Source organism: Virgibacillus sp. Bac332 (assembly GCF_003667785.1).
GTDB lineage: Bacteria > Bacillota > Bacilli > Bacillales > Amphibacillaceae > Virgibacillus > Virgibacillus salarius.
Genome location: NZ_CP033047.1, coordinates 1 through 57,671, shown reverse-complemented (window position 1 = coordinate 57,671; position 57,671 = coordinate 1). Strand labels below are relative to the sequence as shown.

69 protein-coding genes and 2 pseudogenes are annotated in these 57,671 nt (G+C 31.7%); 44 read left to right on the top strand and 27 right to left on the bottom strand.

What is annotated here, in order from left to right:
- Positions 1–59: 59 nt before the first annotated feature.
- Together D9782_RS22560 and mobQ are read right to left on the bottom strand one after the other, a co-directional pair.
- Entirely contained in the window at positions 60–302 is a 243-nt protein-coding gene (locus tag D9782_RS22560; RefSeq protein ID WP_121606020.1) for a thrombospondin type 3 repeat-containing protein, read from the bottom strand.
- Positions 303–325: 23 nt separating this feature from the next.
- Positions 326–2,386: a MobQ family relaxase gene (gene mobQ / locus D9782_RS22555; protein WP_162986506.1), complete on the bottom strand. Its 2,061-nt coding sequence runs from the start codon at positions 2,384–2,386 to the stop codon at positions 326–328.
- Positions 2,387–2,650: 264 nt separating this feature from the next.
- Here mobQ and D9782_RS22550 point away from each other — a divergent pair, with 264 nt between their 5' ends.
- Together D9782_RS22550 and D9782_RS22545 are read left to right on the top strand one after the other, a co-directional pair.
- Positions 2,651–2,854: a hypothetical protein gene (locus D9782_RS22550; RefSeq protein WP_121606018.1), complete on the top strand. Its 204-nt coding sequence runs from the start codon at positions 2,651–2,653 to the stop codon at positions 2,852–2,854.
- The gene (locus D9782_RS22545) at positions 2,847–3,092 is read left to right on the top strand and encodes a hypothetical protein (RefSeq protein ID WP_121606017.1); all 246 of its coding nucleotides are present in this window, start codon (positions 2,847–2,849) and stop codon (positions 3,090–3,092) included. Before D9782_RS22550 ends, D9782_RS22545 begins: the two co-directional genes overlap by 8 nt.
- Positions 3,093–3,204: 112 nt before the next feature.
- Here D9782_RS22545 and D9782_RS22540 read toward each other — a convergent pair whose 3' ends face one another.
- The 4 genes from D9782_RS22540 to D9782_RS22530 are packed head-to-tail and all read right to left on the bottom strand — an operon-like array spanning position 3,205 to position 5,646.
- Positions 3,205–3,861: a Fic/DOC family protein gene (locus D9782_RS22540; RefSeq protein ID WP_121606016.1), complete on the bottom strand. Its 657-nt coding sequence runs from the start codon at positions 3,859–3,861 to the stop codon at positions 3,205–3,207.
- Positions 3,851–4,012 carry an antitoxin VbhA family protein gene (locus D9782_RS23275; protein WP_162986505.1) on the bottom strand — a complete coding sequence of 54 codons (162 nt, stop codon included), beginning with the start codon at positions 4,010–4,012 and terminating at the stop codon, positions 3,851–3,853. Before D9782_RS23275 ends, D9782_RS22540 begins: the two co-directional genes overlap by 11 nt.
- 41 nt (positions 4,013–4,053) lie before the next feature.
- Positions 4,054–4,425 carry a hypothetical protein gene (locus D9782_RS22535; RefSeq protein ID WP_121606015.1) on the bottom strand — a complete coding sequence of 124 codons (372 nt, stop codon included), beginning with the start codon at positions 4,423–4,425 and terminating at the stop codon, positions 4,054–4,056.
- A gap of 51 nt (positions 4,426–4,476) precedes the next feature.
- On the bottom strand, positions 4,477–5,646 hold the full coding sequence (locus tag D9782_RS22530) for a ParM/StbA family protein (protein WP_121606014.1): 1,170 nt from the start codon (positions 5,644–5,646) through the stop codon (positions 4,477–4,479).
- Between the two features lie 604 nt (positions 5,647–6,250).
- Here D9782_RS22530 and D9782_RS22525 point away from each other — a divergent pair.
- On the top strand, positions 6,251–7,435 hold the full coding sequence (locus tag D9782_RS22525; protein ID WP_121606013.1) for a hypothetical protein: 1,185 nt from the start codon (positions 6,251–6,253) through the stop codon (positions 7,433–7,435).
- 457 nt (positions 7,436–7,892) lie between these two features.
- On the opposite strand, the gene D9782_RS22520 is transcribed toward D9782_RS22525, so the two are convergent.
- Both D9782_RS22520 and D9782_RS22515 read right to left on the bottom strand, forming a co-directional pair.
- Positions 7,893–8,249 carry a helix-turn-helix domain-containing protein gene (locus D9782_RS22520; protein WP_121606012.1) on the bottom strand — a complete coding sequence of 119 codons (357 nt, stop codon included), beginning with the start codon at positions 8,247–8,249 and terminating at the stop codon, positions 7,893–7,895.
- A 316-nt stretch (positions 8,250–8,565) separates the two neighbouring features.
- Positions 8,566–8,781 (bottom strand): helix-turn-helix domain-containing protein, encoded by a 216-nt coding sequence (locus D9782_RS22515; RefSeq protein ID WP_121606011.1) that lies wholly within the window; start codon positions 8,779–8,781, stop codon positions 8,566–8,568.
- Between the two features lie 161 nt (positions 8,782–8,942).
- Between D9782_RS22515 and D9782_RS22510 the strand changes: the two are divergent.
- The 38 genes and pseudogenes from D9782_RS22510 to D9782_RS22340 form a co-directional block, all read left to right on the top strand.
- A pseudogene (locus tag D9782_RS22510) lies at positions 8,943–9,134 on the top strand (multiprotein-bridging factor 1 family protein); the annotation flags it as partial.
- 49 nt (positions 9,135–9,183) lie between these two features.
- Entirely contained in the window at positions 9,184–9,438 is a 255-nt protein-coding gene (locus tag D9782_RS22505; protein WP_162986504.1) for a hypothetical protein, read from the top strand.
- A 478-nt stretch (positions 9,439–9,916) separates the two neighbouring features.
- Entirely contained in the window at positions 9,917–10,945 is a 1,029-nt protein-coding gene (locus D9782_RS22500; RefSeq protein ID WP_121606008.1) for a hypothetical protein, read from the top strand.
- 95 nt (positions 10,946–11,040) lie between these two features.
- Positions 11,041–13,344, top strand: coding sequence for a thioester domain-containing protein (locus D9782_RS22495; RefSeq protein WP_121606007.1), 2,304 nt, complete (start codon positions 11,041–11,043; stop codon positions 13,342–13,344).
- A gap of 53 nt (positions 13,345–13,397) precedes the next feature.
- Complete coding sequence (locus tag D9782_RS22490) at positions 13,398–13,583, top strand: hypothetical protein (RefSeq protein ID WP_121606006.1); 186 nt, start codon at positions 13,398–13,400, stop codon at positions 13,581–13,583.
- Positions 13,584–13,585: 2 nt separating this feature from the next.
- Positions 13,586–13,975 carry a hypothetical protein gene (locus D9782_RS22485; protein ID WP_121606005.1) on the top strand — a complete coding sequence of 130 codons (390 nt, stop codon included), beginning with the start codon at positions 13,586–13,588 and terminating at the stop codon, positions 13,973–13,975.
- Positions 13,976–13,990: 15 nt separating this feature from the next.
- Positions 13,991–15,178 (top strand): CpaF/VirB11 family protein, encoded by a 1,188-nt coding sequence (locus D9782_RS22480; protein WP_121606004.1) that lies wholly within the window; start codon positions 13,991–13,993, stop codon positions 15,176–15,178.
- A gap of 5 nt (positions 15,179–15,183) precedes the next feature.
- The gene (locus tag D9782_RS22475) at positions 15,184–16,014 is read left to right on the top strand and encodes a hypothetical protein (RefSeq protein ID WP_121606003.1); all 831 of its coding nucleotides are present in this window, start codon (positions 15,184–15,186) and stop codon (positions 16,012–16,014) included.
- The gene (locus D9782_RS22470; RefSeq protein ID WP_121606002.1) at positions 15,999–16,742 is read left to right on the top strand and encodes a hypothetical protein; all 744 of its coding nucleotides are present in this window, start codon (positions 15,999–16,001) and stop codon (positions 16,740–16,742) included. The genes D9782_RS22475 and D9782_RS22470 overlap by 16 nt, the downstream gene beginning before the upstream one ends.
- A 26-nt stretch (positions 16,743–16,768) precedes the next feature.
- On the top strand, positions 16,769–17,134 hold the full coding sequence (locus D9782_RS22465) for a hypothetical protein (RefSeq protein ID WP_121606001.1): 366 nt from the start codon (positions 16,769–16,771) through the stop codon (positions 17,132–17,134).
- Positions 17,135–17,138: 4 nt separating this feature from the next.
- Positions 17,139–17,273 (top strand): hypothetical protein, encoded by a 135-nt coding sequence (locus tag D9782_RS23855; RefSeq protein WP_256365772.1) that lies wholly within the window; start codon positions 17,139–17,141, stop codon positions 17,271–17,273.
- A 26-nt stretch (positions 17,274–17,299) separates the two neighbouring features.
- Positions 17,300–17,452, top strand: coding sequence for a hypothetical protein (locus D9782_RS23270; protein WP_162986503.1), 153 nt, complete (start codon positions 17,300–17,302; stop codon positions 17,450–17,452).
- 27 nt (positions 17,453–17,479) lie between these two features.
- Entirely contained in the window at positions 17,480–18,475 is a 996-nt protein-coding gene (locus tag D9782_RS22460; RefSeq protein ID WP_121606000.1) for a hypothetical protein, read from the top strand.
- 59 nt (positions 18,476–18,534) lie between these two features.
- Complete coding sequence (locus D9782_RS22455) at positions 18,535–18,885, top strand: CagC family type IV secretion system protein (protein WP_121605999.1); 351 nt, start codon at positions 18,535–18,537, stop codon at positions 18,883–18,885.
- A gap of 52 nt (positions 18,886–18,937) precedes the next feature.
- On the top strand, positions 18,938–19,327 hold the full coding sequence (locus tag D9782_RS22450; RefSeq protein ID WP_121605998.1) for a hypothetical protein: 390 nt from the start codon (positions 18,938–18,940) through the stop codon (positions 19,325–19,327).
- A 17-nt stretch (positions 19,328–19,344) separates the two neighbouring features.
- On the top strand, positions 19,345–19,938 hold the full coding sequence (locus D9782_RS22445; RefSeq protein ID WP_121605997.1) for a hypothetical protein: 594 nt from the start codon (positions 19,345–19,347) through the stop codon (positions 19,936–19,938).
- A 13-nt stretch (positions 19,939–19,951) separates the two neighbouring features.
- Positions 19,952–21,931 carry a VirB4 family type IV secretion system protein gene (locus D9782_RS22440; RefSeq protein WP_121605996.1) on the top strand — a complete coding sequence of 660 codons (1,980 nt, stop codon included), beginning with the start codon at positions 19,952–19,954 and terminating at the stop codon, positions 21,929–21,931.
- Positions 21,932–23,350 (top strand): hypothetical protein, encoded by a 1,419-nt coding sequence (locus D9782_RS22435; RefSeq protein WP_121605995.1) that lies wholly within the window; start codon positions 21,932–21,934, stop codon positions 23,348–23,350.
- Positions 23,347–24,417, top strand: coding sequence for a bifunctional lytic transglycosylase/C40 family peptidase (locus D9782_RS22430; RefSeq protein ID WP_121605994.1), 1,071 nt, complete (start codon positions 23,347–23,349; stop codon positions 24,415–24,417). The genes D9782_RS22435 and D9782_RS22430 overlap by 4 nt, the downstream gene beginning before the upstream one ends.
- Before the next feature lie 162 nt (positions 24,418–24,579).
- Positions 24,580–25,164, top strand: coding sequence for a hypothetical protein (locus tag D9782_RS22425; RefSeq protein ID WP_121605993.1), 585 nt, complete (start codon positions 24,580–24,582; stop codon positions 25,162–25,164).
- A gap of 13 nt (positions 25,165–25,177) precedes the next feature.
- Positions 25,178–25,588 (top strand): hypothetical protein, encoded by a 411-nt coding sequence (locus D9782_RS22420; RefSeq protein WP_121605992.1) that lies wholly within the window; start codon positions 25,178–25,180, stop codon positions 25,586–25,588.
- Between the two features lie 7 nt (positions 25,589–25,595).
- Positions 25,596–27,191, top strand: coding sequence for a VirD4-like conjugal transfer protein, CD1115 family (locus D9782_RS22415; RefSeq protein WP_121605991.1), 1,596 nt, complete (start codon positions 25,596–25,598; stop codon positions 27,189–27,191).
- 10 nt (positions 27,192–27,201) lie between these two features.
- Positions 27,202–28,065, top strand: a complete 864-nt coding sequence (locus D9782_RS22410; RefSeq protein ID WP_121605990.1) for a conjugal transfer protein TrbL family protein — start codon at positions 27,202–27,204, stop codon at positions 28,063–28,065.
- A gap of 12 nt (positions 28,066–28,077) precedes the next feature.
- Entirely contained in the window at positions 28,078–29,496 is a 1,419-nt protein-coding gene (locus D9782_RS22405; RefSeq protein WP_121605989.1) for a hypothetical protein, read from the top strand.
- An 80-nt stretch (positions 29,497–29,576) separates the two neighbouring features.
- A complete protein-coding gene (locus D9782_RS22400; RefSeq protein WP_121605988.1) occupies positions 29,577–30,608 on the top strand; it encodes a DUF3991 and TOPRIM domain-containing protein in 1,032 nt (343 codons plus the stop codon).
- A gap of 254 nt (positions 30,609–30,862) precedes the next feature.
- Complete coding sequence (locus D9782_RS22395; protein WP_121605987.1) at positions 30,863–31,507, top strand: hypothetical protein; 645 nt, start codon at positions 30,863–30,865, stop codon at positions 31,505–31,507.
- Positions 31,508–31,520: 13 nt separating this feature from the next.
- Entirely contained in the window at positions 31,521–31,709 is a 189-nt protein-coding gene (locus D9782_RS22390) for a hypothetical protein (RefSeq protein WP_121605986.1), read from the top strand.
- A 130-nt stretch (positions 31,710–31,839) separates the two neighbouring features.
- Positions 31,840–33,909 carry a DNA topoisomerase gene (locus D9782_RS22385; RefSeq protein WP_121605985.1) on the top strand — a complete coding sequence of 690 codons (2,070 nt, stop codon included), beginning with the start codon at positions 31,840–31,842 and terminating at the stop codon, positions 33,907–33,909.
- A 153-nt stretch (positions 33,910–34,062) separates the two neighbouring features.
- Entirely contained in the window at positions 34,063–34,704 is a 642-nt protein-coding gene (locus D9782_RS22380; protein ID WP_121605984.1) for a WxL domain-containing protein, read from the top strand.
- Between the two features lie 68 nt (positions 34,705–34,772).
- On the top strand, positions 34,773–36,347 hold the full coding sequence (locus D9782_RS22375) for a WxL domain-containing protein (protein ID WP_121605983.1): 1,575 nt from the start codon (positions 34,773–34,775) through the stop codon (positions 36,345–36,347).
- A 71-nt stretch (positions 36,348–36,418) separates the two neighbouring features.
- Positions 36,419–37,621, top strand: coding sequence for a WxL protein peptidoglycan domain-containing protein (locus D9782_RS22370; protein WP_121605982.1), 1,203 nt, complete (start codon positions 36,419–36,421; stop codon positions 37,619–37,621).
- Positions 37,622–37,718: 97 nt separating this feature from the next.
- A complete protein-coding gene (locus D9782_RS22365) occupies positions 37,719–38,042 on the top strand; it encodes a helix-turn-helix domain-containing protein (protein WP_121605981.1) in 324 nt (107 codons plus the stop codon).
- 33 nt (positions 38,043–38,075) lie between these two features.
- Positions 38,076–38,384 carry a hypothetical protein gene (locus D9782_RS22360; protein WP_121605980.1) on the top strand — a complete coding sequence of 103 codons (309 nt, stop codon included), beginning with the start codon at positions 38,076–38,078 and terminating at the stop codon, positions 38,382–38,384.
- Complete coding sequence (locus tag D9782_RS23265) at positions 38,381–38,542, top strand: hypothetical protein (RefSeq protein WP_162986502.1); 162 nt, start codon at positions 38,381–38,383, stop codon at positions 38,540–38,542. The genes D9782_RS22360 and D9782_RS23265 overlap by 4 nt, the downstream gene beginning before the upstream one ends.
- A gap of 28 nt (positions 38,543–38,570) precedes the next feature.
- Positions 38,571–38,966: a hypothetical protein gene (locus D9782_RS22355; RefSeq protein WP_121605979.1), complete on the top strand. Its 396-nt coding sequence runs from the start codon at positions 38,571–38,573 to the stop codon at positions 38,964–38,966.
- A 70-nt stretch (positions 38,967–39,036) separates the two neighbouring features.
- Positions 39,037–39,219, top strand: coding sequence for a DinB/UmuC family translesion DNA polymerase (locus D9782_RS22350; RefSeq protein ID WP_121605978.1), 183 nt, complete (start codon positions 39,037–39,039; stop codon positions 39,217–39,219).
- A 1,011-nt stretch (positions 39,220–40,230) separates the two neighbouring features.
- Positions 40,231–40,584 carry a TnpV protein gene (locus D9782_RS24020; protein ID WP_121605977.1) on the top strand — a complete coding sequence of 118 codons (354 nt, stop codon included), beginning with the start codon at positions 40,231–40,233 and terminating at the stop codon, positions 40,582–40,584.
- A 302-nt stretch (positions 40,585–40,886) separates the two neighbouring features.
- On the top strand, positions 40,887–45,980 hold the full coding sequence (locus D9782_RS22340) for an SNF2-related protein (protein WP_371414021.1): 5,094 nt from the start codon (positions 40,887–40,889) through the stop codon (positions 45,978–45,980).
- Between the two features lie 69 nt (positions 45,981–46,049).
- Here the strand turns inward: D9782_RS22340 and D9782_RS22335 are convergent, their stop codons facing one another.
- The 17 genes from D9782_RS22335 to D9782_RS22250 all read right to left on the bottom strand — a co-directional run bounded on the left by D9782_RS22335 (position 46,050) and on the right by D9782_RS22250 (position 54,658).
- On the bottom strand, positions 46,050–46,361 hold the full coding sequence (locus D9782_RS22335; RefSeq protein WP_162986501.1) for a hypothetical protein: 312 nt from the start codon (positions 46,359–46,361) through the stop codon (positions 46,050–46,052).
- Positions 46,362–46,843: 482 nt separating this feature from the next.
- Complete coding sequence (locus tag D9782_RS22325) at positions 46,844–47,392, bottom strand: thermonuclease family protein (protein WP_121605973.1); 549 nt, start codon at positions 47,390–47,392, stop codon at positions 46,844–46,846.
- On the bottom strand, positions 47,389–47,559 hold the full coding sequence (locus D9782_RS22320) for a hypothetical protein (RefSeq protein WP_162986500.1): 171 nt from the start codon (positions 47,557–47,559) through the stop codon (positions 47,389–47,391). Before D9782_RS22320 ends, D9782_RS22325 begins: the two co-directional genes overlap by 4 nt.
- A 20-nt stretch (positions 47,560–47,579) precedes the next feature.
- Positions 47,580–47,888 (bottom strand): hypothetical protein, encoded by a 309-nt coding sequence (locus D9782_RS22315; protein ID WP_162986499.1) that lies wholly within the window; start codon positions 47,886–47,888, stop codon positions 47,580–47,582.
- Positions 47,889–47,988: 100 nt separating this feature from the next.
- Positions 47,989–48,222, bottom strand: coding sequence for a hypothetical protein (locus D9782_RS22310; protein ID WP_121605970.1), 234 nt, complete (start codon positions 48,220–48,222; stop codon positions 47,989–47,991).
- A gap of 70 nt (positions 48,223–48,292) precedes the next feature.
- On the bottom strand, positions 48,293–48,550 hold the full coding sequence (locus D9782_RS22305) for a hypothetical protein (RefSeq protein WP_121605969.1): 258 nt from the start codon (positions 48,548–48,550) through the stop codon (positions 48,293–48,295).
- A gap of 18 nt (positions 48,551–48,568) precedes the next feature.
- Positions 48,569–48,808, bottom strand: coding sequence for a hypothetical protein (locus D9782_RS22300; RefSeq protein WP_121605968.1), 240 nt, complete (start codon positions 48,806–48,808; stop codon positions 48,569–48,571).
- A 140-nt stretch (positions 48,809–48,948) separates the two neighbouring features.
- The gene (locus D9782_RS22295; RefSeq protein WP_121605967.1) at positions 48,949–49,776 is read right to left on the bottom strand and encodes an ArdC family protein; all 828 of its coding nucleotides are present in this window, start codon (positions 49,774–49,776) and stop codon (positions 48,949–48,951) included.
- The gene (locus D9782_RS22290) at positions 49,769–49,933 is read right to left on the bottom strand and encodes an aspartyl-phosphate phosphatase Spo0E family protein (RefSeq protein ID WP_121605966.1); all 165 of its coding nucleotides are present in this window, start codon (positions 49,931–49,933) and stop codon (positions 49,769–49,771) included. The genes D9782_RS22295 and D9782_RS22290 overlap by 8 nt, the downstream gene beginning before the upstream one ends.
- 564 nt (positions 49,934–50,497) lie before the next feature.
- Positions 50,498–51,238, bottom strand: coding sequence for a hypothetical protein (locus D9782_RS22285; protein WP_121605965.1), 741 nt, complete (start codon positions 51,236–51,238; stop codon positions 50,498–50,500).
- 132 nt (positions 51,239–51,370) lie between these two features.
- Positions 51,371–51,631 carry a hypothetical protein gene (locus D9782_RS22280; RefSeq protein WP_121605964.1) on the bottom strand — a complete coding sequence of 87 codons (261 nt, stop codon included), beginning with the start codon at positions 51,629–51,631 and terminating at the stop codon, positions 51,371–51,373.
- 148 nt (positions 51,632–51,779) lie between these two features.
- Complete coding sequence (locus D9782_RS22275) at positions 51,780–52,388, bottom strand: recombinase family protein (protein ID WP_121605963.1); 609 nt, start codon at positions 52,386–52,388, stop codon at positions 51,780–51,782.
- 120 nt (positions 52,389–52,508) lie between these two features.
- Positions 52,509–52,712 carry a hypothetical protein gene (locus tag D9782_RS22270; RefSeq protein WP_121605962.1) on the bottom strand — a complete coding sequence of 68 codons (204 nt, stop codon included), beginning with the start codon at positions 52,710–52,712 and terminating at the stop codon, positions 52,509–52,511.
- The gene (locus D9782_RS22265; protein WP_121605961.1) at positions 52,709–53,173 is read right to left on the bottom strand and encodes a hypothetical protein; all 465 of its coding nucleotides are present in this window, start codon (positions 53,171–53,173) and stop codon (positions 52,709–52,711) included. The genes D9782_RS22270 and D9782_RS22265 overlap by 4 nt, the downstream gene beginning before the upstream one ends.
- Entirely contained in the window at positions 53,157–53,555 is a 399-nt protein-coding gene (locus tag D9782_RS22260; RefSeq protein WP_121605960.1) for a hypothetical protein, read from the bottom strand. Before D9782_RS22260 ends, D9782_RS22265 begins: the two co-directional genes overlap by 17 nt.
- Positions 53,548–53,988 carry a hypothetical protein gene (locus tag D9782_RS22255; protein ID WP_121605959.1) on the bottom strand — a complete coding sequence of 147 codons (441 nt, stop codon included), beginning with the start codon at positions 53,986–53,988 and terminating at the stop codon, positions 53,548–53,550. Before D9782_RS22255 ends, D9782_RS22260 begins: the two co-directional genes overlap by 8 nt.
- A 178-nt stretch (positions 53,989–54,166) precedes the next feature.
- On the bottom strand, positions 54,167–54,658 hold the full coding sequence (locus tag D9782_RS22250; RefSeq protein WP_121605958.1) for a hypothetical protein: 492 nt from the start codon (positions 54,656–54,658) through the stop codon (positions 54,167–54,169).
- Positions 54,659–54,951: 293 nt separating this feature from the next.
- Here D9782_RS22250 and D9782_RS22245 point away from each other — a divergent pair, with 293 nt between their 5' ends.
- The 3 genes and pseudogenes from D9782_RS22245 to D9782_RS23710 all read left to right on the top strand — a co-directional run.
- Positions 54,952–55,557, top strand: coding sequence for a recombinase family protein (locus D9782_RS22245; RefSeq protein WP_121605957.1), 606 nt, complete (start codon positions 54,952–54,954; stop codon positions 55,555–55,557).
- Positions 55,558–55,830: 273 nt separating this feature from the next.
- On the top strand, positions 55,831–56,448 hold the full coding sequence (locus D9782_RS22240; RefSeq protein ID WP_121605956.1) for a hypothetical protein: 618 nt from the start codon (positions 55,831–55,833) through the stop codon (positions 56,446–56,448).
- Between the two features lie 21 nt (positions 56,449–56,469).
- A pseudogene (locus D9782_RS23710) lies at positions 56,470–56,593 on the top strand (replication protein); the annotation flags it as partial.
- Between the two features lie 33 nt (positions 56,594–56,626).
- On the opposite strand, the gene D9782_RS22230 reads toward D9782_RS23710, so the two are convergent.
- Together D9782_RS22230 and D9782_RS23705 are read right to left on the bottom strand one after the other, a co-directional pair.
- On the bottom strand, positions 56,627–56,950 hold the full coding sequence (locus tag D9782_RS22230; RefSeq protein WP_121605955.1) for a hypothetical protein: 324 nt from the start codon (positions 56,948–56,950) through the stop codon (positions 56,627–56,629).
- A 333-nt stretch (positions 56,951–57,283) separates the two neighbouring features.
- Entirely contained in the window at positions 57,284–57,367 is an 84-nt protein-coding gene (locus D9782_RS23705) for a putative holin-like toxin (protein ID WP_256365773.1), read from the bottom strand.
- Positions 57,368–57,671 lie beyond the last annotated feature (304 nt).

The window sequence follows — 57,671 nt, the reverse complement described above, 5'->3', positions numbered from 1 at the left end:
GTTAACAATATCTTCGCTCAATAAAATCTTTTCCTAACGTAATCCTTTATTAGATTTCTTTATAAAGATAAATCTAATCCCTTTTGTTTTTTTCTTAGTTTTTTAGGATGTACATCCAAATTATCTGGGATTCCATCTTCATCTGTGTCAGGATTTATCGGATTAGTCCCTAACTTCTTTTCCTGAAGATCGGTTAATCCGTCTTTATCTGTGTCACGCATTGATAGGTCCTTTTCCACCTTTTCACGCATACTACGACCTTTCTTGCGTTTTGATAGTAGCTCAAAATCTTTTTTATACATTTAAACACTCCGTTCTTATATTTTTATAATGGTGGTCCTGATCGGTGAATATTCTTTCTCTTTCCTCTACTTTTTGATTTAGACTGAAGATCTTTTTCAAATTGATTTTTAGAAGCAAAGTTCCGATTTTCGAATATTTCTCTTAACAAAATATTTGTAACTCCCGAAGATACAATTGATAGATAGTTAGTTTCAAATTCAGTATTTATATTTTCATTTACACTCTGTAAAATACTATTTCCTCTATCCTCTTTTTCTACCAACTCTCTTGGATTTATTTTAATCAACATGGCTTTTGCTTCATTAGATAATTCATCCATGTTCCTTAGACATTCATCTTTAAAGAACATCAGATAACGCGGATTATCGACTTGGAAAGTTGGATACAACCGATTAATTGTTTCCTTACTTTCTTTTTGATTATCCGTTAATAAATAAATTATTCTGGTCTGATCTTTGGTGCTATATCGTTGTATATTAGGTATAGATTCTAGTGTGATTTCTTGCTCATAATATTCTGTCCCAATTATTAAAATTTCTTTTTCTTCTAGTGATAGTCTCTCAGCATCAATGGTAGGGTACAATTTTTCAATTTCTAAGTCATAAAACTCATTCATTAAATCTTTAGCTTTAAATATGTCAGTAATCTGCCCAACAACGGTTTTCAGTTGTTTCATTTCATTTGGGTACTTCAATGCCGACTGTTTTACTTTATTCTCATTTGATGCTGCAGTTACACCTGTTTTCTTTTCAATGCTGTCCCTTATGTTATTTAATTGCTTAAGTTTATTATCAATTGTTAGTACAAATGCATATCTATTACGCAGTAGATGGTTAACTTGTTTCTGTAAGTTTTCAGAGTAAACCTCATCTGCTATTTGATCTAATTCTTCCTCTGATAACAAACGATTATTGTTAATTGTTTTTTCTACTATCGAAATTTTTTCTTCTAACTCTAAGCTATTAACATCCCATGTAGAGTAATGTGACTTTATAAAACGTTCGCTTTCGTCATTTAAAATACTATTAGCTTCTATTAATAACTCTTCTTCTTTATTTATTCGGTCGAGTTGTTTTAATTTTTGTGCACTATCTTTTTTAAATTGAATCGATTTTCTCCATTTTTCTAACTGTCGTGTTCGTTCGTTTATAGATTGAATATTAACAAACATCTTTAATTCTCTAGCAATATTACTTAGTTCTTTTTTCTCCATTGGAGAAAATTTTCTAGCAAATTTATTTTGATAAGAAAATTGGTTTTTCTTTTCTTTATATTTTTTTAAATCCTCTACAGTTTGGTTATATTTTCTTACTTGCTTGTTATGAGAAACACGATCAGATATTTGTCCATTTTTCTCCATTTTTCTAGCAGTATAACCTTCGTGAATTGTAGGCATTTGTTCAATTCCTTGATCTATATTTGATAAATGAGAAATTTTTTGATTGATATCATTTATTTCAAGGTATTTATTAGTTTTTTCTGCCCATAATTCTCTCCAGAAATTAAAAACTACTTTTTTGTTCCAATCAGTAAGATCTACTTTATCAAAATCTTTTTTTCCATTTTTCTTTAGTATATGATTACCCTTTTCATCGAACTTGTATACTCTTTTTGATTTCATCCCCCAAGACCCATCTTCATTAAACGGTCTAATCGTTAGCATGACATGAAAGTGGGGGTTATTAATGTCATCTCTATGTATTGCAATATCAGAAACCATTCCACGATCAACAAATGCTTCTTGGCAAAATTCTAATGTTAGCTTTTCTTGTTGTTCATGACTTAGCTCAACTGGTAATGCAATATTAAATTCTCGTGCGAATTGTGCATTATAATTTTTTTCAATCTTATTTACTTCATTCCATAGTCTCTGACGATCATACACCCAATCTGGAGCATGATCTGGTCCAAGTATATGCGTGATTGGTTGAGTTTCTCTTTTATAAAAAAATGATTGATTGTCAACTTCATCAACTAGTTTATCGCCGGAACGATAAGCAGCACATGCTAAAGGGCTTTTTGGTTTACCTGTTTGTTTTGATATTCTGCTCATCACTTGTCCACTAAAATGATAAATAGCCATTATTGACTTCTCCAATCTATTAAACATGAGCAAAGCGAATTTTCCAACCACGCCTGACGCAAACAAAGTTAGAACATAGTTCTGACTTTTTTGAGCACGTCACTCTGAAAGAGTGTATAAGTGCGCCATTAGCTTTGCTATGGATCTATCGTACCATTATTACTGGGATTGATCAATCATATTTATATTGACAATAAAAATGACATTGTATGTCACATTGTATTCTGTTAGAATATAAAAAACAGTGAAATTGGAGGAATATAAATGCAGCAAAATGTCGAATCTAAAATATCAGCAATTGATGCACAAATCCAAAAACTTCAAGAAAAAAAGAAAAGGGAGATTAATAAGCTACAAAAGAATGTAGGAAAAAAATTTCTTTCTACTTTTAACTTAGAAGATAAACCTATATCGGAAATTAATGCATTTATTGACAATCTGAAATATGATAAGGAAAATCATGAGTAATGAAATTAATAAGATAAATGAAATGATTAGTAAACTTGAACGAGAAAAAAAAATTTATGAACATTCTCTAAGTAAAGTTAATAGGAAAAAAAGAACAAGAAGATTAATTCAAATAGGAGCTTTATCAGAAAAATATTTTGATCTTTATCAATCGGATATAACAGAAGTGGAGGAAATTTTTTCTCAGTTTTCTAACTTTGTAAAATCTAATAAGCTCGATAAACATAAAAAAAAATAGGAATTCTCAATATGAGATTTCCTATTTTTCGTTTAATTAATATATCTACTCTTTTGGGGTACTGGTATAAATGACATTATCTAGAAACCGTTCTATTACCTTTTGATATACGCTAAAGTTCTAATTCATTTGCTTTTAATTTTAAAGACTTGTATTCTTTAATTAAATTTTGGTCTGGTTGTTTATTAACAATTGCAATATCAAATATTTCTTTAAAGGCATATGAATCTGTAACAGACTTAATAGAAGCTTTCATCATTGATGTTGCATCTATATTAGACCAATTCAATTCATACCCATTCATTAAGGCCAATACCCTAAAGAATTCTCTTTGAGTTCTCCCATTACCCTCACGGAACGGATGCAGTATGTTGATCTCAGAAAAATAGAATGAGGATTGTTTACTAAACTTTTCTTTATCTAATCCCTGGAGGGATTTTCCTCCTTTTAGTTCTTTAAGAACACTATTTCCGTAAGACTCAATATACATCGGATGGGCAAATTTTGTAGCACCTTTTTCTATCTGTTCTTTTCTTAATTCTCCAGCAAATGGGTAAACATCTTGAAAGATGTAATTATGGATCTTTTGTAAATGTGTTAAACCAAATAAACCTGTTATTGGATCGTTATATAGTTGAGCTAACCTTCTTGTAGTATATGTGATTTCTAGGTTATCTAACTTTTGTTGCTCTTTTAAGTTAAAGTTATTTTTCAATACTTCAGTACCAGGATACCAATATAACGATTGACTTCTATATTTATCCCTCATCGGCTAACTTTTTAGCCCCTTCTTTAAATTCTTCTTCAGTTATCTTTTTATTTATTCTATCGAGTATTAATTGTTGTTGTTTTTCTGATACTTTAAGTCCTTCCATAGCTTGAGAAGCCTTAGCATATTCCATAGCTTTATTTACATCCATAGATCATTCTCCTTTGCTAATTAATACAGATATTATAACATTTAAAATGAACTTAGATCTGCACTTATCGTCTCTTCTCTATCCTCTTTATTAGATTCCTCTTTTTTCTCGTTCTTTCTTTCAGTACTTTGATAATTATTATTAATTTTAGATCTTAAATCATCTTGATCAATTCTTTCATTGTTGAAGTATAATATTTCTGTATGCAGTTTTTTAGCAATATTGTGGTCTGTTACATCTTCATATCCGAATCGGTCAATACAATGTTCTATAAGAGATAAGAAACTATTTTGAGGATTTCTTTGTGCAGCTATCCATTTTGTGAACTTCCTCTTTTGTTCATCAGCTCTCGAATCAATGTTAATAAGGTATCTTGATTTTACTTTGACCGTATTTTCATGTTCTTTTACCATTTTAAGTCACTCTCCTAAAATAATATAAAGAGGTCATCATGACCTCTTATATTAATTTTTATTGAAGATCAGATTTGCTAAATGAAAAGTTCCTCTTGAGTTCATTGTTGTGGCATATTTTTTAGGGATCCAAACAATTTTAAACCGATTATTTTCAGCAAAGATTTTCAATTCTTCCTCTAGATCTGGTCTAAAGGTGATACTTCCTCCGCCGTGAACAAAAATGTAATCTACATCCGAAGAAGCTAATTCCTGATAAGATAGTTGAATTTCTTCTAAGATTGTTTGTGCTTGTCCAAAGGTAGCCTCTTTCATTAAATCTCTTGCCAATTGTCCTTTTTCATTTTTTCTTTTTAACCACTCTTGTAATTGTTGACGTGTAAATTTATCACTAATATTAATTTGATCTTTGAGTAGACTTATTGCAAGGTCTGAGGCATGACCAACGCCTAATCTCTTACCTTTACTTAACCCTTGAACTGGGTTTACACCTTCTATTACAACAAATTCAGAAGTTCCATCTCCTATATCCACATGTAATGTTCTTGCATTTTTAAAATCTTTTGTTTCTCTAGGAATAGATTTATCTTTATCTTTATAACCATTTATAAAATCCTTTAGTATGTCATTTTCACTATCTAAAAATGCTAACATGGCCGTTCTACCTTCTTCAGTAACCTTGCAATGCTCTATCTTAATAGTAACCAACACATGTTCTTCACCTATATAAAGTGTAACTAAATGTTTCCCATTAAAACGATCTTCCAAGTTTTTAGCACTTTGTTTACTGTACTCAGATGATGGTATAGCCGTCGCTAACTTTAAATTAACATCAATACTTTTTTCTAGAGATTCACCTTTATTATAGGAGTCTTTTAATGCTTTAGCTGCAACAAGACTCAATGATGTGATTAAAGGCAAATCATGAGTAGATTTCCCACCTAAACTAATCATCATATTCGTTTTAATTCCATCATGCTGCATTGCTTTTTTTCCTACATAATAATCTCCATTTCTTTTAATTGCTGGAGAAGAAATATGTACAGTGAGATTATCGTATAGATTTTCTATTATTTGATCTGTACCCATATCTGTAGATTCTGGAGTTCGTGGTAAATGAGAAATTACAGAAGGTTGACGTACAAACTCAATTTCCCCATTTTCTCTGTATGCAATTTCTGTTTTCGCATTACCAATATCAATACCGAATACTTTTTCCATTAGTATCACCTCATATAATTTATCTTATACTTATTATATAATTTTTATATAAAAAAAGTAAACCATAATATATAAATTTTATATAAAAATCAATTTTAAACATAATTTATAATAATAAAATATAATAATTATATAATATTAACACTGACACATTTCTAATTTGCATATAATTATATAATTTTTTTATAGTTGTTATATAAAAATATTTATTTAATATATTAAAAAGTCATCTAATTATTTTCATATGAATATCTTGATGTTGGGAAGGATAATTGTGGAATAAAGTTGCGCTTATTAAAAAATACTGATATACTAATGTCAACAAAAATTGAACGACAAAAAAAAGACAACCAGCCATCTAATGAGTGCGACCAACACTCTTAGACGGTTCCCCCTATACACGGTAGGGAAAACACTGACAGGTAGTCTTCTTTCGTCTTTTTGATTTGATTCTATTGTACAAGAAATAGGTCAAAAAGTCAAAGGGAATTGCTGTTAAAAAGTCTATTTTATGCAATCTTTTTTTCGCATACAAAAGGCGATGTTTTCCTTTTATTCATAGGGATCATCGTCTTTTTTCGTTGTCGAAAAAAGGAGAGTAATCATGAGTATAGTTGTACAACCTCAAAAACCCCAAAAATTTACAATTGAAGGTGTCAAATTCTTTAAAAAACACTTAGACAAAATTAAATTACATTCTATGGTAACAGACGATCCTCTTACTACATCTGAAATATCTGTGTTTATGATTCTCCACTTATATACAGATGAGATGGGACAAATTCGCTCATTCACTAATGATTCTGATGTTAGCGAAAGAAAACAACTCTGCATCTCTAACATTGCAGCTGAACATGAATTAACCTATGAAACTGTGAAAAAAGCGTTCGATAGTTTACTATATAAAAATTATATTACTGAAGTATACACAGATAGTGCAATGCATTATGAGATAGTAGACTATGCCAAGTACAATCAAGAAATGATAGCGAAAAATAATAATGCATTTGAAAGATCTTCCTACTTCCGTATTCCTTTAATTTTATTCCAAGAAAAAATATTCGGTAAGCTTATTACACAAAGATATCATAAAGGACCAATCTTATTACTGGATTTATGTCAATACTTTACTGTTCAAATTGGGACAACCAGAAGATCCGTCGATGATGTTAAAAATATTCAAGGTATTCGAACAATGACATATTTAAAAAAGTCTTTGAATACAACAGCAAAAAGAGTCCGAAACTTCTTAACCATTGTACATAACGTATTTCAATTTAAACCATTAGAAGAAAAGATTAAACATCCAAATACAGAACGCAATAAAAGAAAGCGAACGTTTGTGCAAATATGTATAGATAAGTTTTCTTTTTCCTTAAATGGTGCTTGTTTTAAAGAAAATGATAATCAGAAACAGCGAAAAACATACGCAAGGTGCAAAAAAGAAATGTCGGCTAGGATAAAAAATTCAAATATTCCTGTTAAATGGCGTGATATGTTAGATATTAACAAGTCTATTAGCAGAATGGTGAATTTATCCCAACATTACCAAGTAGTTTCTTTAGATACTAAAATGCTAAATCAAATAATGTTCAAAGTAGCAGACACCCTAGAAACATTACATAATAACAATGAATTAAAAAACATCAATCGCTTAGGAGCATTTGTAAATAAATGTTTTACAAACGCATTAAATGATTTCAACGATTCTTTATCAGAATCTGAAAACATGGACATAATGATTGATTACTACAACAAGTATGGAGACTATCCCACATTTATAAAATAACGTAATTTCTCCTTCAAAACACTAATACTAAGCCTTTTCAAACATAAGATGTTGGAAAGGCTATTTGTCATGCAATCAGTTTTATTTAGTAAGATTTATTCAACCAACTTTACTAAAATTTTCTCTAAACACTTGGAAAAATAGATATTTATCATAACTACTATTTTTATGCACTGTATTTTTAGTTATCTAATTTTCAATAACTGTATTTATAAATATCTGATTAGTAGACATTTGTATTTACGTATATGTGGACTGTTAATAAAGTATTTTTAGACATGTGGATTAGTGAATACTGTATTTTATAAAAATCAAATAAGTGGAGGAACCCTGTAATAACAAGGGAACCACCACCTATATACAATATCCTTATATTCATTTGTTTTTTATTTATTATTGTTTTTTTTATTATTTTTGTTTTATTACTCTATATTGATTTTTACTAAGAAATATTTGACTATCCCAATTTACCAATCAATAATTTCAAATATTTGATAATCTTTTCTTCTTGAACCTCATTTAAATCTATAGACTCAAATAAATCCATCCAATGATCAATTTTGTCACTTCCCTTAGGATCGCCATCTAAGGAATCACTTTTTCCTCGTAGATAATCCATTGAAACATTAAAATAATCAGCAATTTTGATAAAATTCTCATATGAGGGACTTGCTTTAGCACTAGTATACTTGGTTATCAATGCAGGAGATGCATCAATAGCTCTTGCTAGATCAGCACTTGTAATACCTTTGTACTTAATAAGTAAACTAAGCCTTTCACTAAAAATTCTTCTGTGTTCTAATTCATTGTTCATTTTCTCACCACCTTTTTCTTAATTTTATAGGAGTGGGAAAAGTTTTTGTAATAGATAATAGTACTTTATAACTACTCAAAACAAAAATTATAGTCTAAATGTATTGAATTAAATTCAATCATATGGTAATTTTGTACCGTATCAATGTAATTATGTAATCAAGAAGGAGGATAAAATAAATGAAAAAAAAAGCCTTGAAACATAGACAGGAACTTATTTACCTAATTAATCTTCTAGAAACTAGATTGAAGTATCAAAAGAAATTAAGCTAAGTATGTATTAAAATATAGCCTTTTTATTTACCTACATTCAATTTTTATTTAAGCCTTTCATTACTACGACCAGTTAGGTAATCAAGTGATACATTAAAATAATTGGCTATATAAATAGCTGTAGTCAGGGACATGTCACTTTCGTCTTTTTCATATCTCTGTACTTGTCTAAGTGATAAAGAGAGGATATCGGCCAATTCTGTTTGTGAAAGACCTTGTTCTTTTCTTAATTCTTTTAATCGAGTTCCTAATGTTTTCATTATTACCATTCCTTATAAAAAATATGTACAAGTAAAAAATTAAATCTTGACATGACATGAGAAGTCATATAAACTTGCAATTAAAGTATATGACAACAAATGTCATATAATAGAAAGTGAGGTGTTGACTTGTTGCTAAAATACTTTAGAAAAAAAAACATTTAACACAAAGAGAACTTGCAGAGAAACTTAATATTTCATTGCGACATTACCAAAGAATAGAAGCTGGTGAAAGCTTTCCAAAAAAAAGTAAACTTACTATTCTAGAAGATATTTTCAAAACACCTCATAGAGTTCTGTTTGCAATTTCTATAGAGGATGTACCTGATTTTTTAAGGCGTTTTTTACCTTAATTGTAGCACACAAAAAGCATTAAAAGTAAATTTCATTGAGGTGATTTAATTGCGCAAGGTGAGTTTACCTAAAATGTTTCGTTTTCAATTTCTAGATTTCAATAATAGAGTAACTATTCGAACCTTCAATAAAGATATATATATACTTAAATCAGGTTTAATCGTTCAAAACATTGAAACGAAAAGACTAAGAAGGATTGAAGAAATTTATTATGAGATTAGAACAGTAAGAAGCATTAAAGGTAAAATTGTAGCAAAAAGAAAGAACAAGGACAGCGATTTATTTATAGTTGAAGCTAGTTAGACGTTTTACTACCATACATTATGATGTGTGCAATTGATAATGCACACCCGGACCTTGAAAACTACATAGAGCGTGGTTCTCGAAGAAAGATCACTATTCGAGTTAACTATACGGTTATAACTAGTTAGTGGACGTGTAGCTTAAAATCCACTTGTGATCCTAAGAACGACTTCAATTACTTGTAATAAGTAATCGTAAGGTTGTTGATATAAGCCAAAAATCAACAAAATGAAGAAAAGATTGTTTATTAATTATCGGTGAGACGATGAAAAATTGATAAACCCTTTTCCTCGACACTGAAGAAATGTAATAAGACAGTAATCATTAAAAATTATTGTGCTTAATAAAGAGGGGGCGATTAAAGCCCCCAATAAATCAATTGTTCACATGATAATGTATGCAAAACAATCCTTTTATAAGTTAATACTTTATAATTGCGATATTAAGAACGATATTAGAATAAAGGAGGTAACTTTACATGAAAAAGAAGCTCTTAATCGGGATGATAGCATTCTTTATAATAGCTGGAACCGCAACTGTAGCTTATGCATATAATCAAAAAGTTATTGCTAAAGAGCAAGAAACCATTGAAAAAGCAGAAAATGCAATTGATGCCCTATATCTAGACGATACTAGGATAAAATTAGCTAGCAATTTAGATGGAAAACTAAAAAATGCAAAGAAGGCAATTGAACTTGTACAAGATAATGATGTTAAACAGGAACTACTATCAGAAGTTGAAACAGTAGAGCATTTTAGAAGTGTACAAGTTAAGGTAGATTCAATTATTAAAGAAGGGGTAGTATTAAGTGATATAGATTCATCCAAACTAGAAAAAGTGAAACAACTCCTTGTTACAATTAAAGGAAAAAATGATTCCATATACACTTCATTAGAAAGTAAAGTATCTACAGCTGAGGCACAACTAAACACTATTAATAAAGCTACAAAAAAAGTGGAAACTGCCGAAGTAGCATTGAGTAATAAAACATATCAAAATGCGTCTAGCCTAGTCAAAAAAATTAAAAATAAAAGTATGAAAGATGAACTAAAAACTCGCCTTGATGTAGTGAATAAAAAAATTGTAGCAATTAAAGAAGAAGAGAAAAGATCCAAAGAGGCAGAAATGGCAGAGAAAAATAGAAAAAGTGAATTAGCTAAATCACAAGAAGCTAAGGATCAACAATCCAGCAATAATACAACTGCATCAAAAAATGCATCAAAAAACAACTCTAATCAGTCCCAAGAAAAAAAGAATTCCTCAAGTACAAACAATAAATCATCATCTAAGTCAAGTCAGAAAACATCAAAAAGTAAGGACACAACTAAAAAAAGTACCAAGTCATCTAACAAGGGTAGTTCTACTGGGAATTCTTCCAGTCAAGAAGGATTAGAAAATCGTGATTGGGATAAGATAGGAGACTATGCGGAAAACAAAGAGTGGGAACATAAAGATTCAGGCTATATATCAGGTGAGGGTGGAAACACTTGGGATAGTTATGAATGAGCTAAATAGTATAATATTTTGTGGAAGAGAGTTATTCATATAATGAATAGCTCTTTTTTTCTTTATTATAATAATTGGGAGTGAATAGGAGATAAATGAAGAGGTATATTAAAAAAATAATCTCAATTTCGATAATAGTATTAATACTTTTGCAAGGAATGGAAGGTGTCAATGTTTCGGCTGCTGGTACAAAAGTTGAATACCTAGGTCAAGCCCAATATGGACCATACATAGTTGGGAAATTTAGAGTAAATGGGGGAATTGCGTTTTGTCTTGAACATTATAAGCAGTCTCCAGGTACAGGAGCATCTTATAGTGCTGGATCTGTATATAGTAACAAGAAAGTAAAGGCTATATTATATTATGGGGCAGGAGGTCCAGAAGATGAAGTGGGTATGTCAGATACAGGAATTGTAGCTACTTCATTAGCATTGGATTCAGTTATTAATGGGAACCATGCTGAAGGAAGGAACAGAGTTCCTGGATATGAGAAATTAATGAATCATGCAGAACAAGAAGACGCACCAAGCGATATTATGAATTTCAGTAAAACAAATGTAAAATCAAGCGTTTCAGGTAATGTGCAGAAGTCAGAATCAATTTTATTTAATGCAGATCCAAAAAACTCTATAACATTAAAAGTACCAAACAAAGTTTCAATTCATGTAGGTAACAAAAAATATAATAGTGGATCTGTCAAAATAAAAGGAGGGCAATCTTTTTATTTTACAGCTGATCTATCATATGGAGAAGATGTTATCTATAAAAACTTAAAACCTAACTTTGGGAAGTATCAATCATTGGCCTTTATTCCTGGAAATTCAAATATGCAAAAATTAGGTATGATGGTCGCTGTTGATCCAGAACCCATGACTAATTTAAAAGTGAATTTTGAGGTACGTCAAAAGAAAATTGTTGTTGAGCATCGGGACAATTATAATAACAATTTATTGGAAAAGGATTCCTATACAAGAAACATAGGTTCCAAATATAGTTTCGGCCCAGAATCAAGTATTAAAAAAGGTACAAATACTTTTGTACCAGTTAGCAAATCTAAGAAGTCAGGAATTCTTGGCAATGAAAACATAACCTTGAAATTCTTCTATGACCTTCAACGCACTATTAAGATAAATCATATAGATGCTAGGGACGGAAGGTTAATTAAAACAGAAAAGGAAATAAAGGTAAGAGGAGAAGCATATAGCTACGCTCCTCGCGATGATTTAAAGAAAGGTAACTACACATATAGACCAGTATCAACTAAGAAGAAGTCAGGTGCAGTTGGTGGTTCTAACATAACGTTAAATTTTTATTATGATGTTCCACTGATAAAAGCTGGTTTAGAAAAGATACAAATTTATACGGCTCCATCAAGTGAGGGAATACCAGTAATAATTGATATAAAAAAAGATAATATTTATCCTTATTCTATTGATGATATGACTAAAGAAAAGATCAACGTTAATCTTTACCAAAATGATAAAGAGATTATAAGTAAAACATATACAGCAAAGAATCTCCCTACTTCACTAAAACTAACAGTACCTTCTAACCATCTTAAAGTTAATGCTCACCATCCTTATACAATAAAGTTTGAAGGGTATAATAAAAATGCTTTTGATATACCCAAAGACGAACTTTCAATTACTACAGATGGGTATACATCAGCCGAGCGTACTTTAAAAGTAAATGCTGATGAAGATACTGAATTAGGTTATAAAGGTGTAGTGAAGACAGAGAGAGAAGTAAAGAAAGATATGAAGGTCTTTTACGAAAATATTCATATACCTGTTAAAAAGGTAGATAAACTCCGTACCGGTTACGGATTTTTTATGCCATTGAATATGACATATCAGAATGATATTAGTAATGCTAACACCGACTTTTCATTTAATATGTATGTTCCAAAGGAAATAGTCGATGATAGCTATATAAAATATGATCTTAAAGAATCGGTAGCTTCTGTTCCCTTAGAATTAACTGTTGAGAAGAACAAGAAGGAAAAAGATAGTACTACTTCTAGACAATTACATGAACTGCAACATATAAACGTAGAAAAAAATACAGGCTATTTATTTAGTGATGAGCAAGTAGAAAATAACGACAAAAGAATAAAGTACGAACTAATAGATGGAAAAAGAAAGTTTTATATCCCTATATGGGGAGAAATAGGCGATTATCCTGTTTCAGTAGAGTCTGTTCAAAGTATAGGAATAAATCGAATCGATGTGAAGATAAATTACAACATAGATGTTTTTGCGCATATGTATGCACACATTGATTCAGAAACATTGGAAGACGATGCTATTCTTTTTAAACCTGTAAACAAACAAGATCCTTTTCCTAATGGTTTACCAAATGGATGGACACAATCTGATATAGAATGGATAAAAAATTAAATTAATAAAGAGAAGCTATTCGGGCTTCTCTTTTAATTTTTGGAGGGTAAAAAATGTTAGAACTAGTTAATGAATATTATGCAATGTTTCTTGTGATTTCACTATTATTATTAGGATTGACATTGTGGATAAGGGTTAAAAAAGTAGCATCAAAGAAAGATAAGCTTATTTATAGTATTTATTCATTGGTTATGATTGTGTTTACAGTACTCCTTATTCTATATAAATTAGGTGGTTGAATATGAGACACTTCCCAAAATGGATGATTATTATAGTGGTTGCCTTTGCAATGATTGCTACAGTCTTTACTTATATGAATCAGAGTTTTAGGTATAACGATATTACAAAAGTAATGAATGAAGCTGCTAGTATAGCTGTTTCTACAAACGTAGATGAAAGTATTAGAGTTAATGAAGAGAAAATGATCCTTTCTGTCGATGAATTTGAAGAGGACTTTAAAGTTCAATTTATGAAAGTTAACACAAAGCTGAAAGTAAAAAAATATGGATTTGATTACTTAATATCTGAAGATGGATTCTATAAAGCGGTAAAAATTAAAGTGACAGACGATGAAGATACCACTTATGAAATAAATTATGCAACAGATTTTGTAAATTCAAGTACTTTATGAAGTGAGGTAATAGGATTGAGATTTGAAAAAAATGTGGTAGAAATGGTTAAGGATGACTTAAAGGAGAATTATGCGGAAGTTTTTCATAATGCATTTACAGATCCAATAGAAAAAGAAGTACTTCGGAAAATATTAGAAGAAAGATACAAAGATTTATTTAGTAATCAAGAAAAACTAGACAGTATTATGAGGCAAGTAGTTGGATTTGACTTTGTAGAGGATTTAGCCAGAGATAAACGTATTACGGATATTGGATTTGATGGAGATAAACTGATTATTGAAGGTAATGGAATTGAAAAGTACATTGAACCGGAAATTAATGAAGAAGAAATTATACAATTAATTGCTAAATTTTCTAATTCAACTGGAAAAGAACTCACAGCAAAGGACCCTATACTTAATACAAGTAGTAATCACTTTCGATTAAATGCTGTACACACGCAAAATGCTGTAAATGGAACGACAATGGCAGTCCGTGTTACTAGACCAGGTTTAGCTATAACAGAGGAAAATTTCGAAAATTTTGCTCCATTGTTCGTCTTAGATTTTTTAAAGGCAGCTGTAAAAGCTAGATCCAATATATTTATTGCTGGTGATACTGGTACGGGAAAAACAGAGTTACAGAAATTAATGATTAGCTTTATTCCTTTTGAAGAAAGAATTGCTCTAATAGAAAGCAATAAGGATCTATACGCTAAAGAGAATTTTCCTGATAAGGATATATTCTATTGGGTAGCAAACGGAACAGCTACCGTTGAGGAACTAATAGCATATGCAGGATTAAGAAGTCATCCAGTATGGATAATGGTTGGAGAAGTGCTAGGTAGGGAAGTTTACCAGATGACACAAGGTATATTAACAGGTCATAAATTTACAACTACCTTACATGCAACTGACGCAAGAGCTATTCCAAGGCGGTTACTTGGAATGGCAAAAATGGGTTATAACATTGATGAGAATATGTTTTTAGATGACATATATCGATATGTAGATTTTGGCATTCACACCGAAAAAATAGATGGCATTCGTTATTTAAGTGAAATCGTTGAATATCATCATGATCATACAGCCACAACAGTCTTTAAACAGGTTAAAAATAAGAATGGATTTGAACGAACCACTGGTAAATTGAGCTCCAAATTCTACGAAAGAGCTATGAAATATGATTCCGATTTTAAAGGGTTTGCAGATCATGAGAGGTGAAAAAGATGGTACTTGGAACTAAGAAAGTAATGTCTATTGATGAATTAAATGCGTATAGGCAAGCTTATGGAACCCCATTTATGAAAAAAGAAATTTTTACTGCGTTAGTTGTTCCTTTTGTAATTAGTTTTTTAGCAGTATATATTCTTTTTTATTACTGGTGGTTGGCTCTTATTGCTGGATTAACAGGGGGGGTATACGGATATACTGTTCTAATAAAAATATCTGTACAAAGAAATTATAATCAACAAGCTATTATTCAAAGGAACCGTTTCATAAATAATATGACACAACTTCTAACTAACCCTAAAGAGACAATAGTAAGTTCACTAAAATGGTGTTCGCAAGATATTATAGCTACTGGTGAATTTAAAGAAGATATCGATAAACTTTTAGCTGATTTGATGGATGCGGGGCCAAAAAAAGCACAAAACGCTTTTGAAAGTTTGGGAGAGAAATATAAGAAGGACTTCGTATTCAATTTATTTATAGATAATCTATTAACAGCTTTTTTTGAGGGAAGAACCGATATAAATAAACTTAAAGAACTAAAATCTTGGCACAATGATGTGCTAGAACAGACTAATCTATTTGTAAAGAATAAAGAAAGATATAAATTAGATATACGTAAAATGCATATATATCCTTTAATAGTAATTCTTTTTTTAACATTTGCTATGGGATTTGATTCATATCTACTTTATTATGCACATAATCCAATTGGATGGATATCATCTATAATTATGATTTCAGTGTTGTCTTTTCAATTTCATAAATTTCAAAAGAGGTTAGCTGATGATGAAGTAATGGAGGTTACTATGTGGAACAAAAAATAATGAAATCTAATAAAAAGTCGTTTTGGCATTTAATTGCAGAAAATGATTTATATGAAATGGTTGAAAAATCTGGGTATGGGGAAGAAGAATTTGTTCTATTCCAAAAACGTAGGCTGAGGGGATCTCTTCTGTCAGTATTAGCTGCTATTGTACCTACAGTATTAATTAATGAATGGATGGCTGCATCAGCTATCCTTTTTTTTGTTGTTACTTGGAGAAGGTACTATACAAAAGAAAGGGAAGAATACCAGGAAATGTTATATCACAAACAAGTATCTTGGTATGTTTTTCAACGATTAATTGTTACTTACTTACAGAGTGAAAATGATTCTATTTATATAATCCTAAAAAAAGTACTTAATCGTATGGAGGAAGGGGAATTCAAAACGAATTTACAAAGGTTTATCATTGATATAACAGATGATCCTGAGTCGGTACTGCCGTTTATAACATTCGCTAAGAATGCAGCTGGTGGAACAGATTCCTCTTTAACTTTTATGACGGCACTATATAATTTTAAAAACTATTCTTCAGATAGAAGTGTTGTTAATGAATTAAGCGATGTTGCTAGAAGAGAAATGATGCGAGGAATACATGATATACGAATAGAAAAGGAAAAAGGATTCTATCTTTTTCCTACCAAAATACACATGGTAAACGTTATACCAATGTTTGGTTTTATGATTAGTGTTGCATATTACGTAATAACCAATAACATGAATTTTTAATCAAAATAGATTAAGGAGAAGATTATATGTATATGGAGGACTCGTCTGGTGAATTTGTATCACAGTTTACATTTATGTTAATTACATTCTTTTTACTTGCCTTTACTATATTCAGTATACATTTAACTCAAGCCATAGATTTTAAGACTTATGTAGATAGTCAGATTGAAAGAAATGGAGGGTTTACTCCTAAGGCAGAATCAAATATAAATACTTATTCCGAAGAACATTATCAGGGTAGATATTCAGTGGCAAGTTTATCGGGTACAGATAAGAAAACGTTTGGTGAGAATATTGACTATTTGATTACAGCACAAATGAAAATACTATTCTTTGATTTGCCCGATCAAATTATAAATATAAGAGGATCAACCATAAGCCAAGTGAGGTGATTCGATGAACAATATGGCAAGAAATATATTCTTTATTTCGGGTGTAATTGTACTAATAGCAATCCTTTCCATTGCCATAGAACATATGGATGTAATAAAGGATAGTGCTGTTAAGTCATATCGGGCAATCATGAGATAGGAAAATATTTGAAGGAGGTGAGTTAAATGAGCTTTGAAGCAAATGCAGATAGAAGTATTAATGGAATTTACTCGTTAATTATTGGTGTTGCTATAGGTAGCCTTCTATATGTAGCTTTACCAGAAGTATTCCAGCAACTGATAGATGTTATGAACAGTAAAATCGATACAATTGGCTAATATCTAATTGAAGGGGAGTACCAGAAAGTGAGGAATAAGTTATATGAAATACCAACCTATGAAAATTTCCTGAAAGGATTAGAGGAAATAAAAGCACAACAGTTGGAGGCACGTGAAGGTAGCCAAAATGCTGTTTATCCACTTGAAGGTAAGCACTATTTAATTGGTGGGGAAGGTGATTTAAGTTTTACTGGAACATTAGCTCAAGAACAAATCAAAAGTTATGTCTTGGATGCATGTGAAGTAAGCAATGCTGATCAGTTATTTGAAGAAGATAAAGCAGTGTTGGAAGAAATACTGCATCTAACTACAATTTATGAATCACAAGAGAAATTTGAAGATGATTTATATTCTATTTTCGGTCAAACTGGTGATGATTATGAGTGGTTTAATCCAGATGTCCTCACAAGCATAGCTAACAGTGGGAAAGAAGTTGTTAAAGACACTTTCCCTCCTTTTAGTGCAGCAGAGTTATTATTAGACTCAAAGAATGACTTTAAAATTGATTTAAATGAAGCTGCCCAGTATTACAATCTTAATAAAGAGATGGCCATGAAGGAAAACGAGAAGATACTCTCGTCATCTAAATACCAACCAGAACATCCCCTTAAACATACAGTGGATCAAGAAATCAAAGAAGTCCAAACATTATTAGAGGAAAATGGCCAATATCCATCTGTAAATCCTAAAATCAAAATATTATTAGAGCAACACTTTGAGAAGGTAGAGAAGTTAGTAAATGACTTCTCTGATAGCATTGAAGGAATATCCCATGCTGATATACCAAAAATTGAGGAAGGATTTAAAGAAAAATTAAGTAAGATATTTTCTGTTGAATCAAAAGAAATAGAGAAGTTAAAAAAACAGAATGCGGGATTAAAAGTCTTTGTAAATGAGATAAAAAATAAAAATCCAGAAACATATAATTCTGTATATAATTTTATGAAAAATTCACACCAAGAGCAAGGTAAAAACCTGAATGTAAATCCTAAATCACAAAAAGTAGAAGAAATACAATTATGAGTAAAACAAAAGGGAAGGTACTTTTCAGTACGTTCCCTTTTCTAAAGGAGAAATGAAAGATGTTATCAATAAGTAAAAATTATCAAGGTTATTTAAAGATGTTATTGATTATTGCTGTTACCATTGCATTCTTTATCATAGCACCAGACGTTAGTTTTGCAGCATCTACTGGACAAGTTCAGTCTAAAATAAAATCTGGTGTAACAGCTATTCAAACTGTTCTTACCGGGATAGTAGTTGTTGTAGGCATTGTAGCAGCACTAAAAATTCTTATAAAACATTTACCTGGTATAGATGACCCACATGTGAAAAATGAAATGTGGAAGAGTATTGGAGGAGTATTACTTGCTATTGCAGCTGCAGCTGCACTCATTTGGATAATACCTTGGATGTATTCGTTATTTACATGATCATGTTATAGAGAAAGCTGTAATGCTTTCTCCCTTTTAGGAGGTACTTGAAATGGATTTAGAACAAGTGAAGGAAGCTTTATTAGAAATAATCGATTCTAACTCTAAAAAGGGTAGAAAATGGTTCTTCCCAAAGAACGTAGATAATCAATATAAAATATTAGCCAATATGACGCTAAAAGAATTATTAATTTATATAGCACCTGCATTATTAATTTCAGTTGGAGTTGGCTTTATCCCTCCATATGATTCAGTGTTCTTTTGGTTAATTAAATCTGTAATTATAGTTCTAATTATAATTGCTCCAGTTGTTTATGTGAATTATAGACCTGTTAAATTTAGGGATAATATAAGAGCTAAGGACTATATAAAAGAATTCCTAGGGTATAGAAAGAAAAAAAAGATAATTTTTATTAAACCAAAAAATAATCTTTATGAATAAAATTAGGGGTGATTAAGTTGAGTACGGAAGAAGTTTACTTCAATGATGAAAGTCCAATAGAAGGTGTATATTCCGATTTTATCTACTTAAAGGAACATGCCCTTATAACTATGGTAAAGGTAAAAGGAATAAATTTTGATCTTTTATCACTTTATGAACAAAATTCTATCTTTGACGAGTATGGGGCATTTTTAGCTCAAAATATTCATTACCAGCCTGAAACAGTATCAATGACAATACCTATAAAAATGGGCGACTATCTAAGAAAATGGAAAATACAACATATAAAGTCTACACAAGATACAGAAGTCAATGAAAACCTTAGACAGTTACGAGCTAGTTATCTGTATGAATATCAAAAAACAGAAACAGATTTAAGTATGGCTGTAAAAGCTCATTTTATTATATTAAAAGAGAAGCTAAAGAAACCGACATTGGAATACTTGCAAGAGGCTGAGTCAAAGTTGATAGAAAAAAGGACAGAAATAATGAGATCTATTCATCAAGTTTTAAGCGCATATGACAGTCATCAAGAAGCATTAAGTGCAAACGAAATGCTCTCGGTATTACATCAATTCTTAGACTATAGGACATCGATTTATCATCAATAAGAGAGGTGAAATAATGCGGTTATTATCATTTCTTGATAAGAAAACCAAAAAAGAAAGCAATAATCAAGAAGAAAACCAAATAAATGGTTTAATAGATAAAGATGTAGTGGAAAGCAGATATCCATTTGTATTTGAATTAAATAGAGAACATATAGCTGCGAGTGGAAATTACATTAAACCTTATGTTGTTTTAAGTTATCCTACTGCGCCGATGGGGAACTGGCTTTCTCCTTTAAAAAGATTAAAAGGTAATATAACTATTACTCAACATTTAGAGTCGGCCAATGGAGAAGTACTGACAAAGCACTACAATGATACCGTTAAGAATAAAGAAGCTGAATTATTAAGAACTTTGGATCATAAAAGAAAGGAAATTCTTACGAGAGAAATAAAGACTGCAAAAAGACAGCTTAGTGAGTCTTTGGATGAGCGGAGCGCATTTCTATACTTATACACATATATTCTTTTACAAGCACACTCAGAAAGTGAACTAGCCTCATTAGAAGAAAGCTTAAACAGTGTCTTAATAAAGACAAAACTTAAAGCTATAGCACCTTATCGGAAGTTTTCTGATGCATATTTTTCTTCGTTTCCAATTGGTATTAATCGCTTGAAAGAATACACATACGCAATGACAAATACCGTAAGTGCTAGTTCTTTTTTTCCCTTTGACGATAATGAAATATGTGATTTAACTCCTACTTCTTCTATTGAAGGAATAAATAAAGAAACGAACTCTTGGATAGCAATTGATTATAAGGATCGTGGAAGAACTCTAAATCGAAATAAGGTTGTTTTAGGTACATCAGGTGGTGGGAAATCAACATATCTAAAATGTAATATCTTTAGGAAAATTGCCGAAGGTGAGGATAATATTTACATCATTGATCCAGAAGATGAGTACTCAAATGATGTAATTAAGTATGGAGGCACAGTTATTGACTTATCTAGTGCAAGTCCTAGCCGTATGAATCCTTTTGAGATTATATCTCAAGCATTAGATTCAGATGAGGACGGATTGATAAGAGATAGGCAATTGACAGATGAAGAAGTGGACAATTTAATACGGCAAAAAGTGAATCGTTTAAAAGGATTTCATAAAGTAAATATGCCAGACATGGACGAGGTACAATTGTCAGTTATATCAAATGTATCAATGAAACTTTTTGATATATTTAGGGAGAAGAAGGATTTAGATCAGATGGGACACGAGGATTGGCCAATCTTGAGCGATCTCCTTACATCCTTAAAAGCACTAAAAGATGTCGAACCTAAAAAGTTTCAACTAGTTGAACGGTATTGTTTTATTTTGGAAGATATGGTGGAAGGATCTAGTACTCTTTTTAGCGGTTATACAAATGTAGATATGAGTGCAAAAATTATTTCCTTTAACCTAAAACCACTTCAAACAGAAAAGGACTTACAAGCAGCAGCCTATCTAAATACATTTAGTTATCTATGGGAACTTTTTACAAGTAATAAATCACAATCAGACGAGCTATTTTGTGATGAGTTCCACTTTCTCTTAAAAAATCCAGAAAGTGCTGAATTCTTTCATCAAGCATATAAACGTTTTAGAAAATATAATGCTGGCGCAACTGTAACAACTCAACAAATTCAGGATGTTCTTGATGCTCCAGATGGTATTGGTGAAGCCATTGTTGGTAACAGTTACACAAAAATTATGTTTGGTTTCGATCCTCGTGAAGTAGAGCAAGTTATAAATCGGCTAAAAATTCCTTTATCAGACAAAGAGATCCACTTCTTAAAAGCTAAGAAGCAAGGAGAGGCATTAATTCTATATGGGGCACAACGAGCGTTACTAAAGAATGAACTTACTGAAGAAGAACTTAGAATACTAAATCCTAAAGCCTACGAAGAAAAAACAGGGAAAAATTCTAAAAAACAACCTGATTGGTCTGAGAAAATTTTGCTTTCTCATAATGAAATCAGTCAAATTACTAATGAATTGAATAAAGTAGAGGGATTTTAGGTGAAGAAAATAACAATGATGGACAATCTTACTTTATATATTAATAAAAGGGAGTACAAGATTGAGATTGACGAAAAGTTTACTAGAGTAGCTAGCTTTGAAGATATTGAAGACCTGGAACATTCATTGCCAGGCTTTTTTGATGTTGAGAGTATAGGTAGGCAAAATAACAAGATTTACTTAGTTTATGATATTCCAGAGGAATATGAACCAATCGAAAAAGCAAAAAAATATGTCTCGGTAATAAAATTACAATTAATCAAGAATTTTTTATCTATAGACCCTCTATTGGAATCTGAAGGAATGACATATTTAGATTTCAATAATATATTTTTTAAGAGCTTTAAAGATATAAAAATCCTTTATCGGTCTAATGGGTACTTACCATATCATAAGGATATATCTACGATAGACCAATATAAACTATTTATTTTAGGCTTATATAGTAATAAATATTCCTATAAAAGATTTTTAATTAACAAAGATATTCTATTAAGAAAAGAGAATGATGATTTCATGTATGCTGTTAATGCAGCTACATCGATAACAGATTTAAGAGCACTTATTGATGATAAGCTTGAAGAGGAGCAGACAAAGTTTTATGAGAAAGCGCAATTTCAGGAAACGAGTCGCAAAAGAGGAATTAAAAGAAAGATATTGTTCGGAATAATAGGAGTACTATTACTGTTGTTTGCTTTTGTAGGTGGAATGAAACAAATTGAAAAAAAGATGGCAAATGAGTTTAAGCAAGAGTTGATTGATGCAGAAGCTGAAAACGATTTAATTCTAGCAGTATCTAGTGGGGATACTGATCAAGCAGTGAAACTGATGGAAGATAAAGGGGAATCGTCTTTAGAGATTGCTAAGATGCTATTGAAAGCAGGGAAATTTGATGAAGCTATAGCATATGATCAGGACATTGAACATGATGTAGTTAAGCATTTGTATAAAATTAATCAAAAAGAAAAGATATTGGATCTAAAATCAGAATCGACGTTTCTAACCTATGAAAAAGAGATATTAGAATTTGATATTGATAACTTAATAGCCCAAGCACCACTTATTGAAGATAAGGGGACATTAAAAAGGTTAGCATTATCATTTATAGAACATGATAGTTACGGTCCTGCTAAAGATGTTCTTGAAAGAATGAGGAACGATAATTCTGAAGTATATAATTTTACCAAAGAAGAGTTAAAAGAAATCGATGGCTATATCAAAAAAGTTGACTTAGAAATAGAAGTCAAAAATCTCAACGATCAAATAGCTAATTTAAAACAAGAAGAAAACTCATTAGAACCAAACGAAGAAGATAAATTGAAAAAAGAGGAAGAAATAAAAGTTTTAGAAGATAAGTTAGTAGAAGTTCAAAAGAAAATCATAAAATTAGATGAGGAAATAGGGATGGATACTCGATGAACATTGTTACTAGTAAAGTAGCCTTAACTGTTGCCCAACAAGCAGCTAAACATTGGAAAAAGTTAGTGATTATTGCACTAGCTTTTTTTTTAATTATGATATTAGGTGTTTTCATGCTGATAGATGGGGGAGATTCGGGTGGCGCTGGTACTGCAAGTATTGATGAAGTCGTTTTAGCGTGGAAACCTGTTGTTACAGAGTATGCTAATAAATATGGTATACCCGAATATACACAAGTGATACTTGCAATCATAATGGTAGAAACAAGGGGCACTGCATTAGACATCATGCAAAGCTCAGAATCATTAGGCTTACCTCCTAATACTTTAACAGATCCTATAGAGTCGATTGATGCAGGAGTTAAACATCTTGCTTCTGTTGTTGAAGATGCAAAACAAAAAGGACTTGATTATTGGACTCCTATCCAAAGTTACAATTATGGGACTGGTTTTAACAATTACATTAATAATAATGGAAAGATGTATACTTTTGATCTTTCAAGTGAATTCTCTAAAAATCAAGCAAATGGTGTAAGGGTTAATTACAGCAATCCTATAGCTGATTTCAATGATAACTATCGTTATAAATACGGGAATATGTATTACGTTATGTTAATTCAACAATATGTGTCTCCTATTTCTACAGGAGGCGGTGATATCGGTAATGTAAATGCATCATCTTTAGGACCAGAAGTCTATCAATCATTAATGAGTGAGGTTTCAAAATATAATGGATGGCCTTATATATGGGGAGGTTCAAATCCTAAAGTTGGATTTGATTGTAGTGGTCTAACTCAATATTCATTTAACTTATTAGGGTATGATCTTCCAAGGACAGCAGCTGAACAACATTCTCATACAATTCCTGTTGCAGATCCGCAACCAGGAGATTTAATCTTCTTTAAAGGAACAAATTCAAGCCGACCAGATAATGCTATTACACATGTTGGTATTTATGTAGATAGTCAAAGAATGTTTAATGCAAGCAATAGTGGTATTGGATACTCTAACTGGAATCAAGGTTATTGGAAACAACATTTTGCTGGTTTTGGAAGAGTTGTAAAATAAAAAAGGGAGAGAATGAAATTCGATGCAATTAGCGTTATAGATGCTCCAAGTAGTTTGACAAGAGATTATATTATTCTAATGGAATATGGCTATCCATATGAGAATTGAGGAAGCCGAAGGAGAACTTGAAGCAATTAATTTTTATTGAAGGGAAGCAATTGAATGAAACTAAAATTTATAATTCCAATCTCTGTTGTTTTTGTAATTTCTATATTTTCTAACATAGCATTAGCTTTTAATGTTGTAAATAAAGGCTCTGAGCTAGAGAAAATTAATTTAGACAATACAGAACTACAAAAAGAGTTAAAAAGCTTAGAAACAGCTTTAAATAAAGCTGAGAGTACCATAAAAAATGAGAAACTAACTAATAATCAAGATGCCAAAGAATTAGTTACAAAATTTTTCAAGACACAATACGAATATGATTCTACCAACTATAAAGGTAGATTTAAAAAAATAGAAAAATTTGTAAGTGAGGGTGTATATGGACAGTTAACGACAGCTGGTATACCTGAAGTCCCTAATGTTAATTTTGAAAATCACATAAATGATATGAAATTGTTCTTGACAGCCCACAATAATGAAATTGTTGGGCTTGTTTTATTAGATACGTCCTACGTAATAGATGGGTTTGATAGTCCTGAGACAACGCAAATATTTGAAGTGAAAGTCACCGAGCATGAAGGGAAACAAAAAATTGTTTCTCTAGAGATACTTGGAACATTTGCTTCAATGGCTGAAAGCTAAAGGAGTGTTAATGTTGAAATTAAAAATTGTTTTATTTACGTTTTTCTTTGTATTTCTGTTCTATTTATCTTTATTTATTGCAGGGTTTATTCCTTTTATAGCGCAGTATAAAACTGAATTTAGACCGGAATTACTTAATGAATACATTACGAACATTATTTTTCATCCAATAGATAGTATTAATCAAATGTTAGTAAATCAAAATCCTTTGTTATTTGTAGCAATGGGTGCGGCCCTATTGTTATTTGTTTATCTAATCTATAAAACAAAAACAAAAGACTATGAGAATGTAAGTGATACTTACGGTGTTCAAGGTACTTCGAGATGGGCTAAAAAAAAGGAGATTTTTAAAGTACCAGAAGACATTACAATATATCCAGCTGAAAATATGTTGAAAGCCATAAAGAAAACATTAAGGAGTTGAATAATCTATGTTGCCAGATAGTACAAGTGGAATCGTGTTGGGGGTTAAAGATAAGAAGGTCTTAATACAACATGAAAAAAGTAAGATAGCAAATAGAAACACCTATGTGGTAGGTGGTCCTGGTTCATTTAAAACTCAATCCTTTGTGTTGACCAATGTAATTAATAATACAGATTGCAGTATTGTTGTTACTGATCCTAAAGGAGAAGTATATGAAAAGACTGCGAAAATTAAAGAGGCTCAAGGATACGAAGTAAGAGTTGTTAACTTTAAGCATATGAATTTATCGGACCATTATAATCCCTTTGGGTATGTAAGAAGAAATTTAGATGCTACTACAGTTGCCAATACAGTTGTGAGCGCAAAAAATGATCCCAAAAGGAAAGATATTTGGTTTAATTCTCAATTAGGACTTCTAAAGTCACTAATTCTTTTTGCGAAAATGGAGTTCCACCCAGATAAAAGAAATATGGAAGGGATATTAGATTTCTTGCAGGAATTTGATCCAGAAGAAAATTCAGCAGGTGAAAGTTTGCTAGATATGGAATTTATGTCTCTTCATAAAAGACATCCTGCGAGAAGAAGTTATGAACTAGGGTTTAAAAAATCACAAGAAAATACGAGAGCTAGTATAATTATTAGCTTGCTTACCACTATCGGTGACTATGTAGATGATGAAGTTTCAGAGTTCACCAAGAATAATGATTTTTTCTTTGAAGATGTTGGAAAGAAAAAAATTGCTTTATATGTATTAATTCCCACAATGGATTCCACATGGGAGGGATTGATCAATCTATTTTTCACTCAGATGTTCCAGGAATTATATATTTTAGGAGATAAGAATGGGGCTAAGTTACCTGTTCCTATACTATTTTTATTAGATGAATTTCCAAACCTTGGTAAGTTTAATGATTATGAGGAATTCCTAGCAACTTGTCGAGGGTATAGAATAGCTTGCTGCACAATCTTACAAAACCATACTCAAATGATAGATAAGTACGGAAAAGATAAAGCTGAATCTATTCTTGGAAATTGTGCTATTAAAATTTGCTTAGGGAATGTTAATGAAACCACAGCTACTTACTTTAGTAATATGACTGGTAAAGCAACAGTGAAAGTAGACACTGGTGGGCGTTCACTAAATAAAAACTCAGGAAGTACAAGTAGTTCTTCAAGTAACTCGAATTATAATTATTCGCAAAGAACGCTTATGAATGCTGATGAAATTCAGAGAATGTCTAAATTTGAAAGCTTGGTTTTTATAACGGGAAAGCATCCAATAAAAGCCAAAAAAGCAATGCAATTCGAGCTTTTCCCTGATTTTGTAGAGGGATTTGAAGTATCTCAAATGGATTATAAACGGAAAGCTAGTAGTGCAGCTAAAGAGCAAAGAGAAAAAGATATTTCCTTATATGAATCTCACCAAAAGGATAAACAAGGCTTGGATATTTTTGGAGAAGATCACGATATTGAGGAACAAAATATGCAGGATGAAACACTATCTGAAGTAAGAAAAGAAATGAATAAATACCAGGAGTATCAGGAGTCTCTTAGTGTTCTAGATTCTATTTCTAATGAAGGTGAAAAAGAACACGTGAATTGAGGGTGATTTAATGTTTGATTGGATAGGTGATAAATTAAAAGAGGTAATTGAAGACACTCTTAATGGGTGGGTAGAGGAGTTTATAGAATGGATTCTGGTTTTAATAAACAAACTTGTATTTAACTTACCTGAATCCAGTTTTGTAGACAATGTGATGACGTTTTTTGCTTGGTTTACTGGTGTATTTGCTGTTGTTATAGCTTTATACAAAATAATTGAATACATCATCAATACTCAAAATGGTACGCAAGAATATCCATTAGATGAAATTCTTTTAAGAGTAATTAAAAGTTCAGGTGCTATGTTGGTTTTACCTTGGATACTTAAGATACTTATGATGGACATAGCTTTACCAATAGCGAACTATTTTTCATCTTCAGGAACTGATTTTGAAGGGAAAGGTGCTTATACCGTTATTAAAACGGCATTAGCTGGGAGTGCAATTGGCGTTTCTGGTTTTGGAGGAATTGTTTTAATCATAGTTCTAATTTTTTTCTGTGTTGTGTTTGCTATGTTCTTGTTTTCAACCTGTATATTTTATGCAGACTATATAGTTATGCAAGTATTAGTAGCGCCAGTTTCCTTATCTATGATTGCTGATGATAATAACTACTTTCAAGTTTGGTGGAGAGAGTTATTATCAATAATTGTTTCGATGCTAGTTAAGTTGTTTTTGGTCACATTGATTATAAATACAGTTTTTTCCAATGGGAATATATTCTTGGCTATTGGTGCGGGTGCGTTAATTATAAAGACACCTTCTGTATTAAAAAATATGTGGTATGCAGGTGGTGGATCAAGAGCTGTTTCAAGAGGTGCAGGGTCTTTAGGGTCTATGGGTTCACGTGTTTTACTCACAAAATTTTTAAGATAAGGGGGGGAAGCAATGTATCTTATCATTTATAAGAAAGGCGTAAACTCTGAAAAGTTAAGAATGGAATTTGGTCAAGCTTTAACTTTTGTAAAAGCAAATGATATGTTTCAAGAAGCAATATACAAATATAAACAAACGGGACAAAGTATTAAAATTGGTTATAAAATAATAGAAGCTGAATCAGGCGAAATAATCTTTAATTCTAGAATTAACATAAACAAAGATATCTCTAGTCTCTTTTCAGTAATTATAGAGAATTCTAATGCCCCAAGCCAAGTTGTTAATTATATAACTAGAGTAGAGAATAGGGAAATTGTAGAAAGTGATAGCTCAGTTACTTATACAGGTCAATCAGAAGAGAAAAATAAATTAGAAAAACTTAAAGAAGAGAAAAATAATATTTTACAACAGTTAAAAAAAGAAGAGAAGAATCGTCTACAGAGAGATTTAGAGTATCAGCAAAAAATGAAGGAAATTCAAGAAGAAAAGAAGTCATTAGAAAAATCAATAAAACTAAAAGAAAAAGAAGAAGAGTACAAAGAAGCTCAGAGGATAGAAGCTCTAAGGAAACTTGAGGAAGAAAAAGCTGAAGCAATTAAATTGATGGAAGAAAAGAGAGATCGTGATAAAAGGAAAACAGAAGAACATGAAATTCGATTAAAACAAGTTGCAGAAGAGGTTAATAAAGCAGAAATTGAATTAAGTAGCGTTGAAACAGAGGCAGAGAAGAAAGTATTAGAAAGAAAGAAGGAGCTTCAGGATTTGCAAAACCAAAAAGCTGAAGCTGATATGAAAGCAGGGTTAATACAAGCTCAAAGTGAAAAAGAAGAAGTTCAACATCAACAAGAGATTAGTTCTAATACTACTCATAGCAGTGTTTCTGAAAATAGCGATTTACACACTAGATTAGTAGTTCCTAAGTTAACTTTTAAGGAAAAACTCCAGGAGATGGATTTAGAAGAAGCAAAACGGCTATCAATTACGTATTGCAAAAAAATTATTAGAGGCTTAATAACAAGCATTAAAAATACTGCTGGTGTTATAAAGAATTATTATGTAAAACTACAGTCTAATAGAAAAGAGAAGAACGAAAGAAAAAATAAAGAATTAGAAATCCATAACATGGTAGCTAACGAGAAAGTAAAGTTCATGGGTGAATTAAAAAATGAACGTTTAAAGATGCAAAGAGAGATGGAAAAAGAGCTAAGAAAAAAAGAAAAAGAGGTAAAGCGGGATAGTCAGATTGCTGCTAGGTATCGTGCTGTAACTAACAAAAGGAGGAATTTATTTATTCCCTTCAAATCAATATTTGTGATGTTAGCTTTTTTTACATGTGGATTGAGTATAATTTATTATTTAAACCTAGGTAGTGATATTGCTATCATTTCGCAATTTAAAGACTATATTCGAAGATTCTTTGATTATTTCTAAGAAAATATATAATTTACTTTTTTCTTTTGGGATCTAAGAACGGGGGAATTTATAAAGATAATAATTATGGAGGTTGAGAAATGAGCAATATTAAAGAAAAAATAAAAGTTACTGCTGCTGAAATAGAAAAAGCGAATAATATAAATGTTCTTGAATATCTATTATTGATCGGTGAGCCACTAAAGAACGAAAGTAATAATTTCTATAGACATATGGATCATGATAGCTTAGTAATTAATTCTAAAAAGAATTATTTTTCCTGGAATAGTAGAAATGTTTCTGGAAATGCAGTAACTTATCTGATGAATATGTACGATTTTTCATTTCAGCATGCAGTAAAAAAGATTAATACTGATATGGAAGGTAAGAATTTATCACTTTTTGAAGCTCCTAAACCATCCTATCCAAGTGAATTTAATTATGATGTAACAGAATCAAGCACTAATAAGAACATAATTGATTATTTAGTTCATGATAGGAAGATAGATTATGATTTGGTCCATTCATTTATTCGATTAGATTTAATAAAAGAAGATTCATATAAAAATGTTGTGTTTAAGTGGAAAGAGAAAGGAAAGTTAATTGGAGCAGATTTGCAAGGAACTAGGATAATTCCTTTGGAAAAAAGATTCCATGCTGATAGATTGTATTTTAAAAAAGTATTACCAACTACAAGAGATGCAACCTATAGCGGATTTAATATAACAAGGGGGTATCCTGATAAAATTTATTTCTTTGAATCCTCAATTGACTTATTAAGTTACTTCTCATTAAATCGATCAAAGTTAAAGAATTGCCGTTTACAAAGCATGAATGGCTTAAAAGGAGAAACAGTAATTAGAACCTTAAAGAATACTTTAATTGAGTTAGAGGAAAATGGAAGGACTTTAGATAGTATTGTACTATGTGTTGATAACGATAGCGCAGGAAAGGAGTTTGTTGATAAACTTCAAGAGCTGAACTTAAAACGTAAAAGCGACGGTAAATCACTAATTGAATCAGATATACCTAAAATGCCAGCAGGTCAAAAAAAATGGGATTGGAATAACGAGTTAAAATTTATTAAGAGCAATTCCTTAAAAAAAAAGAAAGACCAGGGTATTGAACTGTAAGGAAGAGGTCATAAAAATTGATTAGGATGTTTAGTCAGATAGAGGAAAGTATCAATTCGGCTTTAGATGTTGATTTTATATGTGTCAAATTTGGAGAGAAAAATTCTTAGGGTGCATCAAAACAGTATTTGTTATTGGTGTACTCTGTTTTTATTTGGGTATAAATACCAGGAATTTTCACAGCTGCAGTAACCCTGTTTCTTTTTTAAAAGATTAATGAAGGAAAGGTCAAAAACAAAAGATAGGAGAGAAAAATGAATCAGACGAACGGAATATTGATACCTACAAACTATCCCTTCTCTACTAAAAATTATAACCATATCAAGGAAATCGAACTGATGATGGAGAAAGAAGGATTTATACCAAGTGAGTTTGAACTGTGCGAATTGCCTATTGAAGGTGTTTATTGCTTTGATAGAATTACGTCCCATTTAGGGATTGATTACTTTGTGATAGAAGTAATGGATAACGAGCGACTAGTACCAACTTACGTTACTTACGAATGTGATGAAAATGGGCATAATTCTTTTGAGACAGATAGCATTTTAAACTCTATAACACTGAATGCAATTTTTGAAGATCAATTAACCTTTCCTTTTAAGAGTATCACATCTAATAGTGTATTTTTGAAAGGTGTTAAACTATTAGATTTGGTTCAAGAAAAAATCTATCTGCCAGAAAGTCAACAAAAGTTTTATAGTAGATTGATAAGTCTACTCGAATTTGAAAAATTATCATTGGATGATTGGTACATTGATGAAATAGCCTATCTTAAAACAGAAATACATTATAGTCTCTTTCAAAAGAAAGAAAACGAAAATTTGGTAATAAAATATGAAACAAAGAAAGACGCCTTTTTCCCTATGTATTTTGCGATGGATACAATCGAGTTACACTAAGGAGCGATAACAAATGAAAATGACTTATAAAAACATGAATGTTAGAGAACTAGAAAATAGTTTGAAATCCCTTTTACCTAATGCAAGCGAATTTGAAGTAGAGCTTTCACTTGATGGAGATGGACCGACAATTGTGCGTAAACAAGTAATGAGTTTGGAAAGTATTATTAATTTGGTTAAAAAGCAAGGCTTTAAAATTTGAAAAAAGTGCTGAAAGAGGTGGGTAAATGAGGAATTGAAAGCGATAAAGGGATTATGGAGTGGAGAGATAAGCGAAAATAGATAGCGAATGTAAAAGCTTGGCTAAATGAATGAGAAATGGGGAATTTTAAATGAATGAATTATTTGTATGTGAAAAACCTAGTGTAGCAAGAGATCTAGCTACAGCTTTATCAGGTGGATATAAAGAAGCTGAAGGACATTATATAGGAGAGGACGGTAAACAATATACTTTTGCTTTTGGCCATCTTGTTACCTGTGTGAGTCCTAATTCTATAAATGAAGATTGGGGGTGGAAAGGAGATGTAAATAAACTTCCATTCTTTATGAAGGATATCCCTTTAAAAGTTATAGATAAGCCAGGTGTGAAAAAGCAATTCATAACAATTAAAAAGTTAATGAAGAATACGGATATAATATATATTGCTACAGATGCGGGGAGAGAAGGAGAGCATATATTTAGAAAAATATATGCTATGAGTGGTGTTGAAAAGCCTTTGAAACGTTTATGGATTCAGGATATGACAAAAGAAGGAATGAGGAAATCTTTCAAAAATGTAAAAGATGGATCACTTTATAATGGGTTAGCAACAGCTGGAAAGTTAAGAGAAGAATCAGACCTATTGATTGGCATTAATAGCACTATGATGGTAACTAAATTGAGCAAAAGTCAGAAAGTGCTTTCTTTAGGACGTGTGCAAACACCAACTCTTTCTATGGTTGTTAAAAGAGATCACATTATCAAAAACTTTTCTAAGGTAGTGCATTATTCAGTTGCTGCTACTGATAAAAATGGAATGAAATATGAATTAGTAATAGATAAAGATATACAACATACTAAAGAAAACGCAAAAGAAATATTAGCATCTCTAGGTGATCGGGTAGAGTTTGATATCTCTACTCAAAATAAAGAAGTAAAGCCTAAAAAACTTTTTGATTTAACGGAGTTACAAAGGGAGATGAATACTAAGCACAAGTGGAGTGCAGCGCATACTTTAAAAATCACACAATCACTGTATGAGAAGAAGCTAGTCACTTATCCACGTACCTCAAGCGCATATATAGCCAGTGATTCAGAATTACCTGGACTATTAGAAAAACACGCTGGCCATTCATGGGTTGATGAAATTATTTCAAGAGGGTATAAAATTGAACAGTCATTTGTAGACCCTTCTAAAGTCTCCGACCACGAAGCTATTATTATTACATCAGAAGTAGCTGAGAATATTTCAGGGGATGAGGCTATACTATATGATGAAGTATTTACTCGATTTATTGCAGCGTTTTTCCCTTGTGCAGTAAAAGAAGAAACTGTCGCTACATTTATGGACCAAAAACATATCTTTAAAGCTAAAGAAAGTGTATTAATAGAACTTGGATGGAAGTCTCTTTATGGAGAAGAACTCACCGAAAGTTTACTAAAACATACGAATTTAAGTGATATTGGTGAATACAAATTGATAGAAAAAGAAACAAAGCCACCCAAACCATATACTGAGGCAACATTACTGTCAGACATGAAAAAAGCATCTAAATTTTTAGATGAAGTTGCTGAGAAAAAAATTATGAAAGCAGTTGAGGGGATAGGTACAGTTGCAACAAGAGGTGAAATCATTGAAAAACTAGTTGCAAGAGGATTTATTGAAAAGAAGAACAATAAAATTGTTTCTACGGAACTTGGTAAAGAGTTAATTGCAATGATGCCAGAAGATTTTTCTTTGTATAGTGTAAAGCTTACTTCATTTTTTGAAACTCTGCTATCTCAGATCGAAAGAGAAGAGATAAGTGAAGATACTTTTTACGAAGAGCTGGAAGGTCTTGTGAAACAGATTGGTGATGAAATCAAAGGGAATGTTAAGATATTATCTTCTAAAAAAAATATGGAAAAAGAAGTGATTGCGGAATGTCCTAAGTGTGGAAAACCCGTTTACGAAAATAGTAAAGGTTATTCTTGTTCAGGATATAAAGAAGGATGTAGCACTACTATTTGGAAAAATGGATTGAGTAAATTAGGGAAGAAGAATGTTACGAAGAATGAAGCGAAAAAGCTTTTTTCTGGAAAGAAAGTTATGGCTAGTTTGAAGACAAAGCAAGGTAAGGCCTACAAAACAGAGGTTGTTTTTAATTTAGAGAAGAATTGGATTGAATTTGCTAAAGGTTTCGCAAAGGAACAAAAACAATAGAGTAAATTATGCTCCTATCAATTGATAGGGGCTTTTTATATGAACAATTAAATACCAAAGAGGTGGACCGTTTTGTGAACAGTGAGTGTTTAAGTTTTAGAATGATTTACGTTTTGTATTATATAAAATCTAAAAATAAAAGGAGCAATTTAAATGAAAAATTTCAAAGGAAAAGTTATAGGTATGGCAACAGCATCTTTAATGGTAGTGGGATTATCAATTCCAACAGTGAGTTTCGCGGATACAGTTACCTCTGAAGAAATATCTGATTTTAATTTAGTAGGAGGAGAATTAGAACTAGAAACTTCCCCCGTAGTTTCATTTGGAGAGTTAGAACTTACAGCTCAACCTGAAACACATAAAACCAGCTTTGAAACAAACTTTAATGTCAAAGATGCTACAGGTTTGCAAAGAGGGTGGAGAGTTGACGTATCAGCAAGTCAGTTTAAGGTTGTGGAGCCAGAGGGTGGTTTTGCAAGTGGAACGGAAGCTTATGAACTTCCTGTAGGTTCTTTGTCACTATCACCTTTAGATGACATATCTAGAGTTGGTATAGGAACAGGGGTACTTCCTAAAGACACGGTAGATAGAAGTACTTTAATTGATGACGGTGCAGTCAAGGTAGCTGAAGCAAGGGTAGGCGAAGGAATGGGAGAATTTGATCTTACTTATGCTGAAGATGCTCTTTCTCTAGTGGTAGACTCAACTACTGCAAAATTAGATGAGGTTAATTACCCCGATGGCATAACACCTTATGAAGCAACACTAACTTGGAACTTAATACAAGCACCATAGAAACAAATAGAGAGGGTGCTTTTAGCACTTTCTCTTTATAAAATAAAACATTAGATGGAGGATTTAACATGAAAAAACTAGTAACAATAGGAATGGCAGTATTACTAACGTTAACTATGTCAACACAGGTTTTTGCGTATTCGGATTGGTATACTAAGTACGATTTTAGCAATGGATTATTTGATAAATATCCCGGTTTAAACTCTGATTCTGAATTTGATAACATGGTTAATAACAGTGAATCTGCTACTTATGGTAACGGTCTGTTCTTTTCTAAGGGAGAATCCAAAACAATGGATCTAACTCAAACCATTCACGTTGAGGCTTTTTATGCTAACGGTAGGAATGGGGATGCCATTTTAACCTTTTATAAGCGAAATGCAGACGGAGAATATATCAAAGTAGGTAGTGGAGACTCAAGCGACTATAAATCCCCACATACTTATGGGAAGTACGTACCAATTGACCCAGGCGTTGAAGCAGATAGGGTAGTAATAACCAATTCATCAGAGTATAAGACTTTGACTTTACTAGAAATGGAATTATTTGAGGATGAGTCAACAGTTACTATTTATAAAGATGGGTTATTTGATAATGGTTTAAGTGTAACTTCAAGTGATGATAGCGCTTATGGTAGTTTGCTAGATAACGATATAAGCACTGGATTATCAATCGGTACTAAGAGTAAGGTAACTCTTGAGCTGAGTAATTTTGTAACAGCAACAAACGTTTTCTTGCATCGATCAAATACTGTAAATACAAACGACGATGCAGTGGTAGTTGACTTATATAATTCTGAACTAGACGAAGTAGTAGGTTCAGTACAAACTTCTCAGAAAAACTACCAGTACCTAACTGTGGATAGTACTGATGAATTCGACCAACTTATTATGCGAAATAATAGCTCCCTTCGCTCGCAAGAGGTAAACCAAATAGAGGTATTTGGGAATGTACAAGGTAGTACTGATGGATCGGACGAGGACTCAACAGGGGATGGTTCAACAGGTGGGGATGATACAACAGATAATGATCCTCCAACAGATGGTGGCTCTAATGACGATGGTTCGGGAGACGATAATTCTAATGGTGGGGACACTTCCTCTGAGGAGGATGTAGATCTTGGATTAGAAGGCGGTAATTTCTTTTTAGAGACTACTTCAATAACTTCCTTTGGAAACATTTCTTTAGGAGCAAAACCTAAAACAGTGACAACATCAATTGATGGACCTATTAGTGTAACAGACTTGAGGGGAACGCAAGAAGGATGGAGATTAGATGCTACTTCTACTAATTTTAAAGTGGTAGAGCCAGAGGGCGGTTTTAAGAATGGAACTTCTGCTCATGAATTACCTGTAGGTTCTTTGAGCATTTCACCTTTTAAAAGTATTACACAAGTAAACGGAGGAGATGGTGGAAATCCTACTATTTCTTTATCTAATAAAACTATACTAGATGATGGAACAGTTACAGTAGCAGAAGCTTCAAGTGGTGAAGGTACAGGAGTTTTTGACTTACAGATGCCAACTGATGCATTATCTTTGGTAATAGATACAGCTACTGCAAAGGTTGACAATGTTAATTATCCAAATAGCAAAACACCATACAAAGCAACGATAACGTGGAATTTAGTTTCAGCACCATAATATTTAGAAGGGTAGAGTAAATCACTCTACCCTTTTTACGTATTTATTAAAAAGAAAGGGATTGATTCAAAATGTTTAAAAAGGCAACTAGTATTTTTCTAATTATGCTTTGCGTACTTGTCTCAGGTTTTAATGTGAGTGCAGAAGAGAAGCAACCCTACACGATAAAGCCAGTTTTACCTTCCAATCAAGACAAGGGAATTACCCAATACATTTCAGTTAGCACTGATAAATCGTCTATTGAACAAAATATAGAGTTTTTGGTTACAAACAATACAAGTGAAACAATGAAATTAAAGGTAGATGTTTTTAATGCACTCACGGCCCCTAGTGGAGTTATTCAGTATAAACCAGGTATGGATGAAAAGAACTCAAAGCTAATGAAAGAGGATTATGCTTTAGATAAATACGTCGATGTTCAAGAAAAAGTAACCGTTGAAGGCGGTATGTCAAAGGTAGTCCAGGCTAAAGTGTCAATAGGTGGTGGAGTTGGAACTATTTTAGGTGGAGTGGCTTTCCAAAATGTAATTGAAAGTGAGGAGAATAGTAAAGAGAAATCACAGTTTCAAATAGATAATGAAGTTAACAATCTTTTTGGAGTTCAAGTTAATTTTCCGGCAGATATTGAAAAGAAATTCATTATTGGAGAACCTTTTGTAGACCCAATGCCGACATACTATGCTATTAGATTACCAATCACCCTAGATTCACCTCATCTGGTGAAAGAGGCAAGCATAGATTATGTTGTCAAGGATGAAGATAATCAAGAATTATTTGGAAAAAAAGGAGTCACAAATCTAAATTTTGCTCCTCAATCCAGGGCTAATTTTGCTTTACCCTGGGAGGAAGAAGATATAAAAGAAGGTTACGAATACACCATTTCTGGCACATTGTATTATGGGGAAAACAAATTAGATTTTAATAAAAAATTTGAATTTAATCAAGACAACAATGATGGTGGTGTTAGCAATAATAGTTTATCAGTTCCAAAGATTAATGATATGTCATTGTGGTGGCCGTGGGTAATAGGTCTATTAATATTAATTTTGATTGGTCTTTTACTTAGAAGGAATATGTATGTCCTTTTTCACGAAGAAGATACTGCTCCTAAGCTTGTAGATAATAGTCACGTAGAGTATGAGCGAATTAGACATATAAAGGAAGCAATAAATCATAAAAAATATAAATTTAAACATTATTACAAGCGGAAAAAAGGAAAAGATGGTGAAGTAATATATAAATACGTGAAGACGAAAAATATAAAAAATAAGTGATCCCAACAGTTATAAATTTAATGGGTATTTCTTTAGTAGAAGTAATTAAAAGTCGATATAAACAAGAACTAATTTTTTTCTAGTGAGGGGATTGCTAATGATAGAGCAAGATTTTGTACTCGGTCAATGGCTTAAAAGCAAAAGAAGAGGGTTTAATTATAGTATGAGAACTCTGTCACTTATTTCAGGTGTTTCTTATTCTTATATATCTTTAATAGAAAATGGTAAAAGAACTCACCCAACTGATGAAGTAATAGATAAATTAAGAAATGCATTAGATGTATCAGAAAAAGAAGCGAATTTTATTAAGAGCGAAATAGCAAACAGTAGTAAGAATTTTATTAAGTCATCTATCAATGAATTAACAACTGATCAAATTAGGTTATTAAAAGAATATATTGTAAAAATGAAAACAGATTGATAAAAGAATAACGATTTAAGGAGGATCATTTTTATGAAAGAGAATATATATTTCACGCCAGCTAGGCAATTAAGTAATGAACAGAAAAATGTAATTCATTGTTTTTATAATAGTTACAAGCCTCATACAAGTTTTGAGGACTTATTAGATGAGTCATATTGTATATACATTATGTGGAAACTACAAGGTGAACTAACGATGAAATATTATCGTAAGGATATAAACAAATATGAAGAAGAATTATTAGTAATACTTACTAATGATAGAAGAAACCCTAGTAATCGTTATTCAGTTGATTTAGTTAGTCAATTTATAAATGCTTTGAAGGAAGTGAATATATGATTACGTATGCAACAACGCAAAACGATATTAGAGTAAATACTGGAAGGATAGGGATGGGATACTATTCATTATTGCAATATCAAACTGACAAATTAATAGATGATAATGTTTCTATCATTTTCATCGACCCCAAAAACGAAAGAATAAAAGATAAATAATATAAATTTCTATAGAAAGGATGGTAATATGCCAAATTCAGAGATCACGTTTGATTTAGACATTCACCCTAAATATGGGTTCTACCAAATAAATGAAAACGGAATGAAATGCGAATTTATGGATTTAGAAGGCTATCATATGCTATGTAACCGAGATATTGGGGTATTTAAACAAGGAAAAGCTTATCTTATTCATAGCAACTCAAACGATGATATTATTTTTGACAATAATAATGCAAGAGAATTAGCCCTGAAATCACGGGGGAAATTAAGCGATCTTGATTTAGAGTATGGTTTTTATGAGTTTGTACCTGTTGATCGTTTTGAGGATGGAACCTTTACGCTAATTACTAATCCAATTGAGAGAAAGATATTTAGTAGCAAACAAATGACAGAAAATCCGAGGATGAAAAAATTAAAATAGCATAAGTTTCCAAACGAAAATCAAGTTTTGGTCATGGTATTTCATTACTAAGAGTTTTTTCGAAAATGAGATGGGAACTGTAATTTTAGATTTATGTGAAGAAGCATGTAGAAGGGCAAGAACTGAAAAGGTAGCTGGAAGGACTGTACATTTAAGTATAGGCTACTCCAAAGTTAATGGTGGTGGCTTTTCTCGTTCAGTTACTTCCGAGTATACTATTTCTGGTGTACCATTGACAGAAGTGGAAAGATAGGTGGTCATTACACCTAAAAATGCTTATTTACTGATGATTGACTTAAAGTGACTAGTAGAATGATTTTTAATTCTAAAAATAGATTCGACCTTTTAAGCGATCAAACTTTTTTCCAAAGCAAAGCTACATTTGGTCAAAAAAAGCTAATACTGCTAGGGTTAAATTCCCTCAAAATTATGTTTTTATAAAAACTGATAAAACTCAATTAAAAAAACACTTTTTTTTTTACTGAAAATATGACATTAAATGACGTATTTTTCTTTAATACTAAATGAAAGTGGTGTATAATTATGAGTAAGTTATTGCTACATGAGATTTATCAAAGGGAATTAACAAAGATTGCGCAATCAGAAAGAGAATGGAGAAAGTTCTTGCAATTTAGCTCTAAAATTCATAAGTATCCATTCGATCAAGCTGTTTTAATCTATGCACAAAATAAAGATGTAACAATGGTTGCAACGAAAAATATCTGGGAGAAATTCAATCGAATTATTCTTCCCAAGTCAAAAGCTATTATGGTTACGAAATATGAAAAGGGTAGTCAGTTAGTCGACTATTTGTTTGATATTAGTCAAACAGAAGGTAATGCTTTACGTAAACCTGAATGGAAAATTAAATCAAACGAGAGAAGTTATTTTGAAAAAGCTTTAATAACGATAGAAGGAAATGATTTGGAAAGTAAGATAGATAATTTAACAGAATCTAAACTTTCAGGAATATACTTAAGGATTGAAGACCAGTTTGAAAACATCATAAATAGTGAGAAAGAGAAAAATCATTCTGAATATATACGATCTTATATAGAACTTATTATAAATAGTGCACAGTATAGCGTGCGTGAAAAATGTGGTTTCGAACAAATGGAGCAAGTGAATTTCTCATTTGTTGAGAATATTAAAGGTGAAAACCAGACCCATTTATTAGGTTATTTAGTTACTGAAACGACAAAAGAAGTTATGAGTGAAATCGCAACAATTAAAAAAGAAATGAAATTAGAAAGGAAGGATAAAAATGATGACATACAAAATGAAAGAAGACGGAAACCTATATCCAGAGCTCCAATTGAGCAACAAAGCAGTGCACGATTCTCCATTAGGGAAGTTTGGCAAACAATCACTAACATTCTTACAGGAGAACAATCCGATCAAGTTTCAGGAACTACAAATGAACGGGACATTGATGGAGAAAATGCACGAGATCGATCAGGTAGCAAAAGACAAAGTGATCGAAATGATCAAAGAATTGGAGAAGAGCAACCCAATACCGAAGACAGAGGATATATACTTAAGGACACAACACAAAAACCAACTGAAAGCACAAGCAGAGGAGATAGTAATCCTGGAGTACGTTCACCAGATCAATTAGAAGAACTTAATTTAGTTAACAAAGAACCTGTTTCCGATGAAGAAACAGGTTTTTATAATGATATCCAATTAGAATTGTTTAATGATTGGGATACCATTGGATCTGACCAAACAACAGACGATGGACTATCCGTAAAGGATATTAGTCTTGCGTTAAAAAGTGGATCTAATATTGAGAACGGTAAATATCGTATTCAAAAATATTTTTTGACTAATCCACCAAATAAAGAAGCAGCAAGTTTTTTAAAAAAAGAATACGGTGTAGGTGGATCCAGTGGTACAGATAGCACTGGCGGTGTTGCTATGAATTTTGATAGCAAAGGATTGACATTAATTAAAGGTAGTTATTTAGATCCTACTTTCGAGGTAACATTAACTTGGACAGAAGTTGCGATAAGAATTAGTGCATTGGTAAGGGCAGAACAATATCTATCTAATGATGAACAACAAAAGTTTCAGGTATACTTACAGGATAAACAAAAAATATCTCCTAGAGAAAATTTGTCGCAAGAGTTAAATAAAGAAGGAGTTATAAATTCTGAAATTATTAATACTGAAGTAGAAAAAGAGCCAATCGTGATAGCAGCTAAAAACTATACATTTAATGAAAATGATGATTTATATGTTCCTGGAGAGAAGGCAAAGTATAAAAACAACGTAACTGCTATTCGATTGTTGAAACATTTAGAAAAAGAAAAATCAGTTGTTACCTATGACCAACAAAAAGTATTAGCTAAGTATGTTGGATGGGGCGGTTTAGCTAATGTATTTAATCCTGATAATGAGAAGTGGAAAAATGAGTTTGAAGAATTAAAAAATATACTTACAGAGAAAGAATATAGAGAAGCGATGGAAAGTACCATTACGGCGTATTATACAGATCAAGGTGTTATTAGAGAGATGTATAGGGCATTAGAACGCTTTGGTTTTGAGAATGGGAAAATATTAGATCCAGCTATGGGAACAGGTAACTTTTTTTCGACATTACCTAATAACATGAGTGGGTCACAATTAACCGGAATTGAAATAGACAGTATCACGGGAAGATTAGCCAAACAATTATATCCTGAAGCTAATGTATTTGTGCAAGGCTTTGAAAGTGTTCAACTCCAGAATAATTCTTTTGATGTAGTTATTGGTAATATTCCATTTAATAATATCAAAATATCAGATCCTAAATATGATGAACATAATTTCTTGATACATGATTACTTCATTGCTAAATCACTTGATGTAGTGAAACCAGGAGGCATTATTGCGGTTATTACTTCCAAAGGGACCTTGGATAAGAAAAACACAAATACAAGGGAATATATTGCTGCAAAAAGTGAACTATTAGGGGCTGTTCGATTACCAAATAATGCATTTAAAGCTATTGCCAGTACAGAGGTTACGACGGATATTTTATTTTTGAAAAAAAGAGAGCATGAAATAGATGTAAAAGATCCATCTCAAAGGCCAGATTGGATTGATACAAGTCACATGGGTAGATCAGCAATTGAAATAAATCGTTATTTTATCAATCATCCTAAACATATTATAGGGGAAATGGTTATTGATGGTTATTATGATGGTGCGAGACAGTTTAAATGTGTACCAAAAGAAAACGATAAACTAATACCGTCATTGCAAGAAGCTATTTCAACCATAGAAGGTTCATTTAGTGCTAAAGGCAATTTAGAAAAGGTTATTGAGATAAAACCTGAACAGTCAAATGAAATAATTGATGCAGTACCAGGAACGAAAAACTTTACTTATGTAGTTAACGAAGAGAATGTGTATTTTTGCGAAAATGATAAACTGATACCTCAACAGTTAGGTAAGAAACAAAAAGAAAGAATTAAAGGGTTATGTAGTGTAAGAATGGCATTACAGGATGTTATAGATATTCAGTCTTCACCTTATGACAATTCAGAGTTGGAAATAGCTCAAAAAGAATTAAATGAACAATATGATGAGTTCGTAAGACAATACGGCTATATAAATGATAAAGTGAATCAAAAAGCTTTTTATGAAGATGATCAACTACCTTTATTATTATCTATTGAAGATGAACTAGAAGATGGTACATTTAAAAAGTCGCCTATATTTAATAAGGCTACGATTCGGCCACAAAATCAAAAACAAATAGCAGATACAGCACAGGAAGCACTAGAAATGTCTCTAAATATTAACATGCAAGTAGATTTGCACTATATGTCAACGATATACGGTGAAGACGTTGAGACAGTCATTAATGAATTGGGTAATCAAATTTATTTGAATCCAGAGAGATATAATAATGATATAAGTTATGGATGGGAATATGTAGATGAGTATTTAACAGGTAATGTAAGAGAAAAGCTTGATTTTGCAAAATTAATGGCCAAAAAGTACCCAGAATTATTTTCTAGAAATGTGGAAGCTTTAGAAAGTGTTCAACCTTCCCCCTTATTACCAGGAGATATTAGTTATCGAATAGGATCTCCTTGGGTTCCAAAGAACTATTATGAAACCTTTATGTATGAACTATTAGAGACTTCTAATTTAGGTAGAAATAGTAGTTATGGTGTTAGTCTAGAGTATGCTTCATTCACTAACACTTGGAAAGTTAACGGAAAGAATTTTGAAAGCACTTCAGTTAAAGCAAACTCTGTTTATGGTACTAGTAGAAGGAATGGATATCAAATCTTTGAAGATTGTTTAAATCTCCAAGATTCTACTGTTCGAGATCCTGTTAAATATGAGGACCGTAATGGCAACGAACAAACAAAGTATGTTATTAATCCTAAAGAAACAATGGTTGCCAGATCAAAGCAACAAGAAATGCAAGAAGCTTTTCGTAATTGGCTCTTTCAAGATCCAGAACGAAGTGAACATTTACTTCGTATTTATAATGAAAAATATAATGCTATTCGCCCACGCACCTATAATGGCAAGCATCTAACATTTCCAGAAATGAATGAGGAAATGGCATTACGTGAACATCAAAAGAATGTGGTAGCAAGAATTCTGACAACAGGTAGGGGGTTATTAGCACATGAAGTAGGAGCTGGCAAAACGGCTGCAATGATAGCTGCTGGAATGAAATTGAAACAAATTGGAGCTGTTAAAAAGCCAATGTTTGTTGTAATGAATCATACTGTAGATCAGTGGGCAAAGGAATTTATGCGTTTTTATCCTGGTGCAAATGTTTTAATTACCACAAAGAAAGACTTTCAAACACAAAATAGAAAACGCTTTGTATCTAAAATAGCCACTGGGGATTATGATGCAATTATTATTGGGCATAGTCAGTTTGAAAAAATACCTATGTCAAAGGAAAGGCAAGAAAATAACCTTAGAAAAGAAATAAATTCTCTTTCCTATGAAATTAAAGAAGCTAAAAAACAGGACGGTAAAGACTGGAGCGTTAAACAGTTAGTAATATTTCAAAAGACATTAGAGAAACGGTTAAGGAAACTACTAAATGAAAATAAAAAGGATAATGTTATTAATTTCGAGGATCTAGGTGTAGATAGCTTGTTTGTAGATGAAGCTCATGTTTATAAAAATCTATATACAGTTACCAAACTAACAAATGTAGCTGGTATTGGTACATCAAGTAGCCAACGTGCATCTGATTTAAAAATGAAATGTGAATACATTCAGGAAGAAAATCAAGGCCGAGGTATTATTTTTGCGACAGGAACCCCAGTAACTAATAGTATGTCTGAGCTTTTTGTTATGCAACGATTTTTACAACCAGACACTTTAAAAAAATCTGGATTAGAATTCTTCGATAATTGGGCAGGTACTTTTGGTGAAGTTGTTTCATCATTAGAAATGACACCTGAAGGTTCAGGATATAGAATGAAATCACGGTTTGCAAAGTTTCATAATCTTCCAGAGCTTATGAATATGTTTAATTTAGTTGCTGATATTCAAACGTCAGAAATGCTAAAATTACCGGTTCCTGATTTAGACAAAGGAAAAGCTCAAGTAGTTGTTTCTGAATGTTCTCCGTATCAGAAAGAAAAAATGCTTGAATTTGTGGAAAGATCCGAAGAAATAAGGAATGGAAACGTTGATCCTAAGGATGATAACATGTTAAAACTAACGCATGAAGCAAAGTTAATGGCTATTGATCCTAGACTTATTGATGAAAATGCTCCTGTTGATGAAAATTCTAAGCTAAACAAATGTATTTCAAATGTATTTCGAATATGGAAAGATACAGAAAAAGATAAAGCTACTCAAATGATTTTTTGTGATAGTGGGACTCCTAAGCCAAATATATTTAATGTATACGACGAAATTAAAGATCAACTAATAGAAAAAGGCATACCAGGAGTAGAAATTGCATTTATTCATGATGCAAAAACAGACGTGCAACGAGAAAAGTTATTTGCAAAAGTTCGTGCTGGAGAAGTTCGAGTACTAATTGGAAGCACTAGTAAAGTTGGCACTGGAACCAATGTCCAAGATCGGTTAATTGCTGGGCATCATGTGGATTGTCCTTGGCGCCCTGCTGACTTAACCCAAAGAGACGGACGAATTGTACGGCAAGGTAATATACATGATAAAGTTTCTATTTACCGGTATGTCACAAAAGGAACATTTGATGGGTATTTGTGGCAAATTCAAGAACAAAAATTACGTTATATTTCACAAGTAATGACAGGGAAAAATATTTCTAGATCGTGTGATGATACTGATGAAACAGTGCTTACTGCTGCTGAAGTAAAGGCTGTTGCTACAGATAATCCATTATTATTAGAAAAGATGTCATTGGATAATGATGTTAATCGATTAAAGCTACTTAAGAATAGATGGAGTAATGAAAAAGCTATTATGGAGAGGAATTTAGCCTCTGTATTTCCAAATCGAATTAGTCAATATGAAAGGAAAATTAAAGCAATAGAAGCGGATCAAGACACTGTATATAATCATACAGACGATGAAGGTATAGAATTAAAGGGAATGACATTCTTTGAAGAAAAGGAAGCAGGACAAGCAATGAAAGCAATTGTTCAATCACATTCAACACTTAATGAAGCTACAACAGATATTGGTAAGTATAAAGGATTAAATATTTTTGCTCGGAAGAGCGTTTTTGACGATATATATATAGGTCTAAAAGGAGAAAGTAGTTTTGAAGTCCCTCTAAAAAATAATGACACTGCAAATATTCAACGTCTTATAAAGATTGTTGATAAATATAATAGTGAGATTAATTCTTTTAAAAAGCAAATAGAAGAGGTGAAAGAGCAAATTAAATCTACTGAACTGGAAGTTAATAAACCATTTGCTTATGAATATGACTTAGATAAATTGTTGAAAAGGCAGACAGATTTAAATCTAAAGATGGAGTTCCAAGACCAAGCGGGCAAATCGGATAACCTAAAAATAGAAAACAAAGAAAGCTTGAGTCTATAAATTAGGGTATGCTTTTTAGCATACCCCACTTTATTTATCGTTTTTACGAACACAACTCTTAACATACGTTTAACGTTTTGCTGGCAGTACCCCTAAATACAGATAAAAAAAGATAAGTGTGATAGTCTTTCCAAAAAGATAACCAATTGTAAATGTGAACATTGCCTTCAGGATGATATATAATACTGATATTATCATTACAGGTATTAAGGTGGATGAAACACGGTCATAATACATTGCAACTTCTATTAATGACGTTTCTTCGTTTATAGGTTTACCATACAATTTATCAAATACGGACATATGAATTTCATTATAACTGTAAATATCCATAAACATAATCGTGTAAAACAACACACCTATACCTACAACAGCGCCCATACGGGTTATTAGTGATTTGTTTTTTTGAGTTATACTTTTATGATATTGACATATTTTCATGATATTTCTTACCCCCCATTCTTACAGAAATAGCCATCCGATTTAAAATAATGTACTTAAATATTTCACTAAAAACGGAGTTATAAATATGAAAAAGCTAATAAGTACACCAAAAACAACAGCCCTTATTCCCACAAAAAGTTTTTCCTTAGAATAACCTAAATAGTATTGTTGAAATACCAGAACAAGAAAAGCTAAAATGAATAGAGAAATCCATAGGTTAATAGGTGATACGTTTTCTTCAATAAATAGTAAATATAGAATGAAATAAGTATATAAACCAGTTGATATTAAATAAAATATATCCATTACATCGTATCTAGAGTTTCTAACTTTTCGTTCTTCGGATATCATAAATTTTACCCACTTTCCTATATTTTAGTTCTGTAATTATTGCTTAAGCAAACTAAAAACTTAAGTTTTTAATAGTCATTAAACTGGCTTTCTGCATAACCATCAATTGACCATATATTACTTCTTTTTTCTTCGGCTTTTTCTTCTGCTGTTTTTAATTCGTCTAAATATTTGGTGTTTGGCTCATAGACATATGCCACACGAGCATATCCCTTTTCTATCATTAACTGATTAAAATTTACATCATCTATCCATATATAGCCTAACAGACGATCATATTTATCACGCTCGGGATCTCCTTTTTCTAATGTGACCGTTTGACCTTCTTTTAATGTGTCTTCAGCAAAGTCGCTGGCTTCTTTTCCGTATGGTTGCACAGGCTTATCAGGGTGAACAGATTCAGGAGTATCAATAAGCAACAAACGTACTGTTTCTATTTCACCACTTGGCAATTGCACTTTGACTGTATCGCCATCTACCACACGATCAATTGTGACTCTTTCTCTGCTTGGTGATACTTCTTCTGTAGTCGTAGCATTATCTTGCAGTACAATATCTAATTGATCACAACCAACAGCTAGAAACGTCAACAGAAATAATATAATTAATTTCTTCATTGCTTATCATCCTTTATGCTATTACGATACTTTTTGTAGAATTCAAATGCAGTTGTTACAACTTCCCGCATTTCTCTACCTTCCTTAGCTGCAAAAATCTTTATGTCTTGATGTATATCTGCAGGCACTTTTACATGTTTATCAGGTTTTTTATTGTTATCTGTCATGATGTATTTTCCTCCTATCATTAATACCAAGTATGATCTGTTGCATAATGATACCAATCATTTTCAAAATAGACATTTACCGTATTATCTTCATTGTCATACTTAACTTCTTTTAAATGTTGTGGCATATATTTTTGTCTTGCTACGGTTCCCATAGCTGATAAATGTTTTTTATACGTTTCTAAAAATAATTTCCGTTGGATTTCAGTTAAAGAAAAATAGCCTTTCACATGACTAATATCACTTTTATTTAAGCGATTCATTACCTCACGCTGTTCTTTTAGTAATTGATCATATTCTTCACTATTCATTTGAATTCTCCTTTTCATAATCATTTAACGCCTGTTGTATTTGTTTCTAATTCTGTTGCACAGTAAGCGCATGTTTTCATGATCTTACACCTCCATGTAAGGAGGGCGAACCCTCCTACTAATCATTTAGCATTTTTCTAATTGTATTTAAACGTTTTTCAAACCTAACTTTATTTGTCATTGATAAAAGTTGTGAACCTTCTCCATATAGAATGCTTTCTAATTCTCTGAACTCTTTCCATAATCTATCTGAACTCTTTTCTTGTTCCTTTATTTCATCTTTTAGCCATGCTAGACTATTATCTAATAATATGACAATTGATTTTTTATCTTGATTTCCGTAATAAGCCATTTGCATTCTCCTCCTAAATAATTGACATAATTAAAAATCAGCTAAGATTGCTAGTAACAACCTACTTACACTATGCTTTGCTATATTTTGATAAGAAAGCGTACAGATGTTTCAAAGCAGTTTCCTTCATGCGATCTATTTGCTTTTCTGTCTTTCCTTCATCCTCTAATTTCTGCAGAAGATAATCGTTATTATCAAACGTGATGCAATCAATCTCGCATTCAACTTGAAAAATTACATCGTCTTCATTTTTCACTTGATCTAAGTCCATACAGATCAATCGATATTTTTCATTAAGTTTGATTGCATCCTTCAATACATTTTTCATCTACATCACCCTTTTAATTTATTGTAATTCCTCATATTCAAGACAACATTTGTTATAATCATTTAAAATGGAAATAGCCTTATCCCTGCTTATTTCATTCATTTTATTGACTAGCTTATATTTATGAGTTTTATATACTTTGTTATCATCGTCTAACTCTTTTATTGTAAGGATATATTCTTTAACAGATACTATATAATTATAGGTTTCCTCTATTCCATCAATTTGAAAATTTTTAAATGTTCTTGTTTTAGCCATTTCATAATCTCCTTCATTGATAAAATTTATTTTAATTAAAAGCGAATCACCCTTACAATATCTAGCTATTTTCGTTAGTGCAGTTCATTTTTATCATCCTTTCTATATTGTATCATATAGGTAACTAGTTAACTAGTTACCTATTGATTAAATTTAATTCCCTGTATATAATCACTAGCCTTCTGCGCTTGCTGAGAAGCTTTAATGATTAATGTTTTATCGTTTTTTAAAGCTCGTAACCATGATTGAATGTAACTGGCTGAATTATCTATTGTTTCATTATCAATACCACATACACTGCATAGCATGGAAGCTCCTAACTCTGCAACTAATTCCTCTTTGCTATACAATTCGCTTCCAAAGCCATTGTGCGTTGTAATCCCTTCCCTATCAAGCCGGCTCTTATGCCCTGTACTGTGAATCATTTCATGAAATAATGTACTGTAATAGTGGTGTATATTCTCAAATTCTTTCATAGGTGGCACATTTACTCGATCATCAAAAGGTTTATACCATGCACCGCCAGTTATTGAGCTATAAGAAGGGGCGTTAATATAGTTTTCTTTGATCTTTTCAGCTTCCTCGATCGGGTCATGGTCAAATGTTTTATATTCTCTTTTTGGCTCTAATCCTTCCACTTGCGAACCGATTTCAAAGACTTTGCAATAGCGTAAAAATGGGATTTTCTTTTCTTCTCCTGTCTCTTCATCTTCAATATCTAACCACTTCCAAAAAACAACGATTTGTCCTTTTTCCTTTGCTTTTATTTTTCCGCCAGCTTCTTTTATTTGCTTAAATGTAAGATACTCACCTCCATCTAGAAGCATAGTGTTAATTCCTCGATATGGCTTTTGTGTTTTCCAGTTAACAGCTATACCGCTTTTAAAAGGTTTCCTCCACGGAACTGTACCAGCCTCTAACTTTTTTATGATCTGATTTGTTACCATTTCATAAATTTTTTTACTCATTACACCCAACCCCTTTTTCAATAGTCAATTCTTGATATATTAATACATCCAATTCTTTTGATAGTTTAATAACATTTGGTGACTGCAACCCCTCTGAGTTGGCTAAAGAAATCATTTCTTCTCGTTTTTTCTCAATTTGCGCTTTTCTAGTTATCAATGAACTTCCTCCCTTGAAATTATTTTTTCTTTTGTATCTCCGAAACGGAGTGTGTTCCCCAAAGGGGGATTATTTTTCCCTTTTGCTGTGGAGAATCTAAAAACTCACATAAAAAATGGTCAATATAATCATGAAATACCGGAATGCGAAGCGTTTATGAGGATATGTCGTGAAAGTATATTGATTATTTTTTAATGATCTTAGTCGATTGTCGGAAAGGTTCGGGTGTCCTACCGACTAGCGACTTAGATCATTTGTGCAGTTTTACGATTCGGAGAGCAAAAGGAAAAATAAGCATAATAAAAAGCAGGCGTATGCCTGCTATCCAATTTGATCTTTTATGTCTTTGAATTTCGTTGTCGTTCACTCGTTAAGAAACAAACAGGAACTTACAAAATGTTGATCTATGGCTAACTACACGACCTTTTGTAGTTGGCCATGATCTATACAGTTTGTAGTTATCGGTTGTTTTAGAGAGAAGCGAGATGCCATAAGCCTGTTAGGTAGCGTTTTTTTGCTACCTTATCAGATTATGAGTAGACCTTTTGGCAACTCCAATACCTTTTAATTTTTGGTATTTAATCGTGCTATATTTTTATAAATCCACTTAAAGATAGGATAAATCATTATTAAAAAGAATGTTGCTTTCATATCAGAATAGAAGTCTGCTTCTGCTAAAAAATCATTCCCGTTAGTAACTATAGGGTCAAAAACATAAGGAATCGGAATATTATTTTTGATTAAGAGATATGCAAATGCTGTCAAAACATATGCAAAGAATAAACACGTAAAAGCCACGGAAAAAGGTTTTGTAATACACTTAATTACGTACTCAAATAGATTGTCCTTTGGCTTATAGCTTAATAAACCTTGTCTTTGCAAATAATCAAAATCTGCCTTTGCAGAATGGTCATGCAGGAAATCCATCATTAATATTTTTGCTTCTTTCCATGCTAACTTTTCAAAATAATATTTAATATAATTATTGCTATTCCCTTCATAAAGATATCGCCTTTTCCATTTTTTAGCTTTATTAAAAGCGTAGTAGTGACCTAATTCATGTGCCATAGTTATAGCTATTTGCATATCCGTTTTATCAGTAAGTTTTGGTAATATAATAGATACATTGTTCATTTCAAGATTTTCAATTTTACAAGCTATTGATGCGCTTTTATCAAAGGAAATCTCATATGATGTTTTTAGGGTTATACCTTCTTTCTTAATCAATTCTTCCATTTTTGCCTTTGCCTCTAATCCAGCAGTATGATAATCTTCTTTATTCTCTAACAACATTGATTCATTCACTTGTTATTCCTCCTTAGATATATTAAATAGAGTATCTATTGTTCTTAAGTCGAAAAATTAAAGCTACTATATGAATAAGAAAAAACAAAGGAGCAAGCCATATAGAGACAGCTAGTTTGAAAATCCACCATCCTAAAACAAGAAGTCCCGAGACCAACCAACTACCTTTAAAAATGCTAGCCATGATGTAGTCAATGGTTCTAAAACCAAATGGTACGCAAAAGAACCAAAATCCAATAATAAATAACCAATAACACTATAGAATATAGGTCTGCTGGAATCGTAAATGGCAGCTATATTTTGATCTATATAATAACCACCAATTATAGCGACAATACCAACAATAATAGGGAATCGAAAAGTATCCCATATATCTCTAGAATCAGCATTCATTTGCTTGAAGCAAAGACATAAGCTTAAGCTTATTCGCCTTTAGCAATAATAACGGAACAAAAATGACTTGCTGCAGCTGAAAAATGTATTTATAATCCGAATTATTTTAAACCAGGATTTTCATTACTTTAATCAAAATCCATACGTTTTAATTATTCTTCTCGAGATCATGCTTAATTCGATATACTGTATTTCTACTCAACCCTGCTTCTTCAGCAATATATTTAATAGGCGTTCCCTCTTTTAATCTTTGCACAACAAGCTGATACTTTGCCCTATGATTAGGATTAGGACTGTCGGCTCGATAAATTTTATCAATACCTTTATATTTTCCTTCTCTTTTAGCAATTTTCACTCCTTGCCTTTGGCGCTCTAAAATACGTTTACGTTCTTGCTCAGCATTATAGGAGATAATTTCTTTAGCCAAATTTAACATTAACTTTCCCAAATCATCTTGATACTTGGTTGTATCTAATATCGGCATATCCAATACAACAATATCAATGCCACGCTTAATAAATTCATCCCATTCTCTCTTTATATCCTCTTGCGATCTTCCCAGCCGATCTAATTCAGCAAAGACAACAATATCCTTTTTACGAATGAACTTTTTCATTTTCTTGTACTCTTTTCGCTCCATGTCTTTACCAGACTGTTTATCTATGAATATTTCTTCGCAACCATAGTCTTTTAAAGATTGGACTTGTCTTGCTACATTTTGCCCTTTGGAGCTAACTCTGATATATCCAACTTTCATCTTATAATCCCATCTTTCAACTACATAATGTTAATCTACACGAAGTGTTTATAGCTATTAATTGCTATGGATTTCACCCATGTACCCCTTGTATTATTTTTGATACTTGCGATATATTGTTTAGTCATAATTCCTCCTTCTTATTTCGCATTTTGTCATTTCTGCATGAGGATCATAATAAAAATAATCTTTCTTTTTTGCAACTTTATTTAATGCGTTCATCTTATTCCACGCTTTAATAGGAACGATTTCTTTTTTTCCTTTATCCCATGTAATTTCTACTACATACTCTTTCATTAAAAGGGATTTTAATTTTTGCATCATTCTTCCACTCCATTTATCATATTTTTAAATTCATTGACTAAAGCTTCTGAAAACACATATTCCAAATCTTTATTCCTTTGTAAATCGTTAGAAAGTATAAGAAGTAAAATAGTTTCTAATTCATTTGAACTCTCATATTCATCTTTTTGAGCAAGTGTTTTGTATAGTTGAAACATCATAAATTCGTAATCTGTTAATTCTGGGTCTACTCCAATAGGAACAAGATGTGTATATTCTTTTTTATAAAAATCAAGAATGGTAGTTTTAATGTCTTTGTTTTTCAACATTTGAGTAACATTATCTGTGTCAAATGGATTGAATGTTGATGTATCTTTACTTAGGTCTCCAATTTTAATACGCCTTGCTTGTGATCCTGTTTGTTCCAATAACCTTAAAGATATTTCGTTGAACTTATCTATATCGCCAGACACCTTATCAAATTCATCATTTCTCATTTTCATTTGTTATCGCTCCTTTTTCATCGTAAATTGATAGTTTATCAAAAGGATTGTTTAAGTTAATCATTTCATCCATATTACTAGATAGCCTAACAAATTCAGTCCTTTTTCTTTCTCGTGTATGTTTATTTAGGTATTCGGCATACAGATACATTCCATCATATTTTTCATATTCAATTTGTTCTGTTGAAGTAATATAACTTTCATATACATGTTCATCGATAGGACTACCTAGAACACCTTTTTCATTTGTTAAATACCATTGCCAACTATAATCATCATAACTTGGTGGTATGTGTTCATTAGTATGTTCTTCTGGTACAGCATGAAAAATTAAATGTCCTTGTTTATGATTTTCATGTAATTTGATTGCGTACTTAATCATTTTGATTATCGCTCCTTTTTTGTAACTTTTCAGCATAATTCCATAATTTATAAAGTATATCTTGATAATAGTTTTGTACATGATAATCTGATAATTTTAGAATATTATTACGTGTAATATTATCTGCTGATGTTCTGGTATAAGGCTTATCAATTTGTGGTTCAATTAATTCTTTTGCCAGTTCTGGCTCTACGTTAGCCAAATCAAACAATTCAAGAAATTCTTTCTTTTTATTCTCTATTTGAATGAAAATCCTAAATTGCCAATCTAAATATTTTTCACTAACTCTCTCATTCATAATTTTTTTACAATCATTGCAAAAGACATTATTTTCATACCATGTAAAATAACAAGTTTCATTTTGGTCAAAATCTCTTTGGCATTCAGCGCAGGAACTTTTATTTGTTGTTTTTACATTTACCGTTTCACTCATTTTAAACCACCCCAATTTTAAATTTTGCTTAATTTAATTATACCACATTGAACATAAATTGAACACGATTATCTAATATAATCACCATGTTCAATTTGGGTATACTCAAATTGAACATGGCGGACATAACTTCGATACTTTAATTAAGCAATCAATCATTTGCTTGTGAAGCCTTCCGCTATTCTTTATATTTTTGTTCTTCTAAAAATCGTTCGCACGTTAAACGTTCCCAATATTTCGTTCCACTTATTGTGATATCAGGGGGCGGAACTAAACCTCTACTAATGTACTTATTCATTTTAAACCTATCATAATTTAGTCCATTTTCACTCAAAAATTCAGCGAACCGACTTTGGTTTAAGTAATAATCACCATTAGTAATAATGGAATGAGTTGGGTCTTTAATCAAGTAAGTGTCATTCATAAAAAACATATGAACACATTCAAGAGCCAATTCAAGCCAATCATTATCCAAATGTTTATAAAAGCTCTCCAAATTGAAGTTTTCTTTATCAGGATTTTCAAAGAACCATGCTAATCTCAAAAAGACTTGTTCAATTTCATTAAGATTAGATAAAACCTGATCTGATAGAATGGCACTTTCGTTTGATGGTAGGTGTTTTTCTAGAGCAGGAAACGAATCTAAAATATGCTTTGTAGAAGTTTTCATTTAATTGCCTCCTCAGTCTACATTGTTGACATTATTATATCACATCGTCAACAATGTAGACAATGTTTTTTCTGAATAAAATGAGGGGGGTACTCCCTCTTTTATTTTAGGTGAGCTTTCTCTCTAATTATCATAAGTTTGTAAAGGTGTACCTTTTTATACAGAAGTGAGATCTTTATAAAATCACTATTTATACCGTTTGAAAAGGTGGTAAAAAAATTTAAAAACGTTCGTAAATAACAATACACCTTTGCGTTCATTTGTTATAATTAAAAGGGAGGAGGTTCTCATTATTGAAAAGATTTGGGTATATTAGAGTTTCGAATAAAGATCAAAATGTAGATAGGCAAATTGAAAATATGAGAAGAGAATCTATTAGTGAGAGAGATGTCTTTATCGACAAACTGAGCGGTAAAAATTATGAAAGGCCACAATATCAATTATTAAAACAACTCGTAAGAGAGAATGACGAAATAGTATTCGACTCTATTACCAGGATGGGTAGATCTATGAATGAAACATTAAAGGAATATGAGTGGTTTGTAGAAAACGGAGTGCAATTAAAATTCTTAAAAGAACCAATGATTAATACATCTGACGAAGAGGACGATATAATAAAACAAGCTATCCAAAAAGTGATTTTAACGGTATTAGCTGCGTTTGCCGAAAAAGAAAGGTTGGATATTAAAACAAGGCAGGCTGAAGGAATAGAAGCAGCAAAAGCCAAAGGTAGACACTTAGGACGGCCAAAAGCTAAGGTTACACCTGAGGTGAAACAAGCCTATGATTTATGGATTAACAATAAGATTACAGCTGTTGAGGCTATTGATCGTTCTAAAGTATCTAAGACTACATTTTATAAACTTGCTAAAGAGTTAAAGTCAAGGGAAGAGAGCTAGATTCAAATCTATAGGATGAAAAAGTGAGTTTTTTAACTCACTTTTTCATCCTATAATTACTTGTTAGTAATTGTTTTTACTGCTTTAAAAACACCATAAGCAACAAGTGCAATAATTAAGATCATAATAAAAATGACTGGCCAATTAAACTGAGTAAGCATGGTTTAAACCTCCATTGTTGAGATTGCTAATATTTGTAAAATAAATTATACTAGAATTATACATCATATTTTAGATTTAAAGAAGTAAAAAAACAGCATGGGGGTTAGAAAGATGAAAAAAATTTTTATCTTAGCAGTTGCGTTTTTTGCATTATTTTTAGTAGTACAGCCTGCATTTGCAGAACAAAGAGAAGGACAAGTTTCGTCTGATAAGACTAGTGAATTAAGTCAATCAGATATTGAACAAAAGTTATTAGAGATTGATAGTAAATATGATGTGGGAGATATGTTAAGCAAGGAAGATAGTCAGTTTATTGAAGAATATGGGAGTGTTCCAGAACAAGTAGGATCTATACAATTATTTAGAACAAAAAAAATCTCGGGATCAGGAAAAAATGGAAAACATAAAGCTTCTCTTTCTGGTTCTATATCTGCATCTACAGGACTTACATATGGGAAGTTTAGTGGAAACTTTACTACGAAGGTAACTTCTTCAAAAACACCAAGTAGTATAAAGAATACATTAAGTCATACAGCTTATGGTTATAACGGAGGAATTAATGTATTGCATAAAGTTTACAACAAAACTTTATCAAAAACTTGTAAAAAGAAAAAATCATGTAATTTTAATAATGGGGATAGATATAGCGGAGCAGTCGCTTATCATACTACTATAAGTAAAGCTTTTATAAAATTTTCGGATGGTAAAGATATAGTAATTATGCCGTAATAAATTGAACAAAAAGGAGCAGGCATTTTGAAGGATATTCATAAAGAGCTGAACCATTGATGAGGAAGACGATGAGGTGGTAAATGAAGCCTTTGAAGTCATGGCTTATTGGCATCCCGGCATTAAGAATTACATAATCAAGTAAGAAAAGCAGGACCGTGGGGCCTGCTTTTTCGTTTTAAGGTGCTGTTCCACAATTAACCTTGTATTCGCCCTCTGTTACCTTCTTCGAATAACAGAGATACGGAGTTTGACCAGTTTCACTTTTCCAAGCATTGAATAACATCAAAGAATAAAGGCTTCCTGATGATTTGTCACTCTCCCTTTTCTGAAGGATTGTGAAATAGCTTTGGTATGGGTATCCCATTTTATAAATTTCGTGTCTTATGGCTACTTTTTCTGAAGAATCATTGAAATAAACTGGTGAAAGGGGAGGCATTAAAATCAATATGATTAGCACTGTTACTAAAATAGATAGCATTATTTTGGTCCTTCTTTTCATTTTTTCCTCCCAGTACTAGTTTACGCTAAACATGAATCTAAGACAGGATAATATAAACGGGACTTATTATCATGCCGATTTTGTGAAAAAATTTCAATAATTGGATTAAATCAGGTATGAAATCATGAAGATAATATGGTGTATTATATAGCCATTCATAAAAAGTTTTCAAAAAGCATAGAATAGGGTATACTATATATAGATAATCATATAATAAAATAGCCGTCTGATGCTGTGAACACCAAACGGCTAAGTGCAATAGCCCTTCAAGGGGGCGGCTCACTAATCAGAGTGAGATAATAACCACCTTAATTAGCTGACCAGGCTGGGTGGTTATTTTTTATGATTAAATGACAGGATCGCCACAATTAACGTTCCAAAAGAGATCATTAATATCATGGACTCATACACTGTCATTGGCAACACCCCCTTTCTCTTATAAAAGGGAGTGAGCCACCACCCACGAAAACCTTATGCACTTATAAGTAGTATAGCATAACGGTTATTTATAAAAAATATAGCAAGCATAATAAGCATTTTATCATGAAAATAAATACCAAAAAAAGAATAGTCTACCAACATGAGATTTGAATGTAAACATCAACTTCAGATTCTGGTTTGATACCTTAATAACTAAACTGATATTAAAACAGATAATATATTTAATAACATTGTTCGGCTTTTGTGTCCAAATACCAGGAATAAATTTAGCTGCAGCTGT

Excerpts from the sequence above, each read along its gene's own strand:
- D9782_RS22560 (WP_121606020.1), bottom strand. The coding sequence starts at position 302 with ATGTATAAAAAAGATTTTGAGCTACTATCAAAACGCAAGAAAGGTCGT.
- mobQ (WP_162986506.1), bottom strand. The coding sequence starts at position 2,386 with ATGGCTATTTATCATTTTAGTGGACAAGTGATGAGCAGAATATCAAAA.
- D9782_RS22550 (WP_121606018.1), top strand. The coding sequence starts at position 2,651 with ATGCAGCAAAATGTCGAATCTAAAATATCAGCAATTGATGCACAAATC.
- D9782_RS22545 (WP_121606017.1), top strand. The coding sequence starts at position 2,847 with ATGAGTAATGAAATTAATAAGATAAATGAAATGATTAGTAAACTTGAA.
- D9782_RS22540 (WP_121606016.1), bottom strand. The coding sequence starts at position 3,861 with ATGAGGGATAAATATAGAAGTCAATCGTTATATTGGTATCCTGGTACT.
- D9782_RS23275 (WP_162986505.1), bottom strand. The coding sequence starts at position 4,012 with ATGGATGTAAATAAAGCTATGGAATATGCTAAGGCTTCTCAAGCTATG.
- D9782_RS22535 (WP_121606015.1), bottom strand. The coding sequence starts at position 4,425 with ATGGTAAAAGAACATGAAAATACGGTCAAAGTAAAATCAAGATACCTT.
- D9782_RS22530 (WP_121606014.1), bottom strand. The coding sequence starts at position 5,646 with ATGGAAAAAGTATTCGGTATTGATATTGGTAATGCGAAAACAGAAATT.
- D9782_RS22525 (WP_121606013.1), top strand. The coding sequence starts at position 6,251 with ATGAGTATAGTTGTACAACCTCAAAAACCCCAAAAATTTACAATTGAA.
- D9782_RS22520 (WP_121606012.1), bottom strand. The coding sequence starts at position 8,249 with ATGAACAATGAATTAGAACACAGAAGAATTTTTAGTGAAAGGCTTAGT.
- D9782_RS22515 (WP_121606011.1), bottom strand. The coding sequence starts at position 8,781 with ATGAAAACATTAGGAACTCGATTAAAAGAATTAAGAAAAGAACAAGGT.
- D9782_RS22500 (WP_121606008.1), top strand. The coding sequence starts at position 9,917 with ATGAAAAAGAAGCTCTTAATCGGGATGATAGCATTCTTTATAATAGCT.
- D9782_RS22495 (WP_121606007.1), top strand. The coding sequence starts at position 11,041 with ATGAAGAGGTATATTAAAAAAATAATCTCAATTTCGATAATAGTATTA.
- D9782_RS22490 (WP_121606006.1), top strand. The coding sequence starts at position 13,398 with ATGTTAGAACTAGTTAATGAATATTATGCAATGTTTCTTGTGATTTCA.
- D9782_RS22485 (WP_121606005.1), top strand. The coding sequence starts at position 13,586 with ATGAGACACTTCCCAAAATGGATGATTATTATAGTGGTTGCCTTTGCA.
- D9782_RS22475 (WP_121606003.1), top strand. The coding sequence starts at position 15,184 with ATGGTACTTGGAACTAAGAAAGTAATGTCTATTGATGAATTAAATGCG.
- D9782_RS22465 (WP_121606001.1), top strand. The coding sequence starts at position 16,769 with ATGTATATGGAGGACTCGTCTGGTGAATTTGTATCACAGTTTACATTT.
- D9782_RS23855 (WP_256365772.1), top strand. The coding sequence starts at position 17,139 with ATGAACAATATGGCAAGAAATATATTCTTTATTTCGGGTGTAATTGTA.
- D9782_RS23270 (WP_162986503.1), top strand. The coding sequence starts at position 17,300 with ATGAGCTTTGAAGCAAATGCAGATAGAAGTATTAATGGAATTTACTCG.
- D9782_RS22455 (WP_121605999.1), top strand. The coding sequence starts at position 18,535 with ATGTTATCAATAAGTAAAAATTATCAAGGTTATTTAAAGATGTTATTG.
- D9782_RS22450 (WP_121605998.1), top strand. The coding sequence starts at position 18,938 with ATGGATTTAGAACAAGTGAAGGAAGCTTTATTAGAAATAATCGATTCT.
- D9782_RS22440 (WP_121605996.1), top strand. The coding sequence starts at position 19,952 with ATGCGGTTATTATCATTTCTTGATAAGAAAACCAAAAAAGAAAGCAAT.
- D9782_RS22430 (WP_121605994.1), top strand. The coding sequence starts at position 23,347 with ATGAACATTGTTACTAGTAAAGTAGCCTTAACTGTTGCCCAACAAGCA.
- D9782_RS22425 (WP_121605993.1), top strand. The coding sequence starts at position 24,580 with ATGAAACTAAAATTTATAATTCCAATCTCTGTTGTTTTTGTAATTTCT.
- D9782_RS22415 (WP_121605991.1), top strand. The coding sequence starts at position 25,596 with ATGTTGCCAGATAGTACAAGTGGAATCGTGTTGGGGGTTAAAGATAAG.
- D9782_RS22410 (WP_121605990.1), top strand. The coding sequence starts at position 27,202 with ATGTTTGATTGGATAGGTGATAAATTAAAAGAGGTAATTGAAGACACT.
- D9782_RS22405 (WP_121605989.1), top strand. The coding sequence starts at position 28,078 with ATGTATCTTATCATTTATAAGAAAGGCGTAAACTCTGAAAAGTTAAGA.
- D9782_RS22400 (WP_121605988.1), top strand. The coding sequence starts at position 29,577 with ATGAGCAATATTAAAGAAAAAATAAAAGTTACTGCTGCTGAAATAGAA.
- D9782_RS22395 (WP_121605987.1), top strand. The coding sequence starts at position 30,863 with ATGAATCAGACGAACGGAATATTGATACCTACAAACTATCCCTTCTCT.
- D9782_RS22390 (WP_121605986.1), top strand. The coding sequence starts at position 31,521 with ATGAAAATGACTTATAAAAACATGAATGTTAGAGAACTAGAAAATAGT.
- D9782_RS22385 (WP_121605985.1), top strand. The coding sequence starts at position 31,840 with ATGAATGAATTATTTGTATGTGAAAAACCTAGTGTAGCAAGAGATCTA.
- D9782_RS22380 (WP_121605984.1), top strand. The coding sequence starts at position 34,063 with ATGAAAAATTTCAAAGGAAAAGTTATAGGTATGGCAACAGCATCTTTA.
- D9782_RS22375 (WP_121605983.1), top strand. The coding sequence starts at position 34,773 with ATGAAAAAACTAGTAACAATAGGAATGGCAGTATTACTAACGTTAACT.
- D9782_RS22370 (WP_121605982.1), top strand. The coding sequence starts at position 36,419 with ATGTTTAAAAAGGCAACTAGTATTTTTCTAATTATGCTTTGCGTACTT.
- D9782_RS22365 (WP_121605981.1), top strand. The coding sequence starts at position 37,719 with ATGATAGAGCAAGATTTTGTACTCGGTCAATGGCTTAAAAGCAAAAGA.
- D9782_RS22360 (WP_121605980.1), top strand. The coding sequence starts at position 38,076 with ATGAAAGAGAATATATATTTCACGCCAGCTAGGCAATTAAGTAATGAA.
- D9782_RS23265 (WP_162986502.1), top strand. The coding sequence starts at position 38,381 with ATGATTACGTATGCAACAACGCAAAACGATATTAGAGTAAATACTGGA.
- D9782_RS22355 (WP_121605979.1), top strand. The coding sequence starts at position 38,571 with ATGCCAAATTCAGAGATCACGTTTGATTTAGACATTCACCCTAAATAT.
- D9782_RS22350 (WP_121605978.1), top strand. The coding sequence starts at position 39,037 with ATGGGAACTGTAATTTTAGATTTATGTGAAGAAGCATGTAGAAGGGCA.
- D9782_RS24020 (WP_121605977.1), top strand. The coding sequence starts at position 40,231 with ATGATGACATACAAAATGAAAGAAGACGGAAACCTATATCCAGAGCTC.
- D9782_RS22340 (WP_371414021.1), top strand. The coding sequence starts at position 40,887 with ATGAATTTTGATAGCAAAGGATTGACATTAATTAAAGGTAGTTATTTA.
- D9782_RS22335 (WP_162986501.1), bottom strand. The coding sequence starts at position 46,361 with ATGGGCGCTGTTGTAGGTATAGGTGTGTTGTTTTACACGATTATGTTT.
- D9782_RS22325 (WP_121605973.1), bottom strand. The coding sequence starts at position 47,392 with ATGAAGAAATTAATTATATTATTTCTGTTGACGTTTCTAGCTGTTGGT.
- D9782_RS22320 (WP_162986500.1), bottom strand. The coding sequence starts at position 47,559 with ATGACAGATAACAATAAAAAACCTGATAAACATGTAAAAGTGCCTGCA.
- D9782_RS22315 (WP_162986499.1), bottom strand. The coding sequence starts at position 47,888 with ATGAAAAGGAGAATTCAAATGAATAGTGAAGAATATGATCAATTACTA.
- D9782_RS22310 (WP_121605970.1), bottom strand. The coding sequence starts at position 48,222 with ATGGCTTATTACGGAAATCAAGATAAAAAATCAATTGTCATATTATTA.
- D9782_RS22305 (WP_121605969.1), bottom strand. The coding sequence starts at position 48,550 with ATGAAAAATGTATTGAAGGATGCAATCAAACTTAATGAAAAATATCGA.
- D9782_RS22300 (WP_121605968.1), bottom strand. The coding sequence starts at position 48,808 with ATGGCTAAAACAAGAACATTTAAAAATTTTCAAATTGATGGAATAGAG.
- D9782_RS22295 (WP_121605967.1), bottom strand. The coding sequence starts at position 49,776 with ATGAGTAAAAAAATTTATGAAATGGTAACAAATCAGATCATAAAAAAG.
- D9782_RS22280 (WP_121605964.1), bottom strand. The coding sequence starts at position 51,631 with ATGAATGCTGATTCTAGAGATATATGGGATACTTTTCGATTCCCTATT.
- D9782_RS22275 (WP_121605963.1), bottom strand. The coding sequence starts at position 52,388 with ATGAAAGTTGGATATATCAGAGTTAGCTCCAAAGGGCAAAATGTAGCA.
- D9782_RS22270 (WP_121605962.1), bottom strand. The coding sequence starts at position 52,712 with ATGATGCAAAAATTAAAATCCCTTTTAATGAAAGAGTATGTAGTAGAA.
- D9782_RS22265 (WP_121605961.1), bottom strand. The coding sequence starts at position 53,173 with ATGAAAATGAGAAATGATGAATTTGATAAGGTGTCTGGCGATATAGAT.
- D9782_RS22260 (WP_121605960.1), bottom strand. The coding sequence starts at position 53,555 with ATGATTAAGTACGCAATCAAATTACATGAAAATCATAAACAAGGACAT.
- D9782_RS22255 (WP_121605959.1), bottom strand. The coding sequence starts at position 53,988 with ATGAGTGAAACGGTAAATGTAAAAACAACAAATAAAAGTTCCTGCGCT.
- D9782_RS22250 (WP_121605958.1), bottom strand. The coding sequence starts at position 54,658 with ATGAAAACTTCTACAAAGCATATTTTAGATTCGTTTCCTGCTCTAGAA.
- D9782_RS22240 (WP_121605956.1), top strand. The coding sequence starts at position 55,831 with ATGAAAAAAATTTTTATCTTAGCAGTTGCGTTTTTTGCATTATTTTTA.
- D9782_RS22230 (WP_121605955.1), bottom strand. The coding sequence starts at position 56,950 with ATGAAAAGAAGGACCAAAATAATGCTATCTATTTTAGTAACAGTGCTA.
- D9782_RS23705 (WP_256365773.1), bottom strand. The coding sequence starts at position 57,367 with ATGACAGTGTATGAGTCCATGATATTAATGATCTCTTTTGGAACGTTA.